The sequence below is a fragment of the Limnobaculum eriocheiris genome (genome assembly GCF_021010575.1).
GTDB lineage: Bacteria > Pseudomonadota > Gammaproteobacteria > Enterobacterales > Enterobacteriaceae > Limnobaculum > Limnobaculum eriocheiris.
Genome location: NZ_JAJNAG010000005.1, coordinates 57672 through 115342, shown reverse-complemented (window position 1 = coordinate 115342; position 57671 = coordinate 57672). Strand labels below are relative to the sequence as shown.

Annotated in this window: 53 protein-coding genes (2 of these 53 cut by a window edge); 8 read left to right on the top strand and 45 right to left on the bottom strand. The window is 47.6% G+C overall.

Annotated features, from left to right (window positions below; genetic code table 11):
- The 14 genes from LPW36_RS04510 to LPW36_RS04445 all read right to left on the bottom strand — a co-directional run.
- Nucleotides 1-239: the beginning of a hypothetical protein gene (locus LPW36_RS04510; RefSeq protein WP_230608260.1), read on the bottom strand. 469 nt of this gene lie to the left of the window's left edge; 239 of the gene's 708 nt are visible here — the first part of the coding sequence; the start codon lies at nt 237-239; the stop codon falls past the left edge of the window.
- Nucleotides 240-327: 88 nt separating this feature from the next.
- Complete coding sequence (locus LPW36_RS04505; RefSeq protein WP_230608259.1) at nt 328-1401, bottom strand: DUF7146 domain-containing protein; 1074 nt, start codon at nt 1399-1401, stop codon at nt 328-330.
- A 90-nt stretch (nt 1402-1491) separates the two neighbouring features.
- Nucleotides 1492-1833, bottom strand: coding sequence for a plasmid-related protein (locus tag LPW36_RS04500; protein ID WP_230608258.1), 342 nt, complete (start codon nt 1831-1833; stop codon nt 1492-1494).
- Complete coding sequence (gene radC, locus LPW36_RS04495; protein ID WP_230608257.1) at nt 1833-2330, bottom strand: RadC family protein; 498 nt, start codon at nt 2328-2330, stop codon at nt 1833-1835. The genes LPW36_RS04500 and radC overlap by 1 nt, the downstream gene beginning before the upstream one ends.
- Nucleotides 2331-2412: 82 nt before the next feature.
- A complete protein-coding gene (locus tag LPW36_RS04490; protein ID WP_230608256.1) occupies nt 2413-4068 on the bottom strand; it encodes a VWA domain-containing protein in 1656 nt (551 codons plus the stop codon).
- A 69-nt stretch (nt 4069-4137) separates the two neighbouring features.
- On the bottom strand, nt 4138-4578 hold the full coding sequence (locus LPW36_RS04485) for a hypothetical protein (RefSeq protein ID WP_230608255.1): 441 nt from the start codon (nt 4576-4578) through the stop codon (nt 4138-4140).
- A 61-nt stretch (nt 4579-4639) separates the two neighbouring features.
- Nucleotides 4640-5593 carry a DUF3150 domain-containing protein gene (locus LPW36_RS04480; RefSeq protein WP_230608254.1) on the bottom strand — a complete coding sequence of 318 codons (954 nt, stop codon included), beginning with the start codon at nt 5591-5593 and terminating at the stop codon, nt 4640-4642.
- Nucleotides 5594-5691: 98 nt separating this feature from the next.
- Nucleotides 5692-6459 (bottom strand): hypothetical protein, encoded by a 768-nt coding sequence (locus tag LPW36_RS04475; protein WP_230608253.1) that lies wholly within the window; start codon nt 6457-6459, stop codon nt 5692-5694.
- On the bottom strand, nt 6459-7418 hold the full coding sequence (locus LPW36_RS04470; protein ID WP_007104990.1) for an AAA family ATPase: 960 nt from the start codon (nt 7416-7418) through the stop codon (nt 6459-6461). The genes LPW36_RS04475 and LPW36_RS04470 overlap by 1 nt, the downstream gene beginning before the upstream one ends.
- Before the next feature lie 209 nt (nt 7419-7627).
- Nucleotides 7628-8644 (bottom strand): YqaJ viral recombinase family nuclease, encoded by a 1017-nt coding sequence (locus tag LPW36_RS04465; protein WP_193267705.1) that lies wholly within the window; start codon nt 8642-8644, stop codon nt 7628-7630.
- 60 nt (nt 8645-8704) lie between these two features.
- Nucleotides 8705-8848 (bottom strand): hypothetical protein, encoded by a 144-nt coding sequence (locus LPW36_RS04460; RefSeq protein WP_230608252.1) that lies wholly within the window; start codon nt 8846-8848, stop codon nt 8705-8707.
- An 82-nt stretch (nt 8849-8930) separates the two neighbouring features.
- Nucleotides 8931-9749, bottom strand: a complete 819-nt coding sequence (gene bet, locus LPW36_RS04455) for a phage recombination protein Bet (RefSeq protein ID WP_000414662.1) — start codon at nt 9747-9749, stop codon at nt 8931-8933.
- A 79-nt stretch (nt 9750-9828) separates the two neighbouring features.
- The gene (locus LPW36_RS04450; RefSeq protein ID WP_000795986.1) at nt 9829-10248 is read right to left on the bottom strand and encodes a single-stranded DNA-binding protein; all 420 of its coding nucleotides are present in this window, start codon (nt 10246-10248) and stop codon (nt 9829-9831) included.
- 15 nt (nt 10249-10263) lie between these two features.
- Nucleotides 10264-10590: a plasmid-related protein gene (locus LPW36_RS04445; protein ID WP_168476629.1), complete on the bottom strand. Its 327-nt coding sequence runs from the start codon at nt 10588-10590 to the stop codon at nt 10264-10266.
- A gap of 366 nt (nt 10591-10956) precedes the next feature.
- Between LPW36_RS04445 and LPW36_RS04440 the strand changes: the two genes are divergently transcribed.
- The 6 genes from LPW36_RS04440 (at nt 10957) to LPW36_RS04415 (ending at nt 19024) form a co-directional block, all read left to right on the top strand.
- A complete protein-coding gene (locus LPW36_RS04440; RefSeq protein WP_230608251.1) occupies nt 10957-11559 on the top strand; it encodes a hypothetical protein in 603 nt (200 codons plus the stop codon).
- A gap of 133 nt (nt 11560-11692) precedes the next feature.
- Entirely contained in the window at nt 11693-11872 is a 180-nt protein-coding gene (locus LPW36_RS04435) for a hypothetical protein (RefSeq protein ID WP_025610722.1), read from the top strand.
- A 110-nt stretch (nt 11873-11982) separates the two neighbouring features.
- Nucleotides 11983-12954: an AAA family ATPase gene (locus LPW36_RS04430; protein ID WP_025610721.1), complete on the top strand. Its 972-nt coding sequence runs from the start codon at nt 11983-11985 to the stop codon at nt 12952-12954.
- A 15-nt stretch (nt 12955-12969) separates the two neighbouring features.
- A complete protein-coding gene (locus tag LPW36_RS04425; RefSeq protein WP_230608250.1) occupies nt 12970-15348 on the top strand; it encodes a S8 family peptidase in 2379 nt (792 codons plus the stop codon).
- 77 nt (nt 15349-15425) lie between these two features.
- Complete coding sequence (locus tag LPW36_RS04420) at nt 15426-17351, top strand: ATP-dependent nuclease (RefSeq protein WP_230608249.1); 1926 nt, start codon at nt 15426-15428, stop codon at nt 17349-17351.
- Nucleotides 17348-19024 carry a UvrD-helicase domain-containing protein gene (locus LPW36_RS04415; RefSeq protein WP_230608248.1) on the top strand — a complete coding sequence of 559 codons (1677 nt, stop codon included), beginning with the start codon at nt 17348-17350 and terminating at the stop codon, nt 19022-19024. The genes LPW36_RS04420 and LPW36_RS04415 overlap by 4 nt, the downstream gene beginning before the upstream one ends.
- 141 nt (nt 19025-19165) lie before the next feature.
- Here LPW36_RS04415 and traN read toward each other — a convergent pair whose 3' ends face one another.
- The 31 genes from traN to LPW36_RS04260 all read right to left on the bottom strand — a co-directional run bounded on the left by traN (nt 19166) and on the right by LPW36_RS04260 (nt 56674).
- Nucleotides 19166-22858, bottom strand: a complete 3693-nt coding sequence (gene traN, locus LPW36_RS04410; RefSeq protein WP_230608247.1) for a conjugal transfer protein TraN — start codon at nt 22856-22858, stop codon at nt 19166-19168.
- A gap of 2 nt (nt 22859-22860) precedes the next feature.
- Nucleotides 22861-23841 (bottom strand): TraU family protein, encoded by a 981-nt coding sequence (locus tag LPW36_RS04405; protein ID WP_008305499.1) that lies wholly within the window; start codon nt 23839-23841, stop codon nt 22861-22863.
- A 31-nt stretch (nt 23842-23872) separates the two neighbouring features.
- On the bottom strand, nt 23873-25000 hold the full coding sequence (locus LPW36_RS04400) for a TrbC family F-type conjugative pilus assembly protein (RefSeq protein ID WP_230608246.1): 1128 nt from the start codon (nt 24998-25000) through the stop codon (nt 23873-23875).
- A gap of 7 nt (nt 25001-25007) precedes the next feature.
- Nucleotides 25008-25520: a S26 family signal peptidase gene (locus LPW36_RS04395; RefSeq protein WP_181241852.1), complete on the bottom strand. Its 513-nt coding sequence runs from the start codon at nt 25518-25520 to the stop codon at nt 25008-25010.
- Nucleotides 25504-25851, bottom strand: a complete 348-nt coding sequence (locus tag LPW36_RS04390; protein ID WP_230608245.1) for a plasmid-related protein — start codon at nt 25849-25851, stop codon at nt 25504-25506. Before LPW36_RS04390 ends, LPW36_RS04395 begins: the two co-directional genes overlap by 17 nt.
- A complete protein-coding gene (gene traC / locus LPW36_RS04385; RefSeq protein WP_230608244.1) occupies nt 25844-28243 on the bottom strand; it encodes a type IV secretion system protein TraC in 2400 nt (799 codons plus the stop codon). The genes LPW36_RS04390 and traC overlap by 8 nt, the downstream gene beginning before the upstream one ends.
- Nucleotides 28243-28935 (bottom strand): DsbC family protein, encoded by a 693-nt coding sequence (locus tag LPW36_RS04380; RefSeq protein WP_031500474.1) that lies wholly within the window; start codon nt 28933-28935, stop codon nt 28243-28245. Before LPW36_RS04380 ends, traC begins: the two co-directional genes overlap by 1 nt.
- 131 nt (nt 28936-29066) lie before the next feature.
- On the bottom strand, nt 29067-30005 hold the full coding sequence (locus tag LPW36_RS04375; protein ID WP_230608243.1) for a nucleotidyl transferase AbiEii/AbiGii toxin family protein: 939 nt from the start codon (nt 30003-30005) through the stop codon (nt 29067-29069).
- Nucleotides 29998-30831: a type IV toxin-antitoxin system AbiEi family antitoxin gene (locus LPW36_RS04370; RefSeq protein WP_476738492.1), complete on the bottom strand. Its 834-nt coding sequence runs from the start codon at nt 30829-30831 to the stop codon at nt 29998-30000. Before LPW36_RS04370 ends, LPW36_RS04375 begins: the two co-directional genes overlap by 8 nt.
- A gap of 178 nt (nt 30832-31009) precedes the next feature.
- Nucleotides 31010-31396, bottom strand: coding sequence for a TraA family conjugative transfer protein (gene traA / locus LPW36_RS04365; protein WP_067206311.1), 387 nt, complete (start codon nt 31394-31396; stop codon nt 31010-31012).
- Nucleotides 31393-31965 (bottom strand): type IV conjugative transfer system lipoprotein TraV, encoded by a 573-nt coding sequence (traV, locus tag LPW36_RS04360; protein ID WP_001944091.1) that lies wholly within the window; start codon nt 31963-31965, stop codon nt 31393-31395. The genes traA and traV overlap by 4 nt, the downstream gene beginning before the upstream one ends.
- A 74-nt stretch (nt 31966-32039) precedes the next feature.
- A complete protein-coding gene (locus tag LPW36_RS04355) occupies nt 32040-33329 on the bottom strand; it encodes a TraB/VirB10 family protein (protein WP_230608241.1) in 1290 nt (429 codons plus the stop codon).
- Nucleotides 33330-33331: 2 nt separating this feature from the next.
- Nucleotides 33332-34231: a hypothetical protein gene (locus LPW36_RS04350; RefSeq protein ID WP_420844716.1), complete on the bottom strand. Its 900-nt coding sequence runs from the start codon at nt 34229-34231 to the stop codon at nt 33332-33334.
- Nucleotides 34212-34838, bottom strand: coding sequence for a TraE/TraK family type IV conjugative transfer system protein (locus LPW36_RS04345; protein WP_000667170.1), 627 nt, complete (start codon nt 34836-34838; stop codon nt 34212-34214). The genes LPW36_RS04350 and LPW36_RS04345 overlap by 20 nt, the downstream gene beginning before the upstream one ends.
- A complete protein-coding gene (gene traL / locus LPW36_RS04340) occupies nt 34835-35116 on the bottom strand; it encodes a type IV conjugative transfer system protein TraL (RefSeq protein ID WP_000433891.1) in 282 nt (93 codons plus the stop codon). The genes LPW36_RS04345 and traL overlap by 4 nt, the downstream gene beginning before the upstream one ends.
- 136 nt (nt 35117-35252) lie before the next feature.
- Nucleotides 35253-36359, bottom strand: coding sequence for a helix-turn-helix domain-containing protein (locus tag LPW36_RS04335; protein WP_230608240.1), 1107 nt, complete (start codon nt 36357-36359; stop codon nt 35253-35255).
- Complete coding sequence (locus LPW36_RS04330) at nt 36352-36948, bottom strand: hypothetical protein (protein WP_222757124.1); 597 nt, start codon at nt 36946-36948, stop codon at nt 36352-36354. The genes LPW36_RS04335 and LPW36_RS04330 overlap by 8 nt, the downstream gene beginning before the upstream one ends.
- A 113-nt stretch (nt 36949-37061) precedes the next feature.
- The gene (locus LPW36_RS04325) at nt 37062-37697 is read right to left on the bottom strand and encodes an IncC plasmid conjugative DNA transfer DtrJ family protein (protein ID WP_032481061.1); all 636 of its coding nucleotides are present in this window, start codon (nt 37695-37697) and stop codon (nt 37062-37064) included.
- Complete coding sequence (locus LPW36_RS04320) at nt 37684-38244, bottom strand: conjugative transfer protein (RefSeq protein WP_230608239.1); 561 nt, start codon at nt 38242-38244, stop codon at nt 37684-37686. Before LPW36_RS04320 ends, LPW36_RS04325 begins: the two co-directional genes overlap by 14 nt.
- 9 nt (nt 38245-38253) lie before the next feature.
- The gene (gene traD / locus LPW36_RS04315) at nt 38254-40074 is read right to left on the bottom strand and encodes a conjugative transfer system coupling protein TraD (protein ID WP_230608238.1); all 1821 of its coding nucleotides are present in this window, start codon (nt 40072-40074) and stop codon (nt 38254-38256) included.
- Nucleotides 40075-40122: 48 nt separating this feature from the next.
- Nucleotides 40123-42273 (bottom strand): MobH family relaxase, encoded by a 2151-nt coding sequence (mobH, locus tag LPW36_RS04310; RefSeq protein ID WP_230608237.1) that lies wholly within the window; start codon nt 42271-42273, stop codon nt 40123-40125.
- A 94-nt stretch (nt 42274-42367) separates the two neighbouring features.
- Nucleotides 42368-43237: a restriction endonuclease gene (locus LPW36_RS04305; RefSeq protein ID WP_230608236.1), complete on the bottom strand. Its 870-nt coding sequence runs from the start codon at nt 43235-43237 to the stop codon at nt 42368-42370.
- Nucleotides 43234-45984 (bottom strand): phospholipase D-like domain-containing anti-phage protein, encoded by a 2751-nt coding sequence (locus tag LPW36_RS04300; protein ID WP_230608235.1) that lies wholly within the window; start codon nt 45982-45984, stop codon nt 43234-43236. Before LPW36_RS04300 ends, LPW36_RS04305 begins: the two co-directional genes overlap by 4 nt.
- Nucleotides 45985-46071: 87 nt before the next feature.
- Nucleotides 46072-49074, bottom strand: coding sequence for an anti-phage-associated DUF1156 domain-containing protein (locus LPW36_RS04295; protein ID WP_230608234.1), 3003 nt, complete (start codon nt 49072-49074; stop codon nt 46072-46074).
- Nucleotides 49075-49193: 119 nt separating this feature from the next.
- Nucleotides 49194-50276, bottom strand: coding sequence for an anti-phage-associated DUF3780 domain-containing protein (locus LPW36_RS04290; protein WP_230608233.1), 1083 nt, complete (start codon nt 50274-50276; stop codon nt 49194-49196).
- Between the two features lie 45 nt (nt 50277-50321).
- The gene (locus LPW36_RS04285) at nt 50322-53447 is read right to left on the bottom strand and encodes an anti-phage-associated DUF499 domain-containing protein (RefSeq protein ID WP_230608232.1); all 3126 of its coding nucleotides are present in this window, start codon (nt 53445-53447) and stop codon (nt 50322-50324) included.
- Nucleotides 53431-53640 carry a type II toxin-antitoxin system antitoxin gene (locus LPW36_RS04280; protein WP_230608231.1) on the bottom strand — a complete coding sequence of 70 codons (210 nt, stop codon included), beginning with the start codon at nt 53638-53640 and terminating at the stop codon, nt 53431-53433. Before LPW36_RS04280 ends, LPW36_RS04285 begins: the two co-directional genes overlap by 17 nt.
- A 71-nt stretch (nt 53641-53711) precedes the next feature.
- Entirely contained in the window at nt 53712-54011 is a 300-nt protein-coding gene (locus LPW36_RS04275) for a hypothetical protein (protein WP_338085962.1), read from the bottom strand.
- 73 nt (nt 54012-54084) lie between these two features.
- Complete coding sequence (locus LPW36_RS04270; RefSeq protein WP_230608230.1) at nt 54085-54993, bottom strand: 3'-5' exonuclease; 909 nt, start codon at nt 54991-54993, stop codon at nt 54085-54087.
- A gap of 222 nt (nt 54994-55215) precedes the next feature.
- Entirely contained in the window at nt 55216-56178 is a 963-nt protein-coding gene (locus LPW36_RS04265) for an IS1595 family transposase (RefSeq protein WP_230608229.1), read from the bottom strand.
- 238 nt (nt 56179-56416) lie between these two features.
- Nucleotides 56417-56674, bottom strand: coding sequence for a hypothetical protein (locus tag LPW36_RS04260; RefSeq protein WP_230608228.1), 258 nt, complete (start codon nt 56672-56674; stop codon nt 56417-56419).
- Between LPW36_RS04260 and umuD the strand changes: the two genes are divergently transcribed.
- A complete protein-coding gene (umuD, locus tag LPW36_RS04255) occupies nt 56673-57122 on the top strand; it encodes a translesion error-prone DNA polymerase V autoproteolytic subunit (RefSeq protein WP_007105028.1) in 450 nt (149 codons plus the stop codon). The two genes, LPW36_RS04260 and umuD, sit on opposite strands and share 2 nt — an antisense overlap.
- 7 nt (nt 57123-57129) lie before the next feature.
- A protein-coding gene (gene umuC, locus LPW36_RS04250; RefSeq protein ID WP_230608227.1) for a translesion error-prone DNA polymerase V subunit UmuC crosses the window boundary here: on the top strand, nt 57130-57671 show its beginning. Its footprint extends 727 nt past the window's final position; only the first 542 of its 1269 coding nucleotides appear in the window; the start codon lies at nt 57130-57132; its stop codon lies beyond the right edge, outside the window.

Sequence of the window (57671 nt, the reverse complement as noted above, 5' to 3'; positions counted from 1 at the left end):
CCTTTACTGACCCGGATTTGAAGCCCATTACCGCTTCGGTTACTCCCCATCACCTCTTTCACTGACAGTAGGTGATGAATCGCATAGAGCTCAGCTGCAATTGGCTTTTGCTGCTCAGGTAGCTTGTCGTATTGCTCACCTAAATCGACCTTTAGCTCACCACCTCTTCGAAGGCCGGTCTTCCAGTAAACCGTAAACTCACCATCAATCTGCTTTGTTAACAGGGTTAATACCATCATGTTTGTTCTCCTATTGGTTATCTATTTTTCATTCTCCATGTTTTTTCAAATATGCAAGGCGCAAAAAAAGGGGCCGAAGCCCCTAAGATCAGATATGAACTTTAGGAAAGCCCATGGCACCGTAAACATTCAGCACATCATTCCAATCCCAACTTTTCACGCCAAGTGACGTTGGTATCGGGGGGATCAACACTTGTGTCAGAATGCCTTTTTGCCAGGCTTTTTTCTTGAGTTCATTCGCTGCATTCAGGCCGGTCTCAGAGAGATCGTGATCTGCCCAGATGTACAGCATTTTCACATTACTTGGTGGTTCAAACCTAGCCAGTAGCGTTGCATTCACAACCGACCAACATGTTTGCCCCGTTGCTCTGGTTACCGCTAGGGCCGTTTCTATACCTTCAGAAACACCTAGTACTTCACCAGACTCACCTATAGGAATGGCACCACCAGTGATTGTTCTGTCACTTGGTATCGGCATCATCTTTTTAGGCTTTTCAACCGGCGCTTTGAATCCATCTTCACTTAGGTAGATCCGATGGAACGTGGCCGAACGCCCTTGCTGAGTAACGATTTTACCTAGCAGCGCTGGGTAGCTATCGATAAACAGACCATCTTCATCATGGTAAGGCAAGTTTGGATGAAACCTCAGCACCGAATCCCATTCAGGACGAAGCCGCGTCACAATGCCACGACGATGCAAGTAGTTCCAAACTGGTTGCGCACGAGTATCTGCAAGAGATAGCGTTTCTCCCCAGGTTTGATTCAAGCGATGGATAATCGCTTTGTCCTCGTCCAGCTTTCTAGCCTTCCAATCAACAGCGTTACGCGTTATTGCCCGAGAAGGTGCTTGTATTTGTCCGGGTTGAATACCAAGAACCTGGCCGATTGCTTCAATAGACTGAGCAAAGTTCCACCCATTAATCCAAGACAACAGTTCAAAGCCATCATAAAAGATACCGCAGGTATTACAAACGCCACCACCGGTATATCCAGCATCTTTGAACAGCCTAAAGCCATCACGACCGCCATGAACAGGACAAGCCACATGACGGCCTTTTCGAGCAATAGCGGCATCAAGTTCTGGCACCAACGCCGCCAGTATTTGAAGCCATTGGCCATTAAGATATGGCCTCACTGTTTCAATCTGTAAAGGTAACGCCATATAACCTCCTTAAGTAAAATGCCGACTCCTACCACAGGTGGTAAAAGTCAGCTTAGGTCCTGCATTAGCCGTTCGGTTAATACAGGAGCGTTAGTCAAGCTGGATACCATGTCGTCTTAATAGCCACATGATGGAATCACGAAGCACATCAGGATCGACAACCGCAGCCATCGCGCAAACACGAAAGCAAAATGGCGCTATTTCGTCATTTTGAATCCACGACAACACATCCTTTCGCAATCGAGTACTGACACGACCGTCCAGCAATACACGGATCGCATCCAATAGAATGCCTTCGCGTAACTGCCAGATTTCCGTGTCAGACCAAGTGACTAGGGCATCATCAAACTCAAATAGAAATTCGAGCTGTGATGACGTGTGTTGATTGGACTGCTTTTGTGATGCAGGAGAATGGGCAATGCGCCCATTCATTAAAGATAACCGCGTTCGGCAAGCGAAACGCAGCCCTCGGATGCGACCACAACATGGTCAAGTGTTCGAATATCAACAAGTGACAAGGCGTCACGGAGTCGATGAGTAATGCGTTTATCAGCTTCACTTGGCTCAGGATCACCCGATGGATGGTTATGAACCAATATCACTGCTGCCGCATTAAGTTCTAGCGCTCGTTTTGTTACTTCCCTTGGATACACGCTCGCCGCATCTAAAGTGCCTTTGAACAGCTCTTCAAATCGAATGACACGATGCTTTGTATCAAGAAACAGTACGCCAAAGACTTCGTGCTCATACTCGTGCATCAGTGTTTGCAGGTATGAGAACGCCGACGATGGCTGTTCAATTTTGCGACCTTTACTCAATCGACCACGGGCAAGTTTAAGCGCCATATCTATGATATCCGCTTCAGTCACTTGCTCAGGAACGATGTAAGTACCGACTTCTTCGCCAGCTAAGAACTTTTTGTTTCTCATAGGAGTCTCCAAAAAAAAGCGGAGACGAACCCATGCCCTGCGGGGACGGAATCGTCCCCGCAGGGTGGTAAAGTTGATGTGGTTACTGAATTAACAGTTGTTGTGTTACTTCGAATAACTCACGCTTCAGATCTTTGACGTCGTTAATCACGATGCTTTGAGGAAAGAATTTCTCAACACTGCGTGTTTGAATCCCGATCCCCAGCAGCTCAAAGCCACTGCGTCTGCACCGGTCAACAATGTCATGCGTGGCAGCCCAATCATCTGGGTCACCATCGGTTAGCACTATCATTAGCTTTCGCTTCTGTTTTTGCGCTAACAAACTGTTTGCCGCAAACCACATCGCTTGTGCCATAGGCGTACAACCTCGTGGTTTTTGGTCAAAACAGGCGGCCCGATGTCGAACCGATTGCTTGGGCAATAACGCGATAGAAACTTCCTGATGAATACCAGGAAAATAACTGACCGCAGGTACAACACCCGGTATGCCTTCCAGTGCCATGGCCAAAGCCAAAGCGGCTTCATTGGCAACATGAAAGTACTTTCGATTACCTTCGCCAATGGGTTTACCCATTGAACCCGATATATCGACCAGCAAGTGCACAGCAGCATTAGGCGCAATGCGAGGTTGCCTTTGAATAAACAATCTCGACTCACCTGCTTGTGAAGCGGCAAGACGATGGGTTGCAACTCGAAGACCGTGCCTTTTGACATGATTCCGATTGTCCTGACTGGACTGAACCATGCCCCTAAGTCGGGCTCGAATTTGAGCAGACTCCGACGCCGATAAGGTCAAGATAGCCTCATCACCCAACATAGCCTGCTCTGCTTGGGGCAAACTGAGTGGAGTGACGCCCTGATGTCCTTCAGCTTGTTCCGACAACACTTCTGCCACTTGTGCAAAGGTATCGGGTTCAAACTGAGCGGCACTGGCCTCTAAGGCTTGTCGCAAATTGTCAGCTTGATCAGAGTTATCTGAATCACCCGTTTCAGCAAAATCCCCCGTTGCAGACGAATCTGTTTCTGGGGTTTGACTATCACTACTGTTATTGCTGTCATTACTCGCATCTTGTCCAATGTCATTACCGCTATCAGCATCCGACTCATCCTGTGGTGGACGAGATTCTTCTTCCAACATGGCAACGATGGCATCGACAAGTTTCAGCACTTCACCTGTAGACCCTAAGCTAGGCACTGCTGTCAGCATGGCGCTTAACCGGCTCATCGCTGCGGCAGGAAAGAGTTGTCTCACTCTTTCATCAACCGCTTGATACAAAGGCGTCAGCGCTTTCTGACCCAGAAAGTGGCATCTCAAGCGAAACAACAACCATGCTTGCAAGTTAGATGCAGGCTCAAGCTTTTCAGGTACACACATTTGCTGTGTGTCCACCATGTACTCAATCACTTGCGAAATACTGCGCCGGGTTCCGGGGTAATCCTTTGCCAATTCGTTTTCAATGCGAACGTCCTCAATGATATTGAGAAGTGCCTTACGGATCGGTTTGGACGACGCCTTCTGCACCATGTCAAAATTAGTATGGCGAATATGCGCCGCTTCATGAGCCAGATAACCCCAAGCTATCTGTTGATAGTGTGGGTCGTCTGGGTTTGCTGTTGGGATCACAATCCGCTCACCATCGGTAAACGCATCTTGTCCTTGAATAAGCACCTTCACACCAAACTTTTCGCCATAAGCGGCGGCAACGATTGGCAGTGCGTTTTTTAATGGATGATTCATGGGAGTCTCCTAATCATTAGGGGGAATACTCCCTCAGCGGGAGTGTTTCCCCGCTGGGAATGTGGGTGTTTAAACCTGTGCTTTTAGCTTATCCAGGTCGTATTTTTGACCTAGCCAAGCCACCAATTGAGCTGGACTTTCATGCTGCTCAAATGACGTTTTAAGCTGGTCTAAACTCAGGATGTCATCCAATGTCAGACCGTACTGGTCTTGTAACTGAGTAGACACCTCGTGTTGATATTGCAGCCAAGCTCGCTCATGAGCGGTTTGCTGCAATGCCATGTTTGGAACAAATACCATGGCCGTTACCCAAGCTCCTTGTGCGTCCGCATCTGCGATCAGCACAGGGTTCTCGGGGATCACGACACTATGTGTTGAGTACGACCGTTGTACTAACGTTCGACAACACGCCATTTCTGGTATCGATTCACTTTCAACCGCATCAGTCACACCACGAAAATGTGCTTCAAACTGGTTCAGTTGGCTGGGGTTATGGATGGTTGATTGCATAATTCCCTCTTACATAGTTCAGAGGACATGCGCCCTTCAGGGCAACATGCCCTCAAGGACGTTAGAAATAAAATGAGTTTGGTACAGTCGAACCAAGGTTTGGTCTGACGGTTGGTTGGGGTATTGCACGTAAGTTATCTGCCTGAGCAGATACAGGCTGTGCGGGTTTAGGTTCAGGTTTGGGCATCAGTTGTCTGATATCCAATTGACCTTCACCGTGCATTCTCATCTTGTCTGGATCAGACAAAATTAAAATGGTCGCCATCAGTTCGTGATAGAGATTGTCGGTCACAGGGCCGGTCTTCGGCAGACGAACAAATAAATTGTCCATCGCTTCAACCATCGGCTGAACTCGATGCTCTAGGAATGACAAACCATCCAACTTGTCTCTTAATCGCTTGAGAGGATTAAGGGCTCGCTGGCTGATTTGATTCTTACCTGCAACGGAACGCTCAAACAGTTCATTAGCATCACGAGCCACCTCCCTAAAGAGGGTGTGTCCCATGCCATTGACCTTGTCATCTAAGCCACCAGCTTGGTCAGCCGGTTGCATTCGATAGATGGCATAATCGAACTGAAGCCGTTGTTCCACGTCTTCGATGGGTGACAGTGCACGCCGGATTGCATCTGCAAATTCCGGGTGTTTTGCAACCCAGTCAAACGTCACCTGATCATAGTTGTCCAAGAACAACTGCTTGCACTGCGCAAACTCCTGACCGATCCGGTCAAGCTCTGGAACAATCTGATCAATTCGGTTCTCAGGCACGGCATAGCCACCTAAAAACCGTACACCGACTTGCTCACACAAGCGCTGCGCTTCTTTTTTAAGCCTTTCAAAGTTCGCCAATGCCTCTGGGTCGCAAATTTTTTTACTCCCTAAGCTGGCAACATCCTTCGGTGGAAGTTGGCTGCCATTAGCTAATCTGAAATCTTCAGGCCTTAGTTTTTTTCTACCGCTCCAGATGGAACAGTCGATGTGACAAATCAAAAGTTTGTCGAGGGTTTGAATACTCATAGTGCATCCTCATGTAAGATGGGGACGCACCACTCCCAACAGGAGCAATGGCCCCCGTTTGGGTGGTAGTAGTTGACGCGCTAATGGCAATACCACTATCAGAAATAGTAATTTTGCGAATCAGGCGACGATTGGTTGAGATCGATTTTCACAGGCATTAAGTCCAGTGCTTCAGCTATCGGGCGAACCCGCTCTAAATCACTGCCTAGCAACCGCAATACATCTTTTTCCAACTTCAGTTGGTCGGATACTTCTATCCCTTCAGGACTCGCTACTGTTAGCGAACACAGTGGTGGTAATTGACGCTTAAAGGCCAGTAACAGCAACAATGGCCACGGGCCATCATCATTGTTAACAATGCCAGCGCCTTCACCTGACACCATGCTGATTTGATTGGTACTAGGTAATCCGCTTTTGCAAAACCCTAATGACCATTCTCCAATCCTGACCTGGTTATCATCAATAACAGCCAAGCCATAGGCTTCAAGCAGCTTTGCCATATCGAACAACGCTTTTTGCGCCAGCGAGATTTGGCCATTGACGTCCTTGCGAGTACGAAACTCCCAACTGACGTTATTGGCACACGCGACGCTATCTAGCGCATTTGAGAGTTCAAATGGCCGCCCTTGATGATCAATGCCGACTTGTCCAACCAATCGATAACCCTTGTTGATTTTCTCATTGATTCGTCGGTCTGCTTCAGCGTTAGGATCAGTCGAATCAATCAATCGCTGCTGCGACAATTGACCTGCTTTTCCAAACCGAACTTCAATCTCCTGGTTATCTGATCCAACGTAAATGGCCCATTCTTTGGCTGTCCCATCAGAATTACTGTAACGGTAAAGAGCAAAGCACTTTTCCATCATCAATCCTCCCAGTGGTCACCGAAGACATCAGCGGCAATACGGTGAATGGCTTCACGTTGCTCCAACTCAGCACGAGCCGTCAAAGACCGAACCAGTGCATACTCCACTGCGTTAGGAGCACCTTTAAAAGCAAGTGTTAACTTTGCCCAGCGCACCAAGGTCCGAGTGGACATGGTGATACTGAGTTCTGCACCGCCATCCGCGCCCCCAATAAAAAGACGACGAATGTCACCAGCCACCTTCACCATTTTTTGGCGAAAGACCTCTGGTAAGCCCGGCGCAACGTTCTCCAGAATGGCTTCCTCTACAGATGGTTCTGCATAGGTCGCTTCAATGATTCTAAAGCGATCAAGGAAAGCCAAATTCTGTTGAAGCACGCCTTGATACAAGCCCGTTTGGTCACCGCTGCCCGCACTGTTGCCGGTAGCGATAAAACGAAACTTGTTGTGTGGCATGATGATCTCTCCGCCATTTTGTGCGATGACCAAAGGGGCACCTTCCAAAATGTCATTGAGCCCAGCCAGTTCAGCAGGCTCAGCAAGATCCATTTCATTAATGATCAGCAAATGGCCATGCTTGACAGCCAGTGCCAGCGGTCCATACACAAAGGTCATGTTGCCATTAACCAGTGTGTGGTGACCGATAAGATCGGACAATTCCAATCGACCGTGCGCAGTAATTTGCTGAACAGGCCAATTCAATCGAGAAGCAACTTGGCAAATTAGCGAGGTCTTCCCGCATCCAGTTGGGCCTGTAATATACAAACCGTCACCGTCTGGGTTAGACAAGAACGCCAATACGTCACGTAAGTCTTCTTTTCTAAAGACATACTCGTCCTTGCGAACGGGAATGTTTGGATGGGTAGTGTCGGCACTAAATCCTTCCAGAACGAAAGCATCAGGAGCCGGGACATTAAACGCTTGATTCACTTGAACCAAAAATGGGGATTGTTCAGTCATGGTAAACCTCATCAGTTTTGACGAGGCCCCATGCCCCAGCAAAGAATGAAGTCCCCGTCGGGTGGTGTGTTGATTGTGGTATGGCTGTGTATGTAAGAGTTCAGCTCGCTCTATCATTCGTACCCAGCATTGGCTACGAGTGAAACTGCTTTCTGATGCACTCGATGTAAGCGCATGAGAAAGGAGCCGAAATCGGCTCCAAGTGAACGTTAAAAATAAAATGAGCTCGGCGAGTCACCTGGCAGAACCAAGTTCTCTTGCTCAAGGCTGATTTTGATTGGTGTTTCAACGGGCTGCTCTGGCTTATTGGTGCTGATACGCAACCGCTCTTGTGGCGCTTTTCGGTAAGCGGCTAAAACCTGTTCGTCCAGTTCGCCTAATTTATCGGTGGCCAATTGCTTATAGTCCACCGTGCCCGCCATCATGTAGCGGCTGAGTTTGACCCCAGCATAATCCGCATGAGCGTAATTACCCATCATAGCGACCAATTTTGACTGAGCGTCTCGCATTTCCTCTTTCAAAGATTTAATGTGATTTTCCAGTCGGACCACTTCGGCATGTGCTGAGCAATATTGCCGAGACAGCGATGTCCAGCGGTATTGGGCTTCACCCTTGGGAACAAAGCAATCTTGTTCAGGGCATTTTGACGGTTCTTTTTTAGTTTGAACTAACTCCCAAAACTGAAGCGCCGTTTCTTGCAATTCAGTTAAGAACAATGCGTCTCGTTGTATTTCAAACTCAATCAGTTGATCCTCAAAATAGAAAACCAACCAACCTCGCGTGCTATTGGCGACCAGTATTTGATGCTGTACTTGTACCCAATACAACTGGTACGCCTCGCTTTGTTCTCGGTGAGCTTGCACATCCTCAAAAACTGACTGGCAAGGACATTTCAGTTCAACGGGTTCGCCCGCATCGTTGATGCCATCAAAGCTGGCTCGAAAGATTGCGTTATGATCGGCTTCTGCACATAACGGTAGAAGAAAGTCATTATGCGCATTCTCAAATGCTCGCCTTGCTTGAGGCTCCAACCGTATACCGCGAAGCACATTTGGATTATTCGACAGGTCTTCCGGTAATACGAATCCGGTTTTTTCTGCCCATAATCGCCAAGGTGTTTTGTAGGGTGAACGCCCCATAATAATTGGGGCTTCAGATGCCGTAACCCCTGCAATGCGCCACTGGTGCCATGCAGGAGTACGTTGTGATAGGTCGATAACCTTCATATTGCCTCCTTTGAGGGGAGACTCCCCCTAAGGAGAGAACTCCCCTTCAGGGTTAAGTGGTTACTTTGCAGCTTGTACTAACGCTGATTGGTGCTGAACAACACTTGCTTGAACCGAATCAATTGCCGCTTTACCGGCTTGAATCGAACCTAAGACAAGGGCAACAACCAATACCAAGCGAAAAAGTGAGGCTGATTTAGTCATGGAAGATCTCCAATAAAAAGACGAGACCTTCCCCCTGACGGGAGAATAATCCCGCCAGGGTTAGTAAAATGAATGCGTGGCGCTAAGAAGCTAAAGGCTGTGTGAGCGCTTTGGCTGCTTGTTGTTGTGCATTAAATATTTCTTGTTTCGCAAACGTCAGTTCAACACCCTGAAAATGTTCATTGGCATATTCCAATGCACTATTCCAAGCGTTTGAAGCTTCTGCCCGCTCGATAAGCTTGTAAACAAGCCCTCGGGTTCGATCATCAACTTGCTCGGGTGGAATCACTGATGGCTCAACAACGTGTGTTGCTTGGCCTTCGATAATTCGCTCCGCTTCGTCTTGATCGAAAATTCCCACAAAGCCAAACGCAATGCGGGAACACTGGATCATGGATTTATGTCTTAGCATTCGCTTAGTGTGCGTCTGCCATGGACCATCTACACGGTAAGGGCCATTTTTGCCGTTACCTTCAAAAGGCGGTCGATAGACTTCATCCAGATACTCAGTGATTTTGACTGGGTGCGAACGGTCGCGCCGATAGATGATGCATTCCATCCATTCAGGGCATTCTTTCGCGCCATCCAGTGAGACTTTGTTTTCTGAAGTCTTAAACTCCATGCCATCAAACTGGTCGTGTTGATTGATGATGCGAGACCATCCATCGACACCTACCACTGGAATAATTCCAGCTTGCTTATCAGGGAACGCAAAAATCTCTTTGGTGAAAGGGTTCAAGCCGTACTGATCTGCAACCACCAAGAGCGCCATCATCTGCTCATTGGTCGGTGCACTACCGTCACGTTGCTTGAATGCTGTTGCTTTTAGGGTATCGAACAACTTGTTTGGATCGACACTAAAGCGCTCAGCAAAGCGTTGGATTAGCTTTGGTTTTTCCATTGTGGACTCCGACAATCAAAGTGGGAGTCTGACCCTGACGGGAAAGTACTCCCGGCTGGGTTAAAGCGTTTTCGCTCGGTTAAAAATCTGGTTCAGGATAAGTTTGTGCCCAATTAGTTTGGGAGCCTGCATCATCCGCCGGTGATGGCTCAGATGCTTTGTTCACACTATCAAGAAGCAGAAACTCGTCCGCGTCCACTTCGGTCAATCGATGCTTAATGCCATCTTTCTCCCATGAGCGCGTGCGCTGGGGCCCTTGAACAAAAAGCTTCGCTCCTTTTTGGATCAAATCTTTTGCCCTTAGCCCTAACTTAAATCCACCACGATCTCGAAAAACGACCCGATGCCATTCCGTATGCTCTTTGAGCTCATTGGATTGACGGTCGCGCCATTTCTCAGAAGTGGCCAGCGAAATGCTGGTCACCAAATCACCTGATGGATAGGCTCGCGTCTCTGGCTCAGAGCCAACGTAGCCTATGAGTGTTACTTGGTTTTTCATGATGTTCTCCTCGTCTTAGTTGAACTCTGTGCACACAGTTGCTTCTACCCGGCTGGGCAAAGAAGACTGACGACGCAGATAGGTTGGTATTTCGAGTAGAGCCATGTCGTACTGATGTGGCTCTTTGTAAAACGCAGATGTCAAACGGGGCACACCAGGAGCTTTAGGCACTGCCATTGGACGACATTTTGGTGTTGGTGTGAGCAATCGCTTGATTTGAGTAAGTACAAATCGAAACGGGCGCACGCTTTGACGAGCAAGCAATCGCAAAAGCGACCAGCTCAGTTTTGCAAGCAACATAATGCCTGCGATTTGGATAATAAATCCGAAGATATATTCCATTGGTGACTCCTTATGTTGGTTTTGAAGGAGTCACCCCCAACTGGGGAAAACTCCCCCAGTTGGGTGGTGAAAAGGCGAACCATAAGGAACGCATGGTTGAGCATGTAAAAACATGCAGGCTATTTGTTTAAGGAGGCTAGCTACCTCTTAGTACCACTGAGATACTCAGCGGCGGGCTTCCTTTGAGCTCATGCTCTCAGGCGCAGATATCACTGAAACAGATCAGCAATATTTGATAGTCAGTGTAACCGTCTTATCCAGACAGGATAGTTAGAAAGATGCTCAATTCTTCCACCTAGCTGAAAGGCCATTACCTCACAGAGGATTAGGCTAGGGACTGATTATTGTCATATCAGGAGCAAACTTATGGCCCAAGCAAAACCCAATTACTCAAAACCCATCTTTGAACAATCATTCACAATTAACAGCTTACAGGCACAACGTGTCGTTGACCGTGTTTTTAGACGGACGGTCAGTGCGCTTTACGGAATCGATGTCATCCTGCGCATCATTGGCGATGAGAACGAAATTGATGAAGTGGAACAGATCATTAGCCAGTTGATCGTGGATTGCGCTAAAGCGGTAGACAGCGAACAAGCCCGTTTGGACAAACTGATGGAGTCCAACGGCATCGATGAAGTACCTGACTACACCGACCCGATTACCTTCAACGCAAAAATAAGCTCGCCTCAGGTTGGCCAGTTTGTCGGCTTAGTTCGCAAACTCGATGCGTTGATGATCTCAATGGACACACTCTGGTTATCTAGCGTGCTTAGCAACAAGCAACGTGTTGATGGCAACTACGCATGGCAACAGCGCATTATCAAACTTGCACGACGCATAATTGATATCGAAATTCGAGCACGAAAATCAGCCCAAGCTAAGGGTAAAGAAGCAGAAGTTGAGCAAGCGGTGCCTTCAACCGATGACGATATCACTGAAGAGGAAACAGATACCCCCGCCAACTAGCCTCCCATCAACCAGCCCCTCTCGAAGGGGCTCTATATCGCTATCCATGCTATCGGTAATGAGTTCAATAAACAGTATACAATGTACGCATAATGCAGTACATTGTATTGCTTATTTATCATGGAGAAGCATAGTGTCGCGTTCCAAAGAAGAGACTTTGTCAATACGAACATCTAAAGAAATCAAGCTGTTGCTAAAAGCAGCAGCGGAAAAAGAACATCGCTCTCAAGCGTCTATGATAGAAATACTAATTTTGGATTATGCAAAATCGAATGGGCTAAGCCCCATCATAGCCTCAGATAATACTAAGTAGTTACGTCTGATTATTTTAAATCGTTATTAATATGATGAAATAATTAGTATTTAATACGACAAAAGACTGAGTAATTCGATTATAAATGAACAGTGCAAAGGGGAATAATAGTGGCTAACGGTAAAATACTGAGACAGTTGATTAGGGCTGGAACCATTGGTGATTCCGAGGCCTTTCGGCTTGCTTCAGAAGCTGTTATTCAAGATGAGCGTCAAAAGCAACATCACCTTCTTGCAAATGATCTTGAGCAGATATTGTATGGTGAGCATTTAAGACCGCTTAAACAAAATGGACGTAACACTTTGCCTACTCCTCCTGTAGATAAAGAGCGAGGACTACCACTATTAGATGTTCGACAAGCTCAGCGACCAATAGAAGAAATGGTTTTACCTGAATCTAGTATCGCACCCATCGAGGAACTTCTTGAGGAACACCGCCGTGTCGATGTGCTGAGAAGTTTTGGAATGAAGCCGTCTGGAAAAATTATTTTTCATGGTCCTCCGGGTTGCGGGAAAACCTTAGCAGCTGAGGTAATTGCTTTTGAGCTTGATTTACCTCTTGCAATTGTTCGTCTCGATGCGTTGGTATCTTCTTTTTTGGGTGAAACAGCCGCGAATCTTCGCAAAGTTTTTGATTTTGTTGCTGAACATTCTATGGTGGTTTTATTTGATGAATTTGACGCCATAGGCAAAGAACGTTCTGACTCAGGCGAACATGGCGAGTTACGCCGCGTCGTTAACGCAGTGCTTCAGATGATGGACGCTTATCAAGGGAAGAGTCTAATTTTAGCAGCTACAAACCATGAGCACATTTTAGACAGTGCTATCTGGCGACGCTTCGATGAAAAAATTGACTTCCCATTACCTGATGAGCTGCAAATACAACAAATTCTTTCACTCAAATTGCGTGGTGTACGTCGCCAATTTGAGTTAGATGATAAATCTATCCTCGGGATATTTTCTACAAAGAGTGGCGCTGATATTGAACGTATTGTTCGTAGAGCAGTAAAAAGGATGATCCTACGTAGTCAGGAATTTTTGACCGTTAAGGACTTGAAGCAAGCAGCTTCTCGAGAAAGTTAAAAAAAGGGACTAGGAATGGCTAATTATGAACATCTTAAGATTGAAAGAGAACTGCTTGAAAATGAACGTAGAACAAGAAAAATCAATATTCCAAGACATCCACGAGGTGATCTTCGTGGGCATGGTCAAAAATTATCCAGAGACTTAACTGAATCATTCAAATTCGCACAAAGTCAACAAACGTCACGCCCTGGTAATTTTGTACTGAAAATTCGTTATACAGGACTTCTCGATATTACCCATCTAAACAAACATGGTATCGAGTTTGTAAGCCAAGAAGACAATCATCTGTGTGTTGTTTTTGTTGATGAAACCGGAATGGCTGTGTTTGCAGATCACTTGCAACGTCTAGGTTTAGACGATGCGGAGTTGACGTACAAACAGATTCTCGAAGCCATAGAGGGAATCGATAACTGGACAAGTGAGGATCGGAAGAGTTGGGCTCTCAGAAGAAATGGCTTACCAAGGTCAGAAAAATTTCTCTTAGATGTGGAACTTTGGCCTGTGGCTGTTGCTTATCATCCTGAGAGGTTAAGCACTTGTGATGCATTTGAGCGTTGGTTAGTTCATAACGGAATACGGCGAACAGATAAAGTTAACCTTGATAGCTTAATAATGTACCGTCTGGAGGTTAACTCTAGTCAGGCGAATGTACTGCTGAATCACAGCGATGTTAGGCTGGTTGATCTCCCACCAAAGAGCGGTATTCACTATAGCCAATTGAATTGTGACATCGATAGAATTCCTGAAGGAATACTATCCCCTACTCATCAAGCTGCCAGGGTTTGTGTTCTTGATAGCGGAGTAAATACTAACCATCCCCTGTTGGCACCCGCAATTGCGGAAAGTGAAGACTTTATTGGTGATACAGGTGGCATGGATTTGAATGGTCATGGCACTGCTGTCGCTGGTGTAGCTCTGTATGGTGACTTGGAAGCGTGTAACTCAACTAATTATTGGCACCCTGAACTTTGGATTTTCAATGGTAGAATTCTTGATGAGAATGCGGAGTTTGACTCCAGTTCTATCGAAAAAACTCTCATGGAAGCTGTAACCTATTTTGTCGAAGAACACCAATGTCGGATTTTCAATTTGTCGTTAGGGAATTCCAATGCACCTTACGATAATCGTCATATTCGAGGAATTGCGTATGTCTTGGATAAATTGGCTAGGGACTTCAATATCTTATTTGTCGTTTCTGCTGGGAACTTCTCAGGCTCTATCGATCCAGATGTGCCAAGACATAGCTGGAGAGACGAGTATCCAGAATACCTTCTAGCTGACGAAAGTATTATCATAGATCCAGCTCCGGCACTAAACGTTCTAACGGTGGGAAGCTTGGCTCGACATAATGCGACTTTCGATGCTCAACGGTATCCTGAAATTGGGCAATTGGCTCCAGCCACAGAAAATCAACCATCCCCATTTACACGTCACGGTCCCACTATTAAAGGTGCAATTAAACCCGAGCTGGTAGCTATGGGTGGAAACTTGGCTTCTCCAATAAGAACAGGCAACGAACTCAATGCAGTTATGCGAGGCATGGGGGTACTGACCTGTAATAGTCGATTCGTTGGGAACACATTGTTTAGCGAAATTAGCGGAACAAGTTTTGCGGCACCTTACATTACCCATCTTGCAGGTCGTTTATTGAATAACTACCCGAAGGCTTCTGCTAATTTGCTCAGAGCACTACTGGTTAATCATGCGAATATGCTGTCGGAGATTGAAAGCAGCTTTCCTGAAGATATGAAGAAATCTTATAGGAGCGCAAATGGACGAGATGCGTTTAGAGATATAGCTGGTTATGGTGCTGTTGATGAGGGGGAGCTTTTTAGATCTTCACAAAATGCCGTTGTCTTAATGGCTGAAGAGAAAATTGAAAACAACTCGCATCACTTTTTCGAACTGCCGCTTCCCGATGATTTTTTAAGGTCTCAGCGTGCTTCCAGAGAAATTAGAGTTACTCTGTCTTATTGTCCAGCGGTCAGGACAACTAGGATAGACTATGTGGCCACTAAAATGTCTTTTAGGTTAGTCAAAGATCAGTCGCTTGAGTCTGTTCAAAGGCATTTCAATCACAGTACTCAGGATGAAACTAAAACCAGAAATGATGATGCTACAAGTAATAGGGACATAAGTGCTGAATTAAGAGGTAAAGGTACAGTTCAGTCTTCAACTTGGCGGATTAAACAGCCGAAGCCTTCTGAAAAGTGGTTTGTTGTAATTACTCGACAAGATAGAGATTGGGGTGAGGCGTTGAGTTTCGAACAAGAAGACTATGCCTTGGTTGTGACTGTCACTGATCGAGAGAATGAGGAAGCCCAGCTGTATAGCCAAATATCACAACGCATAGAGCTTAAGGCTAGAGAACGTGCACGGGCTCGAGTGTAGGGAATTCTTGTTCTGTAAAAATCACCCATGGAACGGGAAGATTTAATTTTTCGGGCCATATGTATTAGGATAAAAGAATGAAACTGCACAGTATTCGGGTTTCAAATTTTCAGAGTTTTGGTGCTGAACCAACAGAACTGACACTGGAAAATATTACCTATCTGATTGGCCCCAACGGGTCAGGCAAGACTGCTGCACTCCAGGCTTTGTGCCGACTGTTTGCATTTGATCCATCATTACGCCGTATTCAGCGCTCAGACTTCCATGTCCCGCACGATGAACAAGAAGCGCCCGAAGAAAGGCAGTTATGGATTGAGGCGGACTTCGTGTTCCCCGAGTTGGAGGATGAAGAAGATAACTCGACCGTTGCTCCCCATTTCAGTCACATGCGCCTTGATGACCCTGACGGAATTCCTAGGGTACGATATCGCCTAAGTGCCACTATGGGCCTGGATGGGGATATTGATGAGACTTTTGTGTATGTGCTTGAAGCTGGCCCGGATGGTTCGCCTCTAAATCCTCAAACGGTTCCAAGGTCTGAACGAAATCACATACAAGTCCACTATCTGCCCGCAAGAAGAGATCCGACTGACCACATAGCATATGGAACGAACGCGCTGCTTGGCCGCTTGCTACGGGCAGTGAACTGGGAAAATGAACGGGAGGAAGTCAAAGGGTTCACCGACCAGATTAGTGAGAGTTTGGCTGCTAATCCATCGGTCAATGCTTTTAGTGCCCACCTGAAGAAAACATGGGGCACCCTTCATAAAGGCAGCTACTTTACAGATCCCAAGATTACTTTTGTGGCATCTGAGATCGAGGCGTTGCTTCGTCATTTGTCCGTATCATTCTCGCCTGGACATGATGAACATCTTGTCGATTTTTCCAGACTCAGTGACGGCCAGAAGTCGATGCTCTATCTGTCATTGGTTCTTTCATCTCAAGCAATTGGGCGTGCTGTCCTTGCCGGTGAGGACGGCTCTTTTGACCCAGAAAAATTGCGTCCGCCAGTCTTTACTTTGATTGCCCTTGAGGAACCAGAGAACAGCCTCTCGCCTCACTATCTGGGGCGGATTGTCAGCGCTCTGAACTCCATGACGAGCAACGAGGATGCTCAGGCCCTAATCGCTACGCATGCTCCGTCAATGTTACGACGTGTCGATCCGGAACATATTCGATATCTTCGACTTACCGAAACCCGGCAATCAAGAATTACGAAAATCCAATTACCCGCTAAAACCGATGAAGCGCACAAGTTTGTACGCGAGGCTGTCCAGGCATTCCCTGAGATTTACTTCTCACGTTTGGTTGTGTTGGGTGAAGGGGATAGCGAAGAAATTGTACTACCGCGCCTTTTCCAAGCAAAGGGTGCGCCAGTTGATGAATCAGCGGTTACGATTGCTCCGCTTGGAGGTAGGCATGTCAATCATTTTTGGCGCCTGTTATCAGCACTGCAAATCCCATTTTTGACCCTTCTCGATTTAGATGTGGGCAGACATCAAGCGGGCTGGGGAAGAATAAAGTATGTAAATAACCAACTTGGCTTGTATCAACCTGAAAAAGTTCTGCCAAATACTTTTTCTTTATCAGATTGGAATGATGACAAAGTACCTGTTCGTACCCATCATTTCTTTGAAAACGGTACTAAGAGTGTATTTGCAGAGCTGGAAATGCGTGGTGTGTTTTTCTCATTTCCAATGGATTTAGATTTTTCAATGCTCCTTGCTTTCCCAGATGCTTACGGTGTTCAGCAGGAAGTACCGGATGACTCAACGATTAAAGCCGTGTTAGGCAAGAGCCATCATGGCTCATACCAATACAGCAAAGACGAGTTAAATCTTTTCTCTACGTATCACAAGCTTTTTAAACTGGGTAGTAAGCCCGCGGCTCATATCGATGCTCTCGCTCAACTAAGCGACGAGGATTTGCTGGCGAACATGCCTGAATCATTTGGACGACTCACTGATGCCGTGATCGCCAAGCTTGCGGAACTGCCCGAGTGATTGCTGTAGATGCATGGCTGCCTTCGGATGGGCTAACGCTTGAACCCAATGCACTGCGGGCTGCGAAGGAACAAGCACGCTGTCTTGCATTGACGGCGGGGCCGGGCGCAGGCAAGACGGAAATGCTTGCACAAAGAGCTGACTTCCTCCTACGAACCGGAACCTGCCGTTATCCGAAGAGAATACTCGCTATCTCTTTCAAAGTTGACGCCAGCAAAAACTTGAAGGAGCGAATCCAACGACGCTGTGGACAAGAATTGGCATCCCGTTTTGATAGCTACACATTTCATGCGTTTGCAAAGCGTATTATTGATCGTTTCCGAGTAGTGCTTACTGGTAATGATGCTCTTGATCTGGATTATTCGATTGGCGAAAGAAAAGTCACAAGAAGGCAAATTACATTTCATGATCTTGTACCGCTAGCAATTCAAATTCTTAAGGCCTCCACTGTCGCAAGAAATGCCATACGCCAAACTTACAGCGATGTTTTCTTGGATGAATTCCAGGACTGCACGGATCAGCAGTATGAACTCGTGAAGGTAGCCTTCCAAGGTACAAGCATTCGTCTCACTGCTGTCGGTGATACCAAGCAGAAAATCATGGGGTGGGCAGGTGCTTTGGACGGAATTTTCCAAACGTTCGCTAGGGATTTTTCAGCGGTCCCATTAAACATGTACCGAAACTTTCGTTCAAAACCACGCCTGCTTCGGATGCAGAACGAGATAATTCGCGTGCTCGATCCGGCTTCCGTCATGCCAGATCACCAACTTGCTGGTGAAGAGGGAGAGGTCTTCGCGTGGCAATTCGAGAATGCCCAGGAAGAAGCTGAGTACTTGGCCGATTTGATTGCCGGATGGATAAGAAATGAACAAGTTCCGTTATCCGAAATCGCCGTATTAGTGTCCAAACAACTAGATCTTTACGCCAATCACCTGATGGTGGCATTGGAAGTTAGGGGAATACCGTACCGGAATGAGCAGGAGATGCAGGATATTACTGTCGAACCTGCCGCAAGGCTCGTTGTTGACTATTTGTCCTGTCTCTATGGCCAGCGAGAGCCCAAAGCCTGGATTCGGCTGATGAATCAATTGATTCCCTTTGCCGATGATGAGGTGCAGTCTAGCGTCAGGCAAAATTTCCAAAGCTTCTTCAAGGAACAGCGAAAAATCATAGCCATGGCCGAGTTGTTGGATGAACCGTTTTCAGGATGGTGGGATTCTGTGTGTGGATTTTTGAAGGAAATAGGAATGGAGACTCTTGTTGCTCTCTCGCCTGACTATGAGTCACATGCCAGATTAGGTGAAGTTGTGGGAGATACCAAAGCACGCATTGAAGAATTGCTTGAACTTACCCCCGATTTGCCTCAAGCCTTGACTCGTTTCTCTGATGATCAGGCTGTGCGTATTCTGACTATCCATAAGAGCAAAGGATTGGAGTTCGACTCAACGATAATTATGGCCGTTGAGAACGAAATATTCTTTGGGGATCAAGATGCTAATCGGTGTGCTTTCTTTGTTGGTGTATCCCGTGCCAAACGTCGGCTTGTTCTTACATACGCCAAACAACGCGACAGGCCTCTTAACTATGCAAAAAGATGGGATGTAATTCGAACTCCACAACAGGAATACCTTCAATATGCAGCACAGTTTATTACCGATTTAACGCACATTTAAAAAGTCATTAGCTAAACTGCTCAGTTCAAAACTTGCAAAGCCATAAATCGTCCTCAAAAACGTTCCCTTTACTACATATAATGCAACATCTAGCGCGATGTCAGCTCCAAAATATACTGGAGCTGACAAAGATTTTTTCTTCTAGTTATTCCCCGAAATTTCTTCCGTCGCCTCTTGGCGTAATTTCTGGGCATCCATTCCGTTTAGCCGTTCAATGGCTCTTTCTGCGGCACCCTGACGGTTTCCATCCACGTTTAGCGTACTTCCTGAGCCTGTGAGTCTTTCCATATCCAGTGACGGTACTTCGGGTAGGTTGCCTGTTATCGACAAGATACCTATCCATTCATCGAGATTGACTTGGCTCCAATCTACCTGGTTTAACTGACTCGCGGTCAAACCTTCACAGTTTGGTGACTTCGCACTGCCCCAACCAAGGCCCAATTGAGGACGTACCTGTTCTTGAATGATCCGTGAAAGCGGCGAAGTAAAGCAGCAATATGATTGCCGTTTCTCAACACAGGCACCTAAGAACTTAGACTTGCAGTAAGAGCCTACGTAGTGGCAACTCTTCAATACCCGCTTGGCGTTCATTTCAAACTCGCTCTGCTCACATTTCCAGATAAGCTGAATGAGGATCATGGTGACTGAATAAATCATGTAGGCCGTCATAACCGTACTCAGAACCGCGCCCGCAGCGCCACCCAGCGCAAAGTTACCACCCGATACAACACCATCGGCTCCAACCGCGCCACCAACGTTACTAAACAGTGCCGATTGCGCCCCCGAACCAAAGGTAGAGCCTACCCACTCAGCCGTTTTGTTGGTCAACACCTGCATAAAGCCAGTCGCAGCTTGCTCCGCTCCCGCGCCAGCAGCCGTTGATGGCCCAGCCCCCATGAGAGAGTCCCATGCAGACACAAAAGGCTCTTTAACCGCACTCCAGGTACTCGTGATCGGTTCCCTAAGCGTATTCCACGAACCATAGATTGCAGAAGACGGATTCATGGCCATGACTGCCGTATCAAGCTTGTTAACCGCCACTATCATCGTGATGTAGTCCGATAACGACACGCCACTTGGCTTTTCACAGCAATCCACTATGCCACCAACGGCTTTTTTGCACTGGCCAGCATTACCTATAAAGACCGTACACTCGACGTTATCTTGGCCATCAGCTCCCGTGCATGACATATCATTGGTCATAAACTGCGCAGCATTGAGCATCGCAGCGGCCTCTGCAAAGTTAGCCTGCTTGATTGACTCTGGCTCTAAACAATCTGTGCCCATGCAGCGAACTGGGCCCTCACAGTTGAATTGAGTTTCCATTCGTGCATTTTGCACTTCAACGCTTTGTCCACAGTCATACACCAAACTTTGGATATAGCAGAAGCCTTCATGACCAGCCCCACCTTCAGTGCATTCGGTTCTGACGTACTGGCAGGCTGGGTTTTGCTCTAGCGCGGCACACGTATTGGTGGTCGTGTTTTGTCCGTTATTGACGATGGTTTGCGTATTACCATTGGCATCTACCCAGCTATCTGAGCTGCCCATGTTGAACTCTGGATGAGCAGTCGAAGCATTGTAGGTTGCTCTTGCCCACCAGCATGAGAGTCCCAGTCCATCAGAGCTGCCGCGACTGGTTAAATGAGCAGGAGACGAAACAACCGCTGGATAAAGGCTCCCAAGATTGGCCAACTCGCCACTACCAACCGTTAACCCGTCGATTCGTTTTGTGCCCGTATCCAAACACTGCCACTGCACCGCAGTAAACTGATCCGTTTGCATCAAGCATTGGTCTATGCCCGGATCACTTGATTGATGAACAACGTCTTGCTCTAAGTATTTGCCAGAGAAGGTCAAGGAAGCACTCAGTTTCGCAGGAGCCAAACACTTCTGAACTTCTCGGCTGCAAGTATCGAAATCGACTTTGTTCCAGCCGGACTCACATCTGGAACGAGTGACCTCCTGAGGTTCATGCCACGAAATAATCGACCCATTGACGACTTTACACAATGAACCAACAAAGGTTCCTTTTGGACAGGTCATTTCAGGGTATTTAATGGACGGTTTCGTCTCAGTCACCGTTTCCTTATTGCCCGTCAGTGAGAGTGTCGTTTTCCAACCATTTGCCTTGGACGGCGACTCGGTGATTTTTATCTCAGTATTTTGATTATCAAAAATCCTCAGTGTCGCGTTTCCAGTTTGCATAGTGCTGCTGTGCTGTGGAACAAAGCTGAGCGTTTCAGAGCTAAAGCAACTGCGCTCAATGAACCAGCTTTGTTGATGGGTTTCAGCGAATACACGTCGCTCTAACTGACACTGAGTAAGCGTGCTGATCTTCTCGCACACCTGATAATCCGGTACATGCTTGGTTTCAGTAAATGGCGTAATCGTCTGAGTAGGCTCACAGGCCTCAAAACTACTTGGCATAAGGTTGGATACCACACACTTTGGATCGCTGGTTTGCAATCCACAGTCATAGGTATCGGTAAAACGAATGCATTCACCTTTATCATTGGTTTCGGCACATTCTGACGACATGAATCCACAGGAAGGATTCGCTTCAAGCACATGGCAGGCCTGATTTCCAATCCCCTTATAGCTTTCATCATCCACACTAACTTGTACACGCCGACACAAAGGCGATATGCCAGCCACAGGGCTTGGGGCAAAGTAGGATTCACAAACTGAAACACCATTGACCACCGTACATCCGTTGGTTGAAGAAGGCTGATCCGTGCATTGAATGCTGTAGTCTGAAAACTTCGTCGGGATATCCGCTGCTTGTTCGATACAAGACTGTGGTGACCAACTATCATTCATCACCACCTTGGTTGGATCAAAGCGCACCTTGATGCGTGCATAGCCCTCACCACTACCCGTTACCGATACGCGAATTTTTACCGGCACTTCTAAACCGGGCTCTACCGCTTTTAGCTTAGCGGTTAAGTCAGTATTAGGATTGCGCTCCCAACTGGTACTAAGCTCGCAGCGACCAGCCGTTTCTGGTGGAAAGTTATTGTTCGGCCCAGACCAGACTTTCTGATCACCAAGCCACACTTGCATGTAGTCATCCCATTTGGCGTACTCAAGTACGGCTGAGGTAATCGCGTCGGGATTCACGACTTTGAGTGTGATGGCCTGTTCAAACACTTTACAACTACCACTCCAGTAGTTGTCGCCAATACGTCCTATCCAAACTTCAAGACACCCCTCACCACAAGAGCGAAGGTTCATCGGTCCTGAAACATGCTCAATAATGCCTGCCGTGTAATCGTGAGTAATAGTGCAGCTGTTAACCGCTGTATTGAGCCTGTCACATTGCTGGTAATTTGGGCTGCCTTCACCTTGAGACTCACAGCCGGGGAAGCTTTGAGTTAATAGATTGGGGTCAGTTTGAACCGCGTCAGTTAATGCCCAAAGCGGATCATTGACCATATCTGGCCGAGACCTGTCTTTGATTTGCTGTAGCGAGCGAAACGCCTCACCCGTAGCGCCACTTTCGGATGCCATGCTCTCTTGGCGCTGCGTCCCCAATTGATTTATGCTGGCATCAGAGCCGTAAACGCCCGTTAAGACATCTAATGAGCCTTGATCCATACCAGGAAATAGCTCTTGCAAGTTAATGGACTCATTACCACTGCCACTCGGCACCAACAATGTATTACCGTTAAGTGCGGGCATCGTCCAATTTTGCAGTAATTGCTTACCATCTTGTTGTCCGCTTAGGCCGGATTGGCGCTGCACATCAGCGGCCACACCATGTAAGGGCAAGCACGCCATAGTGATTGATAAAACACCCGCTAAAACTCGGGTAAAAAGTGTTGGTTTCATGGTTAACCTCCCGAGTTACAGCAGTCTTGCCAGCGCCACAAAATGTAGAGCGCATCTTCACCGGCACCGGGGATCGTTCGCCACTCTCCCCATTTCATGGTGCTTTCACCGATGACATGTGCACTTTCAGTTTCCGGTACAGGGAAGAACATACTCATCTTGTATTGGGATTTCGGCAGCATGGGTTCGATAACAGGTCGGCATAGCGCACTGTTCCCCATTGTTCGCCTTGCAAGACCACGCCTGTGTTGAGCCGCGATTGCTCGCGCCGCTAAATGGCTGGTGTTTTCTGCTAATGAGCCAAAGGCTAATGTGTGGCCAGATAACGGGTAGAGATGGCCCCAACTGCCAGCACACCAAAACAACTGGTCGATGGGTTTACCAAGCGTTGATGAAGCAGCGTCAGCGGTACAAGCAGATATAGCCAATGGATTAGCAACGGCAGCCGCTTCAGGCTGAGTAAAAAAGGCCAGTTCATCGTTCAGCCATGTTGGGTCCAATTCCGACAAATACATCAAGTCAAAGTCCATGTAACCATCGGCATTGCAATTGCCATCCATGAACAAATCGAGCATGACCAAAAGCGGAAAGGCGTAATAATGGTAATGGTAGAAAGCAAGATCACCGGTATCGTATTCACCCTCACCATGACCACCTTGCAATCGCCTATCACCTAACGGTAAGCGAATCCCTCCCAGTGAAGGCGAACAACCTGGCGTTCTGACCAGTTCAATCAAACGCGCTGGCTCCCACATGCTGGTAACAATACCTGGCCTTGGCACACCTAAGTTGTCTTCGCATAAGCAAAATGACTTGTTTGATGCGCCGCTTGGGACATTGCCAGAGCCAAGAGGAAGACCGGCAACCCGGATAGGAAAAATGCATGACCAGCAAACATCCGTCAGCAACTTGCCGGACAATAACCCCGCGTCTGGGCAGGTCAATTCGGCTTTTGCAGGAATAGATGCGCTTAGGACAAACATGACAACGAGAGTCCGCAACAGACGATACGTATTATTGAGCTTTTTCATGAACAAGCTCCTTTGCTGGAATTTCTTCTATTTCAAACGCGAGTCCCTTTGCTTGAACAAACGATGGGGTGACTTGCAGATCAAAGCGCTGCTTTAGCGAGGCATTGAGAAGGTAAACCGGACTGTCCAATGTCTTTTCGATCGCATTGAGGCGATTCCAGCCTTGCGCACGGTCGAGCTGCGTGGTGATAAGCGTAATGCGGCGCAGTGTCCTATCTTGCGTCTCAAGCCAATGCGCAACTGCGTCCACTTCTTCAGCGTCCGACGCATTAAACACCACGAGCTGCTGAGTAAATGGCAAGGCTTTGAGCGGGTTAATACGCGTTCCTGCTGGGATCAATGTTCGGCCATTGGCATCCAATAGTGGCCGCTGCAAGACGATGGTTGGATCAACCGTTCTTATCCGATACTGCGTGGCTTTGGGTAAGTCAGTAAATGTTTGGCGAGACCAGAAACGCTCAATGGCTTTTTTCTTTAACGCGCCCAGGTCAATAGACTGTAAACGCTGCATCGCCACTTGCATCAAATCAGGTTCTATAATCGAATGAATTGGACCGCGTTGACCCAATGAACCGGTATTGCCTGTTTCAATTTGACGCTGCAACCAGTCCTTGCTGTAAACCCCTAGTGCACTTGCAGTCACCTTGTCATCTTCTATGCGGAAAATGGCAGGGACGCTAGTCACCCGCCAGTGCACAAAGGCTTTCGGATCGATTCGAACCTGAGGAACAGGATCAAGCCCTGTCATCAGCGTATGCCAATCACGGATAGCCGCCCCCAAGGTCTTTCCTTCAGGAATTCCCCGAAACAACACAATAGCGCCGGTAGCACTGGCCTCTTTGAAAAGCTGCTTCAGTGACGAATCCCCCAGTGAGGACGACGCAAACATCAACCATTCATCGCTGTGTTTGAGCGACGCAGGTTGTTCAACCGGTGCAAAAGGCTCTATAAATTCAGATGAACCATCCACAGCACTTTGTAAAATGCTGCGGCTCATTTCGACGATCTTTTTGTCCTCGTCAGACAACGGATAAGGCTCTTGTGCCCAGGACACTTGCACCCAAGCCAATGGAGCAACCAACAAAAATAAGAGGCATAGTCTTCTCATCATCCACCTCCTACCAAAGCGGCCAAGCGCGACCGACAATCTGCTCGCGCTTAACGGCATTCCAATAACGGGAGTCGAAACTCGTTGCGGCCTCACCGGAAAACCAATACTCGTTTTCTTGCAGCGTCAATGAGCGGCTAAATTCTGTTTCATCCACACCAAGACGCTGGGCTAATGCCATGCCGGTAGAGACTTCAGCACCATTCACCAGCACATGCTCAGGCGTCACCTTGACTTCATCCCCTGGCATCCCTGTTAGACGTTTCAGCATCCGAGTACCGTCGTTATATAACGGAGCGAGTCCTTTTGAGTTGAAGGCATACAGACCATCCTTAACGGGCTCTTTATTCCATAGGTCAATCAGATATACCGTGGTATCAGGAAGGCAGCGCTCTTGCTGGGTATCAATACCTATTCGGTAGCGCATCATGGCGTAGGTGCCTACCAAGGCCATGATTAACGCAAGAACAGTCAACCGGATGAGATATGGCCGCCAAGGCATTCTTTTACGGAGTATCTGCATGAGACACCTCCTTTGAGCCTACTGGCACAAATACGGAATCATCAGCACCCACCACCGCTTGGGCATCCAGCACGATAAAACCGGCTGCTTTTAGCTTTTCAATTTGCTGATTGGTCTGAAGCAACCTAGATTCGATGTCTTGTTCGCTGGCATTGGGGCCCAGTGACAACACCGCCTCCCCAAAATCCACGACTGCAATAGGCGTACTTAACGCCAACTGGCTGTGGATGGGTTCGAGTGTTTTCATTAAGAGCCAGCTGGCCATTAAACCGCTACCTGCAATAGACAAAGTAATAGAGGCCATAAATGGCCAAAGCGTGGACTTATTCATAGCCTCGCTCCTTCAACAACTGAGAGATGGCATCAGCAACAGAAAGGCCTTTGCGCGTTAACTGTTTAATCGCGTTTACATCTTCTGCACGGGACGAGTACAACAGCTTGTGAAACGGATCGACGATGAGGCGGCCAATCCCGGTGCCCATTTCGGTAATAAAGAAAATTTCGGAATAGACACCAGTGACGGTATGAACCGTTTTCAGGTATTCATAGCCGCCTTCACCTAGTGGCAAGCGGCCTTCTTTTTTGAGCGCGTTGATGGTTTCGGCTTTTTGGCCAAGCAGGTACATATTGGCCGAGTTTTCAGCGATAGCTTTACCTGTAGGGCTGTCATACAAATCGTTGACCGACTGCGTTACCGTTACTGCACTGCCGCCATATTTTCGAAATCGACGGTAACCCGTCTCGATGAACTTACCGACATCACCTTGAGTCAGCAGATCCCAGGCTTCGTCAATGAACACAATCTTGCGACGATCCCGCTCACCTAAGTACATCTCTTGTTGGATTTGGTAGATAAGCTGAAGCAACACCACTTGTTGTAGATGCTTACGCCCCTTGAGTTCTTCTAACTCCAAAACGGTGAAACGGTTTTTGAAGCGAATATTGTTGTGGCCATTAAAGAAGCGGCCATATTCGCCCTGTGTCGTAAACGGATAGAGCTGCTCACCCACGTCTTGCACACGTCGGTCTTCATGATTTTTTAAAGCCGCTGCCACATCATCAACCAACATGGCACGACCTTTTTTCTCCCACAGTTCACGGGTCTGACGCTTTAGGTTGGCCATCTGAAAATCGGTTAATGACTGCGTTGGTGCGGCCATTGCGGCCAATAACCCAACCAGTACATCCGCTTCTTCGTCATAGTCCTCAACGATTTCAAACGGATTTAAGCAAATACCACTGTCCCGCCCGAACTGTAAGAACTCACCGTCATAGACTTCACACAGTTTTTCATAAGAGCGGCCAACATCAATCACCCAGCATTGCCCGCCTTCTGATAGGTAGGAGGAGATGATTTCGTTCACCAGGAATGACTTACCCGACCCCGATTGCGCCGCGATGCAACAGTTGTAATTACTGCCCGAGTCATAAAGGGATACACTCATGATCTGGCCATTACGGGAAACAAAGTTAATCACTGGCGTGCCCGTGCCTTTCCAATCCGCAAACAAAGGCAACAGTGGGATCACATGCCGTGTCGCCATGGTCTTGAATCGAAACAAGTCGTTCATCGCCTGGCGGTCAGCACCAAATGGCAAGGCATTCAGGAAAATGGGCAAACAGAAGTACTTGTCTTCCATCAGCTCAAATCCGAGCTCTTTGAAATAGGTTCGAGCATTTGAAACAGAGCTGATGGACGCCTCTTCCGTTGGGGAAAACAGCGTTAAGGTCATATTTGCCCGAATAGGACGATCACCTTCTTGCAAGGCTTCAAAAAGAACATCAAACCCCTTTTTCTTGGCTGCAAGCACCGGCACAAACTTGAGCATCGGGCCATAGGCTTGATTGACCGCCCATTGACGCTTCGTCTCTAGACGAGATCGCATGGCCTCGGCTGAGGGAAAGTGAATGGTGACATTCAGCAAAAAGCTTCCGCGTAAACCGCGACTGCCCGTCATCATATCGCCCGCAAAACTTGCGGCATGACCAAACCAGATCCGCTCAGGCAAGCGCTTAAAGGATAAGGTTTTAACTCGGTAATCACCCAGCATAAGACCTTGGCTATCCACCTTGATAGCTCGGTCATAATCCAACACTTGCTCTCGAAGTGGTTTATCTGCCTCACTGCGGATTGGTGATGGATTGCGCCAAGAAGCATCTTTTCCCCAGTTAAGCTGCGCACTTAATGCCGCGAGCCAGTTGCGGTCACTCATCTCCGTGACGCGAAAACCAACCGTTGCCAACGCCTGAGAGAAAGAAGCCCGAAGCGCGGATGCTCGACTCAACTCACGCTCCGTCGGTATAGGACTTTCCAAAGGCAATTTGCAGGTGACGATCAGTTGAAAGTTGCGTACCTGTGTCTGGGTCGATTCCTCTATTGGTCGAACCGTGCCCCCATCGAGGAAATCCGCACGTTTGCGTATCGACGCCCTGAGCAATGGGTCGGATTGACGATGCCGTAAGCCCATCATGCGCTGAAGGTCGGTTTGAATATCAGGCGAGGCGTACAGGCCAAATTGCAGCAAAGTGTCTTTTGGCCAGTCGTTGTTGAGTAGAACATTAACCCTGTCTGCAACAGACTCATCACCACCCGGCAATGGGTCACATAGAAAACCAAAGCCAACACTTTGGTCTTCCATGAAAAACAGTTGCTCATCGTCTGAATAGGCCAATACTGGCAATAGCTCTGAAGCGCGTTGCCCCGAATACAGAGAGGCTTTCATTAACGCCCCTCCAACCAAGCAGAAAGATCATAAGGACGGCCTCGGCTGATGCGACCATCATTGGCGACGATGAAAGGCACACCTTGAATGCCCAGGATTTGAGCCGTCACCAAGGTACGCTGCATTGGCTCTAAGTTGCAGGCATCATCCTGCTCTAAGTTACTAATTCGACCATTGAGCAATGCATCGGTGGCCGCTTTTTTGTCACGCGCACAGCCAAGCTGGCGAACCTGACGCTCTGAATCAGGACCAAGCACTGGCACAGGGAGTATTTGGAAGGTGTATTCTTTGGTTAGCGGTAAAGCTTGTTTCAAAAGCTCATGGCAGTGCGGGCATCGTGGATCAACAAAGACCACCACTTTCTTTTTGCCTTCGCCCAGCGTCAGTGGGTTCAAATCATCCATTTTTAAGCCAAGACGACTTAAGTCCAGCGTGTTTCCCGCTTCTCGAATTTCTTCAAGGCTAGTAAGCGGCTTTTTCGACCAGGCATCATAGAGCGTCCCATCAATGACGAACCGGCCACTGTCTGACATGAAAACAATACGGCCATTGCTTTCAACCGCTTTCATACCCGTGACCGGCAAAGAAACCATGCCGTCAATTTTGCCAACGGGCGACACTTCAGACACTGGTTCAGCTTGAACCAAAGGAGACAGCGCAAGCGCCAGAATAATTGGAGATAGTTTTCGCATGAGGAGTCCTCGTTAATGTAAATCGAGGCTCCAGTCTATGCAGTTGTCCTATGTGGACTCGGTTAGATAGATTGAAGAAATCGCAATCTAACTAGGGGGCTTATAGCTCGTTGAGGTTTGTTATAAACGAATTACTCAGCGTTTGCGTTAGCAAGCCAATCATCAAGCACTTGCTTCAATTTATCTAATTGCTCTTGGTGTTTTGCTTGATTCTTTGCCAATTTGTTAATGTTCTGCAATTTCCAACGAATCGCTGGCAAGTCTGCTGCACTAGGATAATCAAACAATGCCCAGTCAGGTTGCCCTCTTTTGAATGACATAAGGAAAGCATGATCCCTTTCTGTGAAATGTTTTTGCAGTTCAATTAACATCATGGGCCTAACAGAGGCTAAGTCTTCGCATTCAACTTTTTCAAAAGTCATTCCGTCAAATTCTGCCTGAAATTTCTCATTCAGAGGCTGCCAGTTTGGCGACATGACTTCATTAATAGGCCGAGGGTGACTTAATGTATAGGTTAAAAAACCCACCAAAATCTCTCTCGAAATCCCTTCACTGCCAAGTAACATACGCACATCAAATAAGTCGCGAGGATGTTGGCGATCCATTGCAGCACACAATTTCCCACCATACAGATCGGGAAGACTGACTACCTGAATCTCAGCATAACCAAACTCGTCTTCAACAGACTCTTGAACTGGCATTATTTCTGCACTATGCAATGTACCTCTGGCGACGGGCGACACTTCAATTTTGATCGTCGCAACCGGACTTGATACAACTATTCTCAGTTCATCAGCTTTATTATCCTGAAATGCCGCTCTGATATCTGGTTGAGTATTGATTCTGTCTGTAATGCGCTGCAATGCAGCCCTGACATTAATCAAAGCCTCATCTCTTGGTTCAAGTGGAAGATAAGCAAGATCAATATCTACAGATAACCGAGGAAAATCTCTCACAAATAAATTAATGGCGGTGCCACCTTTAAGTGCAAAAACCGTCTCTGTTGCTACCACAGGAAGCATTCTTATGAGCAAGGAAACCTGTTTGTAGTATGGGCTATCTTTATCCATTATGTTGTTCACCTTTTTTGATGCTTAATATCTCTGGCACTGTGATTTGATATCGCTCATCAAAACGTCCTTTTTCGACAACCTGCCGCTTTCCTGCACCCAATTTAATTCTTGTTTCATCTACGCGATTGACCCACTGGTGATCGTAGTATCGACCCAGAAATAGAAATATTCGGTTTGCCTGAACAGAGCTGCTTCGTTCAAGAATATCTTGTACTTTTCTAGGGCTAAGATTGACTAAACCCTGAAATAATTCTGCGACATGCTCAAATGAAATCAGCTTCCCAATCGCGTCTACCGCTTCATAGGCAGCAAGTTCTGCACAGCTGACAGTGAGTTCTTTCTCTTTAACCGTGATCCTTTTCAAATCTTTCTCGGGATTCACTTCAAGCTTATGGTTTCCACAGTAAAACCAATTCTGATAAGGAAATTCACGAAACCATTTCGGTAAGGACGACTTGTTTTTAACGCAAATCCAAACTTGCTCTTTGTTCAGCTGTAAATAGTGACTCAGTCCTTGGTGAGTTAAGCTGCTCAATCCAGCCAAATGAACTGAAACGCCCAATTGCACATCCAATGCTTGAATGGCATCAACCCAAGTTGGCTTTATATCGCCCTGCGCATCTGGACGATAGTACACGCCAGAACTAAGCTTCTTCAGCCAACCGTTCTGCGCGTACTTTTGAGCCAGGGAGTAGCTCACACCGTTTTCAGTCAGCCATTGCTGAAGTACTAGCGCACCAGGAGAAGTATGAGCAACAAGCCAGTTTATCTTAGATGACATTTTAACACCCCAAGTGTGAATATCACGAACAGTATAAACCATTTAGTTTATTACGATAGGGATTTTAACACTTTAGGTATTAACATACCAAATACTATAAACCAAGTTCGCAAATGTGGCGTCGCTGAAATGAAAAAGTCTACACAACATCACCAATAACCCGATGTTGTGTAGACCTAAGTTTGATTGCCTTAAGTGAACTGCCTACTGTGGTTCACATTCAGGTGCCCAGTAAAACGGCGCTGATTGCTGGAACAGATGTGCCAATAACTTCTTGAGTGCTGGCAACAACAGGTAAGGTTGCAGACATAACACTTTCAACGACTGTTGGTGTGTTGTAGAGACCCATACCGCCACCAATGCCCAAGGCAAAAGCCATCAAGCTTTGGCGAGCGATACCGCCCACAATACCCACCAGAACCATGGCTCCCGCTACGATCCGTCCCAAAGTACCTTGGGTCCAATCTTTTAGGGTATCCCAAACATCGGTGAAAGCATCACCACCGGTGCCCGCAAATGAGGGCTCCGAAATCATTAACGCCATTAAACCAAGCGCACCAATGGTCATTAGGCGCTGAGTTTGAATGGTGCGAACTACATTTGTCATTCGTTAGTTTCTCCGTAGATACTCAAGTTATCGCGCTTACCATCAGCTCCCGCTGAGGCAGAATCGCTTTGAGTCTGAAGTGGACGTAGCACTGGCGAAACCGTTCGAGGTGCTGACACCCCAATATCCCACCGGCGCGGTTCAATTTCGGTAAACACGTAGCTGGATAAATTCAGATCCCCACGGTCATCCTCCCAAGGCGCAATCCAAATCCGCATTACCCTTGAAGGAATGCGAATAGGTGCAGATTGCTGCGTCTCGGGTAATGCCGGATGGCTCAGCAGTCCTGTCTCTAAATCAGATTGTGAATACCCAGAGGGAGAACCAATTCGAGTCGCCACAGCATCAATCGTCTTGGGTGCAGCGCCATTACTGGTAAGCTCATAGACTTCACGAGCGGATAAACAGCGCACACCGTCAGGCATACCTGGGCATCCATATTCACTACTCCCAAGACCCAATGAACTACAGCCAGACAATAAGGTTGAGCCGACTGCCAATAAAAGTAATCCAGCTTTAGACCACTGTTTTGACTGGTGCTTTGGGTTGTTCTGCATTGATGTCGTCATGGTTAACTCTCCTCTGGATACACATCTTATTGTCTGAAACGGACTTCGATCGGTTAGCAACATGCAGGATTTTTTCATCTTCTTGCACCTACCCCTTGTGAAGTTGCCAACGACAACGAGGCCCCACGAGTGACTATGACTTCAATTTTCCTTGCAGCGTCTACCTCTATGACTGGGAACATATTTTCAGCCATGTCCAAATAGAACTTGGCCACTCGATCCAATGCTTTACCAGTGCCTTTAATCGCAGCACCTTGTAATGCTTCTTGGCTCATGACTTGCTGGTACAGCTGAGTATCACCGGCATTACCCGTCTGAATCGTCGGAACAGGATTCACATCAAATGCGCCTGCCAAGCCCTGAAGGAATCCGGCCATCATCGATTTGGCCACCAGCTGGCCTTGTTTCGACACTAATCGGCCACGAATACCGGCTTTGCCGTCTTCACCCACGGCATAAGAATCCAGTCGTGTTTCAATGACGCCACCATCTTCTCTCACACATGAAATGGTCTCGCCTCGCAAATAAGCACGCTCAGAGCTCAAATCACCGTAACCTGCGGCGATCAAGAAACACTCTTTGATATCCGCTCTAAATCGGTTGGGTAAAATGGCTTCCTTTTGAATCCTCAGCAATGCAGGAAAAGGCTCGCGTCTTGCGGACTCGTGAGTAGGAGCATCCAAACCTGTGATCAAAGTACCTGAGATGATGCTGCCCGCCGGTAGATACAAAGGCGGCGCTTCTTGCACAACAACCTCTGGTTCAGCAACCACTTCAGGCTCAATCATACGAATCGTGATTGGCGGCAATGGAACATCCCGAGCTCGTGTACCTTGGCCATTTGCTGGCTGCTGATAGAGCGGATCAGGCAGCGGCGCATTGGCAAAATAGTCGTCTGGGTTAGACGGCAGTGGCTTTTCTTCTTTAGGCAATTCCATGGCAGATAAAGGCACTTCAAAACGGCTATTTGTGCCTTCAACTGCTGCATCACCTCCAGCGCGAACATCATCAAGTTCCGCTCTAAGGCGGGCCAGCTCCGCATTGACTTCACTTGGTATGGAAGGCGAATCTGGGCTTAGCCGTCCTGAATCGACGTCACGACGCAAGCGCTCAACTTCACGACGTAACTGTTCATTGCGCTCACTGAGTAGTTTTACGTTCGCAGCCAAACTATCGACCCCAACATCACGAGTATTGGTATCCGTAAGAATGTGCCGGATTGTTTCCTGTCGGTTCCGACTACTTGAGCCATCGTCAGGATTAGGTGAAAACACCATCACCATAAGAATGAGACCACCAGCAATACCGGCAACCGATAGGCCCCGCTTCATGTTCGGGCTCATTTGTTCCCATTGTGCTTTCATCGTTATTCACCTCCCACAAGAAGCGAAGGTCGCTGACTTTCCACCGCTTCTTCACGATGATTGCGAACAACCACATACAACTCAGTCTTTTCACCCGGTAACAAGATATTGCGAGGCCAGTAGGCACTTGCCACTATATCTGGTGCATGACAAGCTATTTCACTGGCTTCTATCGGCTCATCGGCAAAGCTTTCAACCAGTCCTACATAGACGGTGAAGTAATGTCCCGTCACAATTTGCCCCTGCTTAAAACCAAACTTTAAGCCAGGCTGAAAACATTTCGGGCTTGTGTCAGTTTGGCCAGCTAAACGGATGTCATAGCCTTGTGGTAACTCATTTAGTGCAAGGCGTCTGAGTAAATCACGTAAGCTATCGACGTATGGCTGAGTCGTTTCCCAAGTGGCGGCTTTTCGGTTCACGACGCCCTTGATAGGCCACTGCTGACCATCAATAGCTAAGGTGATTTCACGCGGTGGAATACGACGAGGTACTAAGGTGACAGATAACGCGGGCGCTTCCTGACCAGGCGGAGTGATGTAAAGTGAAACCGGTGATTCTTTGTCCGTGGCCACATATACAACATTCCCCTTGATTTGCGTCTGAGCATCACTGGTTGTTCTCACCTGAGGCGATTCAAACGGCGTCACAATCCGGTTCAGATGGCCAAGTGCTACAGGGATCAGTTCATTAATCCCCGGTGTCATCAGTAGCGTTGTTGGCACATCCGTTGAAACCGTATTGGTTTGAACCGGTGGATTTGCAGTAGCAGACTGCTTCATCACACTGGCTGGCACAATCGGCAATTCCACGTCTGCATACGACGCTTGAGATAACAGGACGCCACTCAAGCTCATTGCGATTAAGCTTGGTGTCATCCATCGACTAATTTTGGTTCGCATCATTCACCCTCCGGTTTTGCTCTTGGGTCAACTTTTCACGAACGCGCTTCGTTCTAGCTTGCCCCTCATACGTATCCATCCAGCTAAGTTTTGGACGGTATTGCTCAATATCGATGTCAAACTCATAGGTGCGAGTTTGGCGCTGTTCATCTCCAGATGGCCCAGAGACCAAGGAATAGCCGGTCACAAAGACATGCCCGGTTTCATACTCATACTCCACTTGTCTGGGTTGGAATTTGAGCGTGACTCGGTCTTCTCGGATTTGCCTTGCCTGAATTTCCAGTGCATCGACCACTTGCTGGTACACCGCTGGAGAAAGCAGTGGTTCTATAGCAACCCGGATAAAGGACACATTACCCGGCGTCACGTTGCCCATAAGCTCAGCCAGGTAGAGCCCCCAGGATTCCAGGTAAGGTTGAGTGGCTTGGTTTCGTGACACTTCAGCCGTTTCAGACAAGGTTGGTGGTTGAATGGCTACCACGGTATTGCGAGAGAATGCCGCTACCGCAAGCAGCAAATTAGATAGCACCAGCACTGCAATCAGGAACCGCTGCCATCGGTTCTCTAATTGCGTGCCTTGCCATGATTTTAAAAACACGTCGAACTTCACGGCAGATAGCTCCTGATAAATGGGTTAGGGATCGTCTTGGCTTTGGTTGGCAACAGTCCGGCCCAGTAGATGGCGTGAAGAATAAAACCATCTGGGCGACCATCACGAAAACGCCGATAGAGCTTGGTTGTCACCAACCCCAACAGGCATAAAACCAAGGCATTACCGGTAAAAATGCCGATCACTAGCCCCAACAGAATGGGAGCCATCTCATCGGCACTCCAAAGCAGGAAGTGCGGCGGATCATCGATATAGGACGGAATACTCACAGGTTCCATAGTCACTCCTCGTTGTTTGAATTGAGAAGTGAAGAATGCCCCGAAATAACTCAGGGCTGTGGTCAGGTAGATATCGAATTCTTGAAGGTTTTGAACTACCGAGCGCTAGTTCATCTGTTTTAGGGAGGTGGTTGTCTTAGAAATTGATATTTCTGACATTTGACTTATTGATTTGCTTAGTCAAATCGTAACTGGTTAACTGAGCAACTATCTGCTTTGAAACACCTAAATCGTTTGCAATATCAAAAATCGAAATACCCAAATGCTCGTTGAGCTGATCTATTGCAGCTGATAAAAGCTCTGGCTGTTCCATTGGTATTTGATCATCTAAGTCTTCTGTTTTCGATTGACCAGATTTATTCAAATAAACATTGGCGGTTCTGTACTGTTGCGACGAAATTAACCCAAGATAATTAGCTCGATAAATTATTGCTCTCGCACTAACACGCCATCTAAGTTTCAATGCAAAGATTTTCTCCCACCTAATTCGAACAGGTCCCACACATTGAGGAAACTCTTTCAGAAAAGCCTTACGTGGAAAAAGAAACGCACTTGCAAAAGCATCAGCTTCTCTCTCTGTTTTAGCACACCCAGTTTCTACACCTTGATGCAAAACCAAATGGCCACATTCATGCGCCAAATCAAAGCGCATTCTACAGCAGCTTTCCTTCGCATTATTTCTTACTATGATGGGTCTTTTTCGATTCATTGATAACGCATCAACTTTATCTGAAACACCATCAAAGCAAGTGATTACAGCGCCATTATTCTCCAGTACTCTTACCATGTTTGTAACTGGTGCATCCAAACCCAGACCCCAGTTAATACGACATTGCTCCGCTGCTCTTTCGATAGCCTCCGCACTCAGATCTGATTCTTCAAAATCAATAAAATTGGCAACAGGCAACTCAAGATGATCTTCAATAATCTCAACTAATAGTTCAAAAATGGTGCCGAGAGCCAATACTCGATTTGCAAGTCCAACCGGTGTTGTTTTGCGCTTGCGAAAGTGGCATTGCTCATACTTAACATCATTTTGTGGTTTCTTAAAAAAGAAATCACTTTTCACTTTTAATACTTCAGCCAATGCCAAAAGCAGGTCTTCAGCAGGTGGTTTAACACCTGCTTCAAGCTGATGTATAAACTGACGACTGACCGCAACTAACTCACCAAGTTCTTGTTGAGTAATTCCGGCCATCAATCTCGCCAGCCTTAGTTTTTCACCAAAAAATTCGTTATTCATGATTTACTGCATTTTTCGACTTTTTCTTAATTTTGATTTTAGAAACAGCCGATTCAAGTTCAACACCATGAGAAACATTCTCATCAGTATCTGTTATTAACGTAACCTTAGAATTCATTGGCACTTCCCAGTTGACTACAATTTCACCAACATCGCTATAACCAACGAAAAAGGCGCGATCTACACATTTAGTTTGATCAGTGCTCAGAACAAAAAACCAAATGATCTCTGACGGACTATCTTCTGTAGAAAATAACTCCATTTGCATCATAGCTTCGTGGGAACGTATCAGTTTCCCTGATGGGAGTTTGTCAGGCTGACCTTTCCAGAAACGAACTGGAACGTCAGCGATACTAAACGTAAACCTCCCTTTCGGGGTCAGTATCTTAAGCCAATCAACTTCAAGTGACTTCCTTACTAAATGTGTACAACAACACTCGTAGGACCTTATGCCCAATGATTTGTTGGTGTCACCCAAATCTCTGTTGTGTAAATCTACAACATCTGCTCGAACATCTGCTAAAAGTTGAGCAACTTCAATCAGCTGACTTTCTTTAAAATTAGGGTTTAGTGTCATCGGTGTGTTCAAATTTGTTACCTCAGGTAGTAAAGCAATAGGATTAGATACCATGGACGATAATATGCTAATTTTAAAATTTGTCAACCTGCCTGCAACTTGTTAACCCGAGAATAAAATGTAAACTAAATCTTCTTCTGCAAGTGGCTTAACGCCAACCCTGCCATCAATGCCAAGCCGATGATCAGCGACGGTAGCACCACCGGTGGAATAGCCAGTGGGGCGAACAATCCCATAAACAGCAAAATGACGCCTGAGCCCAGGATAATCATGCTGTAGCGGTGAATGATAGGGCTCGAAAAATCAAAGGTTGTCTTCTTAATCTTCCAGGTCATCAAGCCGTCCCACAGCGCCGGTAACATGAGAATAAGCGCAAAGGGCAACCAGACCATCAGCAAAGCAAATCGAGTGAACACTTGGTACAGCACATCAAAAAATGCCTGAATACGGTCTTCTACCCACACAAACCAAAAGCCTCCCATGTTCTCCATCCCTTTAGAGCGCAGTCGTTGCTCTTCAGTGGGGATTAGAAAATCTCGCACAGATTGCTCCATCTGCGTATCCACAACCCATGACTGATACCAGCGATGGCTAGTTTGACCTATCCAATAGCTTGTTTGAGCGCCCAATTGATTTTGGATCATCTGCTTTTCTTTACTAATGACCCGGCCAGTCCAATCACCGGGCACTAACACGCCAATAGCAATAATCTCCAGCATCAGCGCCAGACAAAGTAGCCAAACCGACTTATGCTTGCTCATGCCAAACATCCTCTTCTACTCGGGCCAGCATGGCTGCAACGGTTGGCGTCATAATCCGGGCTTTAATCACTTGTTGAAGCCGCTTTGTCGTCGTATGGCCACTAACATAACGCACGTCGATGCGTCCTTCAGCCAAATACGCCATCCGATTTGGACGATTACGCATCCAGGTGTGGAAATACACACCATCTACGGCAGCCCACTCGAAATGGTCAGGATCACGCAGGCGAATCCCCGTTAAAGCACTGGCGGCAGTCCAGGTCAGTGCCTCAATGAAATGCCAAAGGCGAACACTGTCATCATCACAACCGACTTCTTCATAACTACCCAAGCCATTGCACAGACACAAATCAAAGATGGAATGGCCATCTAACGTGAGCGCATCCGTTAAATAGTCCGCCAAACAGTGTACTGAAGCCAAAGCATGAGGCCAGTCGGTTTCAAGCAGTCTTAAAGCTTCCTTGAACTGAGGGTTATGTTGCTGCCACTGAGCGAGCATTTCTTTACTGGTAAGTGTTGCCATTTTCAGACAGACAGAATGATGCATACAGACTCCTTATGCTGCCTGTGTAGAGCTGGTTAAAATAGGAATGCGGCCTTTGATCACGCGGCCACCTGAAAGCTTGGCGATGTACTCCAGGTTGGGGAGCTGGCCTAATAACTGTGGTGGAAACATATCGCCTTCTTCCTCCATCAAGCGTTCGCCATGATTGCCGGTAAACAACGCGGGGCTGTCCGAGTTGGACGACATACCCTGAGTTTGCATGATGTACTGCAACCGAGTCTTTGGCAGATTGTCAGTAATGTACTGCTGCGTTTCGGCATCCATCACCCGAAGAGCTATCAAGTTATTGATGTTACCTAACACCTGGCGAGCCTTAGCTTCACTGCCTGTTCGAGCTGCAAAGTCAGCAAAGGTCTGAGTAGCAATCACACAACGCATTTTTGCGCCACGGCCTTTGTTGAGCAGTTGAATGAAGGGATCGTTGACGACTTCAGCCGCCTCATCGATGAAGATATTTACGGGACGATTTTCAACACCATAGTTATAGCGGTCACCGGCCACTGCGGTGAGATCGGATAAAAGCAACGAACCAATGGCGCTGCCAACCATGGCGTCGGTCAATGAATCCAATCCGATATAGGCCACTTGGGCATTGTTGATAATACGGCCAGAATCCGTAATTAACCGGCTGTCATCCACATCGTTTGCAATCGGTGATAACAGTGGACCTAGTTCACTTGAGGTGAGCATATTGAGTACCGGCATCAGTGAGGCCACCATCTTGGAATAGTGGGTTCTGTCATGCTCAAACATACTCAATAGCCCCTCTAAATCGGTATTGGCGGCAACGGGCTGAATGCGTTCGTAGTAGAAAAGCAGCATCGCCATGGCTTGTTTAGCCAAGGTATTGGCCTTTTCGGTAAAGCGCTTGATCTCCACAGTAAAGTTCGGATACACCTGCTCCCCCCAAGCCGTGACGGCTTTTACTACCAAGCCTTCTGGGCCACCTTCCAAGAATCGTCTCAGTGTTTTCAGATCAGGACGCTGTGAAGTAAGCAACAAACCTTGCACGATGTTATTCAGTGCCATTTGGCCAAAAGCTTTAAATGGATCAGCACCGGTTTCAGATGGTATTAATGCCGCAATTCGGCTGGCGATTTCAGTACCCCGGTTAAAGTTTCTAAGGGGATTAAGCCGTACCGAATGCTCTGGAAACCCCGGATGAAAATACACAAAGCGCTCAGGACTACCGGCGGCAATACAGGCTCGCTGTGCATTATCCTTAAGTTCTTTGTCTCCCTTGGGGTCAATAATAATCACGGCTTCATTGCGCAAAATGGCCTGAGTGATCATCGCATCAAAGCAACGGGTTTTTCCGGCACCGGTCGTACCGACAATTAAGGTATGGCCTTCTGTGTGACCAACTGGCTGGTACACATCTTCTTCTTTGGGCTCGACACCATGAATCCAGGTCGAACCCATTTGTTTGCCGTGACCTTGGTTAAGCAAGGTTTGCTTATCCCGCTTTAGGATTTCATAAGCGCGTTGGGCATGACGTTGATCCCACTCAAAGCCATACCCTAACCACAATTCATCAGGATGTTTTGCCATCACCTTTTGCAAATGCGACAGCTCCATAAATGCCAATGGTTTGCCTTTTAGCCCCATCTGCAACTTATAAAGGCGATAAGCCTCAGGCAGGCGGTACAACGCCATGCCCGAGGAAATCCCTGTCATCCACCAAAATGGCTCAGGTGGTAGCTCAGTCAGCATTTCTGCGGCAATTGCCCCAGTTGCACCAACCAGCCAACCTGCTGCGGCCATGGCTTCATAGTTCGTGCGCCAAGGCATCTCGTATGCGTTTTCTTTCATTCATGCTCCGCAAAATAACCGTTTGCAATCCGATTAATTTCAAATGGATTAACGTTCAGCGTGAGCGGTAAACAGAACCGTTTCCCCCTCATCAAACTGGCATTGGTCACTGGCCGAGATCCCCCGAAGCAGCTGTCCGGCTGGAATGCCATGCTCATTGGCGACTTGGCGTAAGGTTTGAATCGTGACGCGAATACCATCGGCACTATGATCCACGTCTGGGTAATTGCCATCGGTCAGTAAGATGGGCAAATCTTTCACAAAATTAACCATCTGTTGCCGCTGCGCGTGTTTGGGGTCTGTACTTGAGTTCGCATTGGCCGCAATCGGCTTTTGCTTACGCTCCGCTCTTGTGGCGAGCTCTTTTGCTTGGGCATTGGTTGTCTCAGTTCGACTCGGAAGCTGTGAAGCCTCTTCGTTCTGAATTGCTGCCGCCGTTTCTGCGTCTTGTTTGGAAAGGTCTATCAGTGCAGTTAGCCCTTTAGAAATCGATACTTTCAGCAGTAACCCCTGCTCCTGAACTCCATCATTTGTAATCACAGTTCTGGCTTTACGCGTCGGGTTTGCCGGATCTAGTTCAAGCCAATCTAATCGACTGAGTTCAGCAAGCAGTTTTCGGGGAGCACACCAATGTCTTACGGCATCGGGATAGCGGATCAGTATCTGTTCATCAACCATAACCAACGCACTACTGGCCTCTGGGAGCCATGCCAAAGATTCAGGCAGATTCAATGCTTCTGCATCGTGCTGGTTTACGTTATTTGAGATAGCGCCATCATATGAGTTGTTAGGCTTTTCACATTCATCACCTGGAGCATTTTCATTTGCCTGAAGGTGATTAACATCACTGGCATGACGAAGTTCATCATCTTGTTCGGACGAGTTTGTCGATGGTGACCCATCCGATTTTCTATGTTCGATTGATGATGACGCTTCAGGCAAGCCTGGCTGCTCACTGGAGCGACTCTGTGGCTCTGCTCGTGTTTGCTGTGTTGCTTCCCACTCAGATTTGTTAAACAGTGTCACACCACTTGGTACATTCGAGCTGAACAATAAATCGGCCTCAACTATATGCAGCATGGGTAACCAGATTGGCTTGTCGTCTTTGATCAGCACTTCAGGGGCAAGGCTTTCATATCGCTCATTTGAGGCGGATTTAATGGCCAATCCTCTCTCAATGAGGATGTCCGCAAGGGTATCGGGATCTCTTGGGATGCCAGGTATCTTGTCTTTGGCCAAAAGCTCAATGATGTCCTTAGCCGCGCTTTTCCAAACCAGGCAAAGATGGGTTGATTGATTCGATTTTCGTAACCAGACTCTGGCATCTCGCTGATTAACTAACCACTGGGAACTGGCAAGCAATCGCCTCATGGCATCAAGTAGATAGCGTTCGACTGGGACACCAAGGGCGTTGTCGTCAACGGAAATTCGTTGAGCTTTCAGGTCTCGCTGGACACTGGTTTGGTCAGCTTCAATAACCAATTTAGAAAGGACATGCTCGGGTTCGGTATTGCCAATTGCCTCCAGCATGGCTTGCAAAATCTCAGGACCCGGCTGGGTTAACCAAGCAAGCAACTCAGGTGTCATCACCCGGTTTAACACCAGAATTGAAAATTGCTCGTGCCGCTTGCACCGTCCGTCGCGCCAGCGAATGAAATAGCGTTCAATGCTATTATTAGTGGTCCACTGAGATAAGGTTTCTAAAAAAGGGTTCCACTGATAGCGTCCATCTTCGTCTGTAATGGACAAGTCTGAAACAGGCTTACCAATATCATGGAACAAACCGCCAAGAGCCGCCGCAACACGCCACCTTGGCTCTAGCTCTTTTTTCTCAACCGGTGTGCCACTGGCAACAAAGATGATCCCTTCAGCTGCTTGTGCCGCCCAAAAAGCAACTTCCAACGAATGACGTAATAAACCACCCGCACCACTGTGATGATGATGCTCAGAAGCCGGCAACAAATGAACATAAGCAGCCAGATGATCAATGCAGGGCTGGATCAGCTTTTGAAAGTCACGCTGGTTAAAGCCAAGTACTTGGCGCAGTTTGGCAATTAGCTCGTCTTGTGTGGACTGCAAATCCTCGGGTGACGCAGCTGGCAACCCCTTCAAGAATGGCGGATAGCGTGGAATGTCTGTATCCAGTTGAGATGACAGCTCTGGTAATGCTTTGGCTTGAAAAAATAGGTGTTTGAACATAGTGAACCTCCGACACTATAGTGTGAAGGTTCACTAACAATTAGGTTGTTAGATAGTCGCAAGAAACTTGCACTTATCTGTATCGATGATAGAGCTAAAGACCTAAAAACCAGTCTGGTTCAACTGTTACTTTTTCAACCAGCTCTGTTTTAACACCTAAACTAAGTTCTTTGAGCTTATCGGCTAACTGATCACCATCGACCAAGTCAATCGGAGCAACGCCATCACGGTTGGCTTCTTCAATGGCTGCTTTTGTAAAACTGCCAGTGGTAATAAACATGCCACGATCAGCTCTTCCAACGGTTGCGCCCCTAAAATCACGGATCTCGGGAGCCCCAACGGAACCTTTGTACTTTTTACACTGAAAAGCGATATGAAAGCTCATCAATCCATTGATTCTAGCGATGCCTTTACCATCGATGCCACCATCACCGGTACGGCCGGTGACTTCGACGTGAACAAAGCCTGATTCTCTGAGCATTCGTTGTGTAAGCCGCTCAAAGGCGTCAGGGCTCATTTCCTCAATTAGCACATGATGCAGTTTTTCACGCCAAAGCATAGCCTCTTCTGGGGAGTCATCGGACGACAGTTCTGGGGCCGATGGCGTAGTACTAGTCTGTTCAAGCTTGCGGTCCTGAGCTCTAACAAAATTAACAATTTCTCTGCTATCAATTTCCGGTTCCTGTCTGGCTTTATCTGTAAGTGCCCACACACCACGAGATGAATTTTCAAGGTATCCAGCTTTCTTGAGATAGGTTCTAGCCCAAGCTAACCGATATCCAACCTCAGTTTGGCTGCTTTTTTCAGGGTTATGCAGAACCGCCAAAGTATCCTCATCAAACTTCTCAAGCTCGACCACAGCCTCATAGATCTCATCGATGCGGCCCGATCCGCCAAGGTTAACAAGCGCTTTCATCAAAGGCAGCATTAGTTGATCGTAAGTCACCATTTTTCCAGCGCTCATTTGCTTTCACTCCATCCGTATGTCATCAGTTCAGTAAAATCTCGGCGCGAGAGTACGTTGGAGCAATCCCGCCAATCTTTTTCGGATGAAGACATGGTCTCGGTGTAGCGCAGGTCGAATCCATTGGCCTGTTTCTGGGCGTTGATATACTCATCCATTTTTTCGCCCATGGTTTCGATATCCTCAATCCATTCATCGCGAATGGTATCGGGCAGTGAGCCAAACAGGTTGTAGCGATCTTGCATTCGTTCGGACAGCTTCTCGTAAACTTTTTCGTCGACTGTTTGTTCGTTGACGAGGTTTAGCATGTCGACCTTTTCTCGCACTTGACCAAAGCGCTTGATTCGACCGATACGTTGTTCTAAACGAGTAGGGTTCCATGGCAGGTCGATATTGATCAAGGTACCGAGTGTCTGAAGGTTTAAACCTTCGCAAGCGGCATCGGTGGCGACCATGATTTCAAGCTGGTGCTCGGCCACCATGCGTTTCAGTGTTTCCCGTTCAATATTGACGCTGTCACCCTTTTGGTACAGCCGACTGCGACCTGCGCCGGCATACAGGCCTACCGCTTGGTCTGGGTAACGCTCGGCGAGCGAATCTGCAACCCACTTGGCCGTGTCGTAGTACTGGCTAAAAATAATGACGCCAAACTTCAGCCACTTCTCTTTTTCGAGGTAATGGATTACTGCGTTGAGCTTTGGGTCTTCTTCAATGCGCTCAAGCCGGGCGATCATTCGTTCGAGAACGGCAATTTCATCCGGGCTTTCGGCTTTAACCTCTATCAGCTGCTCGTCACTTTCCTCACGAACAGTTCGGCCTTCCAGCAGCATTCGAGCTGTGTTTAGTCCAGCCGCAATACTTGAGCAAATCCGTTGCTCCATCAGGTTTTTCATAAACCCGCTGCCTTTGCCACTTTGCGCAAGAGCCTTCCCGAAGTGCCGCGCTTCGGCGTAGGCTTGTCTGAAATCCTCGCTTGTACGCAGAGCTTTACCCTCGAACAAGCTGTTAAATTGGTGGATTTCCTTCGACAACTCCCGGTCGGGATGCAAGTCGACGCCTATGCGTGGTAAAAGTCCGGCATCTTCGAGCGTTACACGTTTACGTAAAACGACATGACGGATAAATGGATTTTCCCGCTGAAAAAAACTGGCACCCGATATATTTCGATCCAGTTCATCTTCAAGGTATTCCAGCGAGTCATCGGACAAATCAGAGAGCGTGCTCTTAATGTCCCACTTGTCGTTCTGATTAATTAATCCAAGATCCTGACGAAGAGAGCTGAATAAGCGGCGTGCGAACTGCTCGTTAGTTGAATCGACGACGGGCAGTGGTGAGCGAAGCAGTTCCCAGGCGAAGCTCGGCTCGGTAACGCGCTGCTCACCAGATAAAATAGGCAGCACCTCCGGTGGACGGTGCCATTTGGCAAAGTCGTTGCCTAGTACGAAATTGCCACTGCCCTGATGTAGGATACCAATCAAGTCCCACAAATCTTCGGGGCGGGTTTGTATAGGTGTCGCCGTACCCAGAATGACATGGTCTGATCGCGCAGCAATCTCGCGCATAAAGGCTAGTAATTCATTGTGGGTGCCGGCGTCTTTGCCGAAACCCTGCCGACTGCGCGCCTTATGGGCTTCATCCAATATAGACACGCCAAAGCGCAACCCCAGCAGATGCTGCTTTTCTAAAGAATCGCGCATCATTAGCCCGGTGGATACGATGCCAACGCGCAGCGGACACTTGGCAATATGCTCTTGCCCTGAAGGAGAAATAATTCGTCCTTCAGGGTCCAGCCATGCTTTCTTTTGGGTTTGCCAGCGGGCACAGGGAATGCCCAGCTTATCAATCATTTCTACTTGCCACTGCTCGCAGAGGGTCGCTGGGGCGAAAATGATGACGGGCTTACGCTTCTTGCTATCTCTGTCGCTCAGCAAACACAGCGAAAGCGCCGCAGTGGCCATGGATAGGGTTTTACCCAGGCCAACCTCATCAGCAATCAGTAAACGCACAATACCGTGGTTGTGATAATGGCGAACGCACTCGCTGACAAAGCCTTGTTGCCAGGGCTGCAAAGAGAAACCTTGGCGATACAATGGGGACTCAATCAGCGCAGCGGGTGCAATATCATCGTCTTCGACGATATCTTCAAACAGCACCTCTCTGCGATAGCCACGGCGCTTCACCTCTCGGATCACTGCTTCAGGTAATGGACGAGCAGCATTCCACAAATACTCAAACTCCTGCTCAATCCACTGCACACCTTCCGGTGATTCGTCTTCCCAAAGAATTTCATAGTGACGTTGCCAGCCGCTGCTGGTCTCGTTCATGGAGCCAATGAAGCCAATTTTTTTGCCGTCGGCTAGCTCAATAACCCCCGCTTTGCCATGCAGAAAACCGCAAATGCTGTCTGGGGCAACGCGGATGACCTGACCATGCTTGGCGAGGAAGCTGTCCAGACGGCGATAGCGGTCACGGTTAAGTAAGCTTTCGGCTTCAATATCCCGCTCATTCCAGCGGCCGATCATCTTCGACTCACGCAGCTGAGCCACCTTCAGGTCGTCGGGATGGATATCCACATTACAGACGATTTTCACATCGGGGATGGACTCAATCAGCTCGTTGGCCACTTCAAACAGCGAGCTAGTAAAGTAACCCGCAATACGCTTATAGCTGCGAGCACCTTTCAGGTACTCTAGTAAAAAGCTACTGTCGAGCCTATGGGTGCGCGATGAAAATCGACGAATGCTCATTGCTGCGGAATCTCCATGCCTTTCTTTATACCCAGTTGTCACTCAACTAATCGTTTCATTGGGCTCTCATATTTATTGGTGCCACTATCACTGCCCGAGCACACGCATATTCTTCAATCGCGCACCTAACACTTCAGCGGAATCGCGAGTGACTTTTTCTGGGGCCTTTTTCTCAATAAAGGTCAGCATGTCGATCAGTATTGGCCGCACTTCCATAAAGTCGGGCAAATCCGCTTGCAGCTGACTGATAACCGTCTGCGGTTCCTTCTCGTTGAGGATCTGTTGCAAACCAATAACCAGGTGACCCAGCCAAGTGGAGCCGATTTCAGTGCTATCTGTCAGGTCGCGAGAGGCAAACTCAGGGATCCGCTTCAGTTGTGCCTTGTTGGCAGTCATATTGCCCATTACCCGGCCGTAATCTTCAACGCGGAAGGCTTTGGCAAAGTTCTGGTAGTTGTCGAGCTTAGAGGCGCCGGTGGTTTCAATGTCCATCATGCGCAAATAGAAGCGCTGAATGCCGTTGATCTTTTGCCAAGTATCGGCAGACAAACCTTCCGGCACCAGCAAGCTGTTTGCGGCTTCAGCGGCTTGTTGCACGATCTCATCCACAACCGTCACTTCACCCTTGGTGCGTGGCCGCAGGGCAAAGCTGGTAACATCTTCACCGCCAATATGGGTATAGGAGGTCAGCACTTTGAGAGCCGCCGCATAACCGGCCATTTGCAGATCGGAATCGTTAAAGACTGGTTCACCCAGCTTGTCTTTCACTTCGTCGTTGAGGTGCATCATGGTTTCGATCTGGCGTTTTACTTCCGCGCGTACAGCAGGGAGCAGTCGTTGTTTGAAACCCGCGTTTTCACCGACAGGCCGCTTACGCAGCATCAGTATCACTGTACCTTGTACATAACCGCCTTTTTTCAGCTCGGTACTGGTCTCCGTGGCGATGTACCATGCGCCAACCACCTGCAAACCGGAGGCCCAGAAAATACCAATCATGTCCGACCAAACGCCGGTATCCTGGTGGGTGAACATTACGCATTGCATGCCATTGTCGGGCATATGGTCTGCCATGGCTTTATAGGCCTTGACCATACCTTTGCGAAAGTCGTCACCAGAGCCCTTGATGGCTAAGGCGCGGCGCGAATCCCAGGTCCATTCATCAAATGGTTTGGGTGGATTCTTACGTAGCCATGCGATGAAGTACTCAGTGATTTCGTGATAATGAACAGCATCGGCATAAGGAGGATCAGTGATGTAAACGTCGTTCGACTCAGTTAATGCCGATGCTTCATGATTTTTAATTTTTACAGTTACATCAGGAATTGGCGCATTGGCAAAACCAAATGATCGCCCAGCCTCATGACTGGTAAAGCAGCGGATACCGTAATTAAAAAATGTATTAAGAGCTTGGTTATAAAAAACGTTGTTAGTCTTTTCCCAATGAATCATCCAGTTGGCAATTCGCGCATTCCAGTCCAGTGTCTTCGCGTTAAAAATGTAGTCTTCTGGAGTGGAGTTTTTGAAATACAACGCGAACAGTAAAAGTTGCCTCCCATTAAAAAGATGATGCCAATAGGTCCATCCCCTTTCCCTGATGGGTTGTGTAGTGTTGTATCCAGGCTCAATTTTCATGTCTGGGATAAGGCCAGATTGCTGCCAAGCTTCGATATTCTTCCGAACAATATCGTTAACTAAGGCCTCCCGTTCTAAATCTTTTTCAGTGACACCTGTAAAAAATGTTTCTTGGCGGCTCTGATCTAAAGTGTCTTTGGTTATCCAATGGATGGCATAGAGTCGCTCTTGAAAAATGTCGTCCGTACGCGGAGCAAAATCTTCTTTCTCCCAAAGACGAAGTCGGTTTTTCGTATTTCCATCAGAGTCTTTATAGTCGCCTCTCAGGGTTTTTATTGGAGTTCGATAGGTTTTTCCATCCAGCTCATACACCAAAGCGCCATCTCTTACGGTACCTTGATCTGCCGCTTTCATTTCAGCAGCACTGGCGTTTGTAACCACTTCAATATTGAAGCGCTTATGATCGTGATCGGGAACCAGTTTTGCGATGACATTCTTTAACTTGGAAATAACCCAGCTCGGAGACATTGGCACCATCCAGCCGGTTTCTGGGCATTTGGTTTCCAAGCAATACAGGTACGACTTTGCACGATTACCGTGGTGGTCGTGTTCAATGCCTAGAGCAGTTATTTCTTGATCGACAATGTTTGCCACGTTTTTCTGGGCGGCTTCAATTTCTTGCTTTCTTTCTGGTGAGGCGCCGATCACATTCATAGCGCCCCAGGTCAGCATAAGTGCAACTGGGTTTAAATCAGATGCATATACATCGCATCCTAATCTGGCTGCTTCAAACGGAATTGAGCCACCACCACTGAAAGTGTCGGCTACTTTGGGACGGTGCCCATAGCGAAGTTGACCAAGCTGCTCTATCAGTTCTTGATGTGATTTGGACTTAATGCTGAGGCTTTGATAGTGTCGATTGACGCTGGACCAAATGTGTTCATAGAGCCACTCCTGATCTACTTCTTCCGGTCTTTTGCAAAGACTTGCCTTTGCCTCGTAGCCTTCGACGGTTTCTAAATAGTCACGATAAATAGCGAGCTTTTCATTCTCTTCAATGTCGCGACGCCAGCGCAGCTTTAAACCGAGCGCATCGCTATTGATGGGAAACTGCAGAGTATCAATATCATTGAAATTAGCGTCAGTGACTTTGACGTTGTGACTAAAGTAATCCCAGGGATTGTGCAGCTGAATGCGTGCTGCGATTTCTGCGGGTTTAATGTCATTTTGAATGAGCGCGCGCTTAGCGAGACTTTCGATATCAAAGCCCATCAGCATTTCGAATATTTCGAGATCTTTTTCAGTGTCTTCGGTTTGAGGTAGCAGCGTGCCGAGCACTACGGAGCGAACAAGGATCAGCGGCTTTCTACCTTTCCAGTAGGACCCCAAACCTGTAAGCGTTTGACCAAGATTGGCTTTGCGTTCTTTTTGCGCTTCGAATGATATTTTCTGCGCGGGATAGACCGCTTCAATGAGTGCGGGCGCATCCTTGAGTGCGAATGGTGTTAGTTCTGTCATTTAATATTCGTCTCCAAACATACTGAGCAAATGCTGATTTCTTGCTCCCGCTGTTTTTCGTTTAATTTTATATTCTTCAAAAGCCAAAAGTGTTTTCTAGCTATTGCAACGGCGGTTGTTCAGGCCTTTTTGCCATAGCCTAAATCTTTTAGGCTATGGCCTTGCAAATCTTTCCATGCATCCATGCCGCTGCGCGGATTACCAGCTATTACACAAGCGGCAGCACTGGGGCTTTTGAACAAATAATCTTGTGAGAAAGAATAAACTTCTCCTTGTTGAAGCAATATTCCTTGTTCAAGCATCTGTTGGCGTAAATCTCTAATAGCAGGACGTAATGATTTGGCCATTGCGATGTTTGCGGTAGACCCCTTTTTCACTAAAAACTCAGGGCTACTCTTATTGCCAACAGGAAGTCCGATCGCTTTGGCATGCTTTGCTTCAAACAGAAATAAGTTTTCTTCGCCTATCGCTAAATCATCTTGGTCAAGTTTGGTGCTTGCATGAGCTAATGGCAGCAAAGGGTTGCCATTCTCAGACGAGACATGAAGCAATAAGCCTGAACCATTATTTAGTTGCTTATCGCTATAGGTTTCTGATGTTTCTTTAATATCTTGTGATCGTGTTACTTCACGAGAATAATTTGCATCTTTGTTTTGGGAAAATTCTACCTGTTCAGCCTGAACAATATCACCTAGGGCATGACGCAGTGCAATACGCCAACCGACGTCACGGTCATCTGCAGATCCTGTGCTTCTTGCTGTCATGCCGAATAACCACCAGCGTTCTTCCGGTACTAATGCCAACCAATTACGCACAGCAACTGGAATATTTTCAACATCCATTCCTTCAATGGCCCATGCTAGAACACATAGCTCTTTGCCCAAAAGGCGATCAACGACGTTTTCTCCTGCTTGCCATGTGCTTGTACTTAAGCCATAGCTTTTCAGCCTAACGTTAAATGTACGCTGAACTTCTGAGCGTATAGCCGTCCAACGGGAACGATCAAGTAATACCCTTTCAATCACGGCAAACTCGTCACTCTGGGCTTGTAAACCAAGGTACTCATTGATTTGCACTTGACCACTATTTGATTTGGGAATGATAACTTTAAAGTGATGCGGATCGCTTGTAGCGGGCACACCAAAGCCCAGCGTCACATGCTTCACCGCTGTATTGCTTGTCTTTGATGGTGCCTTTGCCATATTTATTGCCTCTATTTCTTCAAACGTGTCGCTCAAATGCGACGCTTACTCGTCCTGAGCAATGTCTCCAGGTTTTAACTCAATACCAACTAATTTGGCGAACTCTTTTGCTTCAAAGCCGTTCTCAAAATCGATGCCGTCTCTGACTGCAATTGAGACATTGGCATCTGCTTCATTCAGTACATCGCGCAGGCTATTAACGGTCGCCTCGATCATAGCGGCGGTGATCTGCCGTTCGCCAAAGCGAATACCCACAGTGTTTTCACCTTCGCCAATCTCGATACGTACACCTTTGAAACGGGTGTTGGCCTGGTCTTTAAAGCGGTTAATAACCGTGAAGACTTTGTCCGTTGTATCCAGTGGAACACGCTTGCCGCTGTTCAGGCGCGCGGGCTTGGAGTCATCAATCTGGACTGTTTTATCGCCGCTATGTGGGATCTGGAAGTCGGCTGTTTTGGTTGCTTCACCTGACTTTGCATAAACCAGCAATCGGGCCGCTTCCGAACCCACTTCGAACGGAGCGGTGTAGTGTTGCCCGTCTTTGGGGTTTGAACCATCCAACGTGTAGAACATGTCGGCTTTCGGTGTGCACTGTAGGGTGACCTTACGCTTATCGGCGGATGGTTCAATCTGGTGTCGCACCTTAAGGTCTGCCACCCAGCGGATGGCTGGTCCAGTCTCGTATTTTCCTGTCGGATCGGCGACCTTGAAATACAGCGTGCCTTCCGCAGTGCTGAAGTTTTCCAGATCGTCAATCTTAGGGTCGGTCTCGAGAACTTCAGGTTTGGTTGAGTAATAGATAACCGGACTCTCACCCGCATTACGCGGTGTTAGGCTGATTAGCGACTCTCCCGTATCTGGGCTGGTTCCCAACAGCGAGACGTTGACACTGGTTTTCTCTTTCGGGAATGGGCCTTTTTCAATATATCCGTCTTCGCCCAAGCGCCAGCGACCTTGTTTCAGGGCCTCGGTTTTTAAAGTATCCATGCCACCGCTACCCGGCATCCAAGGCCAGCCCGGATTGCATTTGGCGCGGTTGACGACATCTTTCCATGGGGTGCGACGGTTGTTCGCACCAGAAGGCCACAGTTCAGATTCGGCCATAGCGAAGTACTGCCCGAAGTCATCTTTCAGATCAGCGGCCAGTTTGTAGTTAGCCCGTGGGTCAGCCATCAGGTTTTCGATTTGTACTTCAGCTGATTGATCACCTTCACCCACTTTCAAACCATTGTCTATGGTAACTTTGAGCAGTCGTTCAGAGCCATCGATCTCATCTATACCAGGGAAAAGAATGGTGTTGTAAGCGGCGGAAAGTGCCTTGGTAAAGCGGCCTTCCGCTTCTTCGAGTCGGTCTCGAGCTTCTTCAAATAAAGTGTCGCCAGACTTGAGACGTTTCTCTATCTGCTCAATAGCATAGAGCTCGCGCAAGCGTTCTTCCACCGCATCGGCCATGATGCTGTCTTGGCCAGTAAGCACCAATAGATTGTTTTTTTCTTGCTGGAACTCGAAGAAGTTGATGAGTTCATTAGGTGGTACTTTGCCATCTGGCTTTATCACAATCAGTACACGAGGACCACTCAACTTGAGTTCGTCCATACGCGGAAGAATCTGAACCTCCTGATAAACGTTGCGTCGATTAGGTTGAAGAATTCCCTTGAGCCGGTTAATCAGAGCTTGATCAATTTTGGGCTGGGGAATTTCCTTAGCGTTACGCTCTATCTGGCGAGAGAGGTTTTCGGTTTCTTTAATAAAGAAACGCTGGTCTTCACGGTGTAAGTACCAAGCTTGCTCACGCAGCTTTTGAAGGGCTTCTAAGAATTCATCAGCTTTACGGTTAGGCGCAGCCAAGAATTCAATTACTTCACTTTCTGACAGGCCAATGCGCCCTCCCACAGCACGTGATAGTGAAGATGCCAATAGCAGTGTCATTAATTGACTGGCGGCATCGTTGCTTTGTTCGGCATCGATGCTTTCCGCAATGGAATCACCTTTATCTGCAATATCTTTAGTAACAGCTGGAATCAGTTTTGGCGAGATACGTTCAATCTCGTCTTTGACTTGTTCGTCATTTAGGTCTAGATGCTGAGTGCCTACTAGAAATACGTCATCTGTTTGGCGTTGCTCGACGCTTTTCAGCAGGCGAGCGGTAAACTGCATCAAGCCGCGTGTTTGACGGAAGCCTTCATTTTCTTTAAAAAGCGCAACCAAGTGCTTGAACGATGGGTGGAAGGGATAGGTCTCTCTAACCTGTTCGGCAATTTGCTCGATGCTGGATGCAATGATGTAGCCACCGTCTTCCGCTTTCTTTACTTGCTGCGCATATTCCTCAGCGACATCGCTGATAGTTTGCTCGTCCGGCAGTTCATCAATAAGACGCTTCTTTAAAATTTCATAAATTTCATTACCTGACAGTTGCACCGGGGTAATGGTCATCGACTGCCTGCGGGTTTCTTGCTGCAGATTAGAAATAGCTTCTTTTAGTGTTTTGGTTTGCGCACCATAGCTACCAGATAGGTTGGCAATGACGATACAGCAGTTAGGCAGCTCAAGTGCTGCACTCATCAGCGTACTTAGACTGTAAACCACCATATTTGCCAAGGTGCCTGAACCATATACTTGGGTGCTAGCGTTATCGAGGTAAGGTGGCAACTCGTCGATCATAATCAGCGTGGGAGTATCACCGATTATCTCTTTCCATTTTTGCTGGTCAACGGATTTAGGTCCATTGATCCAATGAGGTTTTATTTTCTCTGCTTCGCCTAGTTGAGTAGCAATTTCGCCCCAGATGTAGTTGTCGGGGTTATTACGACCATTAAAAGCAGCAATTCGAGCATTGCCAAAATCCAGTCGCTCGCTTAAATCAGCAGGTAACACATCAGGGCGCAGATGGGCATGCTTTGCCAGCAAGCCTAGGGCAATCATCATGTGGGTTTTACCACCACCCATGGCTTGGGTGAGTTCAAACACTGCCTGGTCTGATTTGCCTGATAGGCGAAGCATACCCTCGCGGAAGAGTTGCTCCATACCATGAGTAACATAGTTGCGAGAGAAGAACTCTTTACCATCACCTGCGTCGTTAATGAGATCAGCCAGGTTCTCAATTCCCTGGCTCATTCGGTAATCCTGAATGACAGGATTAAAACGACACGCCTGCTTAACTGTCTTGATCATGCTTAACGCTCCCACGTTGATCTGAATCTTGGGCTTGCTCTATGGCTATACCATTTTTATCGCAATGCTCGCGTATGAGAACTTCTATCATGTTAGCGATAGAACGATGTTCCGCTTGCGCAGCTGCTCTCAACGCCTCCTTTAAGCCAGGATCGACTCGGATGGTAAGCGTCGCAGTTTTGACGGTAGCCATTGCACTATCCCAAAATGCCTGCAAATGTACTGCATATTACATTACAGTATTGTAATCAACAAGGATAAAATTTACGGTGTAATTAACTTATAATTCCCTATTTTTATTATTTTTTTGGAATAAACCATCACACCAGTATTGTTATATTTATCCTTGATAGACATCTCCCGAATGCGCCTGGCGACTTCTGCCTGTGCTGGTAGCAAAGGCAACATCCCTTCAGCAATCGCGTCCGGTGCAGACTCTTGGCCACAGGACATCAAGTGCTTCCATGGATCTTTAATAAAGCGCTCAAACGTAATGCCAAATTCAATGATGCGGGCAGAGACGAAGATTTCGCCCCAGTATTCAATGTAGGTGTCTTGGTACATGGAAAGATTCCTCTTATTGGTTAAACCATGAGTTCACTTTCCATTTTCCAGAGATTTTCAAATATGCAAGGGGCTATGACAAAGCTTTAAATCGATTGCGGGCATCTTTGTAGTCATAGTGGGCATGTTCTGAGCCACGATGGTACAAATCATCCAGATAAGTTTGTTCCTGCGGCAACTCGTCTTCGCTGATTTCGCGCCACCAATGTTTGTTGGCACCTTTAACACCATCATGCCATCGGTAACCACGCTCTTTTAAATAGTCCTTTACGTCAAACGGCGCACCAAACGCACGAACTAACACAGTTCGCCTGTCTGCTTCAGACAACAAGTTTGCAACGGACTCGGGCAACAAATGAAACAACCAGGCCATCGCCAAACAATCGGTTGCAGCTCGGTGTCCTTCATAGAACCAACCTAAGCGAAGCAGCAGGTACTCAAGTTTTCGACTTTCAAAACCCAGCGCCTTCCAATCTATGCCACTGGCTGAACAGGCCCAAGATAGATGTCCTAATGCAGCAAACCGCTTTTCAAAGAAAGGACGATCAAACTGTGCATTGTGTGCAACCACCAGCGGATCATCGGATAACCAACTCGCTACCAGTGAATCATCAATGTGCTGGCCTTGCACCATATCATCGGTGATACCGGTTAACTCGGTAATCAGCTCGGGGATTGGCTTGCCGGGCTCTTCATACAAGCTGATCACATCAACAATCGACACAATCCGCTGAGCAGAGGGGCTGTAAAGCACCTTAACCATACCAAGCTCAATAATGGACTCATCATCGGCAGACAGTCCGGTTGTCTCTGTATCGAGCAGCACCATTGGCTGTTCATCACCGACCATAGGAGAAAGTTCAAGTGGCCAAGTCTGCGGCTCACGCGTTAATGGAATGCGCTCCAGCAATCTAAAATCTTCTGGTCTTTCTGGGATATCCGCGAGGCGCTCTAGCGGAAATGGCGCAGGGGCTCTTGTCATTGATGGTTCCTCTTCAATTCTATTGTTCGCTTTGGGTTATTTCACTGTGCCACAGGTTGTACAAAATGCACCTTGGATACCTCAGCGTTTTTTTAATCTTTCTACTGGGTGAACCTATGTGTGAAGGCTTTGCCTAAGCCTTTCAGAAAGCCTTAGCTAAACCGTTTAGGTAACCCTTACCGATACCCTTCAAGTTTGGCTTAGCCAACCCCTTTTCAAAGGCTATGTCCCAATTACGTGTTGCATGGGGTGCCCTAGTGCCTCATGTAAACACGCTTTAATACTTACCGCCTTGCCATAACGCTCCAGCATCCTCCGCCAACCCAGATAGTTATTCAGGTAATGGGTCGCTACACCATGAAACCGGGCCATCCACGCCTTCAATCGATGGTGATATCCGTTTACATGTTGAATGTGATACGCCCCCCTGACGCGTTCACCTGCACGATTGCGTACGACTTTATGGGTTATCCCCTGCGTTTTGCTGAAGCGGGCATATACGCTTGCACCATCACTGCATAGCACCGCATCCGCTGAAATCAGGGGCGTTAAGGCAACGATGACGCTTTTTGCATCCATTTTTTCTAATAGGAAGTCAGCATGGTGACCTGACCGGTCTTGTACCACCATCACCGGAATGTAATCAGGCCCTGTACCACGGGTTCGTCCCTTACCTCCTCGACGCCGTGCTGGACGTGGTAATTTGCGCTGGCCTTTGAACGACTCCAGGAAGAAGGTCTCATCCACTTCCACGATACCCTCTTCTTGCGTCGCCTGATGAAGAGCCATCGCGCGTAAAAATCGATGACGCCAAAGAAAGGCTGTATTCTTGCTAATTCCACAGCGAAGAGCGGCTTGACGAACAGTCAGCCCTTCAATGAGTGCTTGAGCATACGCTTCCCAGCAATGTGCTTTACGTAATCTCGTCAGAGGTGTCTTAGTGAGAATGGTGCAGGTGTGTAAGCAGAGATTGCTGCGATAGCGGCGTAGTCCTCGACTCCAGCCCCAAGGGGCAAGATGTTCGGCATCGGCCTGACAATGAGGGCAGATACGGCATACGGGTAATGGGGTATAGGGCGCGGTACTTGAACGAGACTCGCTGAGCTCATGTCGCGCAATCCGACGTTGGCGTAAGGTGAGTTGCGGGAAGAGGGATAACAGGTGTTGAAAGGCTGGGGTATCCATAACGGTAAACCTCAACGTAATAGCCTACTTCAAGTTTAGCCTTTCAACACGTAATTGGGACATAGCCTTTTCAAACGGTTGAAAAAGGCTTGAACTGAGTTCGACTGAGCATTTTAATGATGCTCCTGACTTCGCTTTAAGCCAGTAAATTCAATACGAAGCAGAATTTTACTAACTGTTTTTAAACCCTTTGCAAAGAGTTCAACAAGCCTTGTTTGACGGTTACTTGACCCATGCGTTAACCAGTAGCAGTAACAGGATCAGTAACAGAAACAAGAGCAGTAGGCAGAAGCAGTATTGTCCAAGCCTTGCAGGCTTTGACGAGGGCGAGCAATCCCCACATCAAGCTTTTCAACACAAAAAAGAAATCACCTACAACACAGCGTCTTACTCGAACAACTACAGTTTTACCTACAATTTTACTTGTAGAAATCAGCATAGCATTAGATACTGTATAAACAAACAGTATCAATTGTGATTTTTCGAGGTTCGTCATGAGTGTCTCGCTGATAGGCCGTAGCGGCGCACTTGCCTTCATCAAAGCCAAGCGCCTTCGTATTCCATTGTTCATGGAACGTGTTTCTGCTGGTTTTCCCTCCCCAGCGCAGGATTATGTTGAGCAAACGCTTGACCTCAACGAGCTGTGCATCAAGCGACCAGCTGCAACGTTCTTTGTGCGTGTTGAAGGTGATTCAATGATTGATGCCGGGATTCACCCAGATGATATTTTGGTGGTTGATCGCTCTGTCCAAGCAGAACACGGTGACATTGTCATCGCTGGTATCCATGGTGAACTCACGGTAAAGGAGCTTCAACTAAGGCCGTGCGTCATGCTGATCCCAAGAAACCAGGTGTATGAGCCCATTCATATTCCTGAAGGGACAGAGTTAGAGATATTTGGTGTGGTCACCAATGTGGTGCGAAACATGCGCCGTAAGTCGTGACTATCCCATGCCTGTATTTGCCTTGGTGGACTGCAACAACTTTTACGCCAGTTGTGAGAAGCTGTTTCGTCCTGATTTAAAAGATACGCCGGTTGTGGTGCTGTCCAACAATGACGGCTGCGTGGTTGCACGCTCGCGTGAAGCTAAGTTACTCGGTATTAAAATGGGCGTACCCGTTTTTCAAATCAAAGCTGAAATGCAGCGCCATGGTATTTTGGCATTCTCGTCCAATTACGCGCTGTACGCAGATTTGAGCAGTCGAGTGATGCGCACTTTGGAGGAGATGGCACCACGAGTAGAGGTCTACTCCATTGACGAAGCGTTTCTGGATTTAACCGGTATTGAGTCTGCCATATCCCTTGTCGAGTTCGGACAACAAGTGCGAGAGCGCATAGGCCACTGGATTGGGATCACCGTCTGTGTAGGCATTGCACCGACTAAAACACTCGCCAAGCTGGCTAACCATGCCGCCAAGAAATATCCCGCCACTCAGGGGGTTGTAGATCTAACCAATCCAGATCGGCAACGTCGATTGCTCGATTTAGTCCC

Coding starts and splice junctions, on each gene's coding strand:
- LPW36_RS04505 (WP_230608259.1), bottom strand. CDS start 1,401: ATGGCGTTACCTTTACAGATTGAAACAGTGAGGCCATATCTTAATGGC.
- LPW36_RS04500 (WP_230608258.1), bottom strand. CDS start 1,833: ATGAATGGGCGCATTGCCCATTCTCCTGCATCACAAAAGCAGTCCAAT.
- radC (WP_230608257.1), bottom strand. CDS start 2,330: ATGAGAAACAAAAAGTTCTTAGCTGGCGAAGAAGTCGGTACTTACATC.
- LPW36_RS04490 (WP_230608256.1), bottom strand. CDS start 4,068: ATGAATCATCCATTAAAAAACGCACTGCCAATCGTTGCCGCCGCTTAT.
- LPW36_RS04485 (WP_230608255.1), bottom strand. CDS start 4,578: ATGCAATCAACCATCCATAACCCCAGCCAACTGAACCAGTTTGAAGCA.
- LPW36_RS04480 (WP_230608254.1), bottom strand. CDS start 5,593: ATGAGTATTCAAACCCTCGACAAACTTTTGATTTGTCACATCGACTGT.
- LPW36_RS04475 (WP_230608253.1), bottom strand. CDS start 6,459: ATGATGGAAAAGTGCTTTGCTCTTTACCGTTACAGTAATTCTGATGGG.
- LPW36_RS04470 (WP_007104990.1), bottom strand. CDS start 7,418: ATGACTGAACAATCCCCATTTTTGGTTCAAGTGAATCAAGCGTTTAAT.
- LPW36_RS04465 (WP_193267705.1), bottom strand. CDS start 8,644: ATGAAGGTTATCGACCTATCACAACGTACTCCTGCATGGCACCAGTGG.
- LPW36_RS04460 (WP_230608252.1), bottom strand. CDS start 8,848: ATGACTAAATCAGCCTCACTTTTTCGCTTGGTATTGGTTGTTGCCCTT.
- bet (WP_000414662.1), bottom strand. CDS start 9,749: ATGGAAAAACCAAAGCTAATCCAACGCTTTGCTGAGCGCTTTAGTGTC.
- LPW36_RS04450 (WP_000795986.1), bottom strand. CDS start 10,248: ATGAAAAACCAAGTAACACTCATAGGCTACGTTGGCTCTGAGCCAGAG.
- LPW36_RS04445 (WP_168476629.1), bottom strand. CDS start 10,590: ATGGAATATATCTTCGGATTTATTATCCAAATCGCAGGCATTATGTTG.
- LPW36_RS04440 (WP_230608251.1), top strand. CDS start 10,957: ATGGCCCAAGCAAAACCCAATTACTCAAAACCCATCTTTGAACAATCA.
- LPW36_RS04425 (WP_230608250.1), top strand. CDS start 12,970: ATGGCTAATTATGAACATCTTAAGATTGAAAGAGAACTGCTTGAAAAT.
- LPW36_RS04420 (WP_230608249.1), top strand. CDS start 15,426: ATGAAACTGCACAGTATTCGGGTTTCAAATTTTCAGAGTTTTGGTGCT.
- traN (WP_230608247.1), bottom strand. CDS start 22,858: ATGAAACCAACACTTTTTACCCGAGTTTTAGCGGGTGTTTTATCAATC.
- LPW36_RS04405 (WP_008305499.1), bottom strand. CDS start 23,841: ATGTTTGTCCTAAGCGCATCTATTCCTGCAAAAGCCGAATTGACCTGC.
- LPW36_RS04400 (WP_230608246.1), bottom strand. CDS start 25,000: ATGATGAGAAGACTATGCCTCTTATTTTTGTTGGTTGCTCCATTGGCT.
- LPW36_RS04395 (WP_181241852.1), bottom strand. CDS start 25,520: ATGCAGATACTCCGTAAAAGAATGCCTTGGCGGCCATATCTCATCCGG.
- LPW36_RS04390 (WP_230608245.1), bottom strand. CDS start 25,851: ATGAATAAGTCCACGCTTTGGCCATTTATGGCCTCTATTACTTTGTCT.
- traC (WP_230608244.1), bottom strand. CDS start 28,243: ATGAAAGCCTCTCTGTATTCGGGGCAACGCGCTTCAGAGCTATTGCCA.
- LPW36_RS04380 (WP_031500474.1), bottom strand. CDS start 28,935: ATGCGAAAACTATCTCCAATTATTCTGGCGCTTGCGCTGTCTCCTTTG.
- LPW36_RS04375 (WP_230608243.1), bottom strand. CDS start 30,005: ATGGATAAAGATAGCCCATACTACAAACAGGTTTCCTTGCTCATAAGA.
- LPW36_RS04370 (WP_476738492.1), bottom strand. CDS start 30,831: ATGGTTTATACTGTTCGTGATATTCACACTTGGGGTGTTAAAATGTCA.
- traA (WP_067206311.1), bottom strand. CDS start 31,396: ATGACAAATGTAGTTCGCACCATTCAAACTCAGCGCCTAATGACCATT.
- traV (WP_001944091.1), bottom strand. CDS start 31,965: ATGACGACATCAATGCAGAACAACCCAAAGCACCAGTCAAAACAGTGG.
- LPW36_RS04355 (WP_230608241.1), bottom strand. CDS start 33,329: ATGAAAGCACAATGGGAACAAATGAGCCCGAACATGAAGCGGGGCCTA.
- LPW36_RS04350 (WP_420844716.1), bottom strand. CDS start 34,231: ATGATGCGAACCAAAATTAGTCGATGGATGACACCAAGCTTAATCGCA.
- traL (WP_000433891.1), bottom strand. CDS start 35,116: ATGGAACCTGTGAGTATTCCGTCCTATATCGATGATCCGCCGCACTTC.
- LPW36_RS04335 (WP_230608240.1), bottom strand. CDS start 36,359: ATGAATAACGAATTTTTTGGTGAAAAACTAAGGCTGGCGAGATTGATG.
- LPW36_RS04325 (WP_032481061.1), bottom strand. CDS start 37,697: ATGAGCAAGCATAAGTCGGTTTGGCTACTTTGTCTGGCGCTGATGCTG.
- LPW36_RS04320 (WP_230608239.1), bottom strand. CDS start 38,244: ATGCATCATTCTGTCTGTCTGAAAATGGCAACACTTACCAGTAAAGAA.
- traD (WP_230608238.1), bottom strand. CDS start 40,074: ATGAAAGAAAACGCATACGAGATGCCTTGGCGCACGAACTATGAAGCC.
- mobH (WP_230608237.1), bottom strand. CDS start 42,273: ATGTTCAAACACCTATTTTTTCAAGCCAAAGCATTACCAGAGCTGTCA.
- LPW36_RS04305 (WP_230608236.1), bottom strand. CDS start 43,237: ATGAGCGCTGGAAAAATGGTGACTTACGATCAACTAATGCTGCCTTTG.
- LPW36_RS04300 (WP_230608235.1), bottom strand. CDS start 45,984: ATGAGCATTCGTCGATTTTCATCGCGCACCCATAGGCTCGACAGTAGC.
- LPW36_RS04295 (WP_230608234.1), bottom strand. CDS start 49,074: ATGACAGAACTAACACCATTCGCACTCAAGGATGCGCCCGCACTCATT.
- LPW36_RS04290 (WP_230608233.1), bottom strand. CDS start 50,276: ATGGCAAAGGCACCATCAAAGACAAGCAATACAGCGGTGAAGCATGTG.
- LPW36_RS04285 (WP_230608232.1), bottom strand. CDS start 53,447: ATGATCAAGACAGTTAAGCAGGCGTGTCGTTTTAATCCTGTCATTCAG.
- LPW36_RS04280 (WP_230608231.1), bottom strand. CDS start 53,640: ATGGCTACCGTCAAAACTGCGACGCTTACCATCCGAGTCGATCCTGGC.
- LPW36_RS04275 (WP_338085962.1), bottom strand. CDS start 54,011: ATGTACCAAGACACCTACATTGAATACTGGGGCGAAATCTTCGTCTCT.
- LPW36_RS04270 (WP_230608230.1), bottom strand. CDS start 54,993: ATGACAAGAGCCCCTGCGCCATTTCCGCTAGAGCGCCTCGCGGATATC.
- LPW36_RS04265 (WP_230608229.1), bottom strand. CDS start 56,178: ATGGATACCCCAGCCTTTCAACACCTGTTATCCCTCTTCCCGCAACTC.
- umuD (WP_007105028.1), top strand. CDS start 56,673: ATGAGTGTCTCGCTGATAGGCCGTAGCGGCGCACTTGCCTTCATCAAA.
- LPW36_RS04260 (WP_230608228.1), bottom strand. CDS start 56,674: ATGACGAACCTCGAAAAATCACAATTGATACTGTTTGTTTATACAGTA.